The organism is Caldalkalibacillus mannanilyticus JCM 10596 (assembly GCF_000615945.1).
GTDB classification, from domain to species: domain Bacteria; phylum Bacillota; class Bacilli; order Caldalkalibacillales; family JCM-10596; genus Bacillus_AT; species Bacillus_AT mannanilyticus.
Genome location: NZ_BAMO01000004.1, coordinates 115343 through 172319 on the forward strand (window position 1 = coordinate 115343; position 56977 = coordinate 172319).

The following is a 56977-nucleotide window of genomic DNA, read 5'->3' on the forward strand; positions in this document are numbered from 1 at the left end:
CATCGGCACTTACTTTAACAGGAAAATGCGGATTTACAACGATAAGGAAATTCCAAATTAAAAAGCCCAACTTCTCTGCAAAACAAAATAGAGAAAGTGAGCTTTTCAGTTACTTCATTATTTTTATTTGAACTAATATAAAACTACTAAGTTGATTTTTTAGCTCAGCTATTTATTGAATTCATTAACTGGAAGAAGTATTCAGGTTTATGAGTCTTATTTAGGTTATACCATGAATGTAATGTATCTGGTGCAAATACATCTAATTTTTTCAGTACTTCCATCGCAAATTCCAGAGGTGCTATTCCTGATGCAGTAACTAAATTCGCATCAGATACCGCAGATCCCACCTCATAGAACTTTTCTCCTTTATAGTTAGGACATACCATTTTAGTGTATTCTAAATTATTACTTGTATGCTTTCTAGTATCTAAGTATCCCATATTCGCAAGGGCCTCATTTGCACCACAAATTGCAGCAACAATAGTGCCAAGCTTTAAAGCTTGTCCAATTCTTTCCAAGATAGGTTGATGAATTTCTTCATTCCAAGTAGTCCCTCCTGGTAAAATTAAAAGATCTTTACTCTCAAGAGTACATTCATCAAGGGAAATATCTGGTTTTATGCTCAGTCCTCCCATAGTAGTAATCATTTCTTTATTAGCTCCTACTGTAACTACTTTTAAAGGTACTAAATCTTTCTTGAAATATCTTCCTGAGTTTAGTTCAGCAATTAAATATCCATATTCCCAGTCCGACATTGTATTAAATACATATAGAAAAACTTTTTTTGTTTGCATCCAATAACACTCCAATCACAATTGATATAGCTATTATAATATAACTACCCTGACAGTTAACGTCAGGGTAGTTATCATACTTGATGAAATTTTATTAATTCCGAAAGAACTTCAATAAGTCTTTTCTTAAGACTTATTGGCTCAATAACTTTAATAGATTTATTGTACGGTAAAAGTAAATAAGGTACATATGTATGTATCACATCTTTTTCAAGAAGAAAAACTGCTTGATTTGAAGTCCGTTCTTGTAAATAATGTCCTAAAAACCAATGTTGCAAATATCAGCCAATACACTTTTATCCCCATTAATAACCAAAGAAATAATCCCTTCCTTATCTTCTATAGTTGGAAGAAGATTTTTTATAAAAAAGTCACGTGCTGAAAAATTTTCTGGCCGGTTAAACTTATTTTCGGTTAGCATTAGACTTTCAATTCGATCTACTCTAAAACTACGGATATCATTCCTAAGATGACAAAATCCAATCACATACCACTTATTATTCCAATAGATAATTCTGTACGGATCGACCAATCTATAATTTAATTGCTTTTCGCCACTTTTATGGTAAAGAATTTTTACTGAGTCCCCGTCAGCTAAGGCCTGCTCCAACTCCTTCAAAAAAGATTCCATAGAGAGAGAACTTAATCGACTTATTACTTCAAGACTAGTTAAATGTTGGTTTATCTTTGTTTCCTGCTCTTGATTTGAGTATTTACTTAGTTTTGAAATGGCCCTATTTAGTGCTTCACCTCCATAATATCCGGCTTCTTCTGCAAAAACAGCAGCGTGAAATAGTGAAGTTTGCTCCTCAAAATCAAAAAAAAGAGGAGCCTCAATAAAATTGTTCAATAAAGTGTATCCACCGTTATGTCCTGGTTCTGAAATTATAGGTACACCACTTGTTGAAATTGTATCAATATAACGATACACAGTCCTTATATTAATTTCTAACTTTTCTGAAATTTGTTTTGCAGTAATTTTTTCACCTGAACGAAGCATCCATAGAATTGCTAACATATTGTCAATTTTAGGCATATAATTCCACCTCTATATGAAATTTATTTTCTATTATTCAGTTCTAATTTTTAGTATAACTCATCAACTGTTCCTTTCCGATAGCTTTCTATACAATGAGGCCCTAGACACATTTGTGATTTCACAAATTTGATTTACAGTCCAATTTCAAAAAACAAAAGACGGTAGATATTATCACTCTACCGTAGTAACAAAAAAAGAAAAAGACGAACTGTACTTGACTTATCATTCTAATAATAATAAAGATAGACCACTTTCTGAGGTACCACAACATAGCTACAGAGTAATTAAATTCAACAATTAATTTTTTGAAAACAATCTACTGTTTTATAGTACACTGTTATAAAAGGTTGCAATAGGGCAAACAAGGAGGAATTTTCGCATGAAGCGGATGATAATAGCACTGTTCATAGCCTTAGGATGCTGGGTTATCTATTCGTTTTTTCAAGCTCCTATTTGGAAAGGTGAATCTAAAAATAACAAATGGGAAGCTACATATTACCAAGACCTCTCATATAAAGATACTTGGGAAGGGGTCTTATATTGGAATGGGCATGGCGAGGTTGTTTTGAAGTTTTTACAATTTATGGTTGACGATAAGGCAATTATTGAACGTAGTAATAATGACACCATTACAGATAAACTTTCATTTATCGCCCTTGGGGAAAGACTAAACGAAAAGAGCGAGGTTAAAGTCGTAATAACGTGGCTAGATAATGAGAACAAAGAGGTTGTGGATGATATAATCATCAGACCTCATAAGAGATTATTCATATTTCCAAATTTTAAAAAGTAACTTTTCTCTCAGACATCAAGAGAAAATAAACAAATAGAATTCCGAAAAACATTCTCTTTGCTGGTTATACGTCGTGCATGAAAGAAGGGTAAAAAAGACATCAATCTAAGATAATTAGATCAATGTCTTTTATTTTATTGAATAATTAAATCATTGAAGCAAATTTTGGATTCTCTGCTCTCATTGTAGCTGGCACTCAGGTGAAGAAAGAGCAATTCTAGTCTTATGAAAAGGTTGAAATACCCTACATCTGACAAAAGCAGTTGAACACCAAAAAGATTTAGGTAATTTTAATGTAGATTTGTTGCATCATATGTCTCCTTTAGGCTGGGAGCATATCAATTTACTAGGAGAGGAGGCTTTAATAATTATGAATACGTTTAACCTAAAAGAAGTAACAATGCTGTTGCACTCGAATGGTTTCAAATGTGACACAGAGATGGTAAGCCGTTGGATAAGTGAGGGGAATATTAAAGACACTGGAAACGGTGGAGCATATGAAGTTTTGGAGGAAGAAGTTTTCTTATTGCGTAACGGATGCAATTTAATTGAAGAATGAAATACGATAGAATTAGATTGAGGTGATATCAATGATATTAGTTAGCTCTTGTTTAGCAGGATTAGAGGTAAGATATAATGGTACGCATTGTTTAGATAAAAAGATACGCCAAATGATTGAAAAAAAACAAGCAATTACTGTGTGTCCAGAATTACTTGGTGGTTTTTCAACACCAAGAGAACCAGCTGAAATTGTTGGTGGTAATGGGGAAGATGTCCTTGATGGTAAGGCTAAAGTGATCGAAAAATCGGGTAGAGACGTTACAAAACTGTATATAAAAGGAGCTTATGCAACGCTAAGAAAAGCTCAAGAGGTGGGCGCCACAGTAGTTATTCTTAAGGAATTTAGCCCCTCCTGCGGAAGTTCAATGATTTACAACGGTGAATTTAAAGGTAAGAAAATTGTTGGAAATGGAGTGACGACTGCCCTACTTGAAAGGAATGGAATTCAAGTAGTCTCAGAAGAGAGAATTACTGATTTTCTTGAGGAGAAATTAAAAACCTCTTAAGCGAACATTGACATGATAAAATGATCAACTTTAAAAAAAACAAAATTTACAATGAATACATGTAAACGATGTGAGAACCATTGATATTCTAATAGTTCTCACATCGAGGTTAAGATAACCGCATTTTCCTGACGGTACCCCTTTAAGAAGAAATGGTTCGCGAAATGACGGTTCACCTGACTTAACTTAATAAAAACAAAACTAGTTTACCATAATTGTTTTAAGGTAAACTAGTTTTGTTTTTAGATCAAGACATACAAGAATACTATGTTCTATAAGTGAACCTTCGCCATAGATTCTCCATAGGTCCAAATTTATACTTACGTAACCAAAAATGACTAATTACAATTTGAAAGGAAAAAATGACGATAGCTAATCCAAATCCCCAAAAATCATTCACCTGTCCAAACAATCCGAAACCATGACTATAAAATATCGTCGTGCAAATGATAGACTGCATGAGATAATTTGTAAAAGCCATTCTTCCTACAGGCTGAAAAATGCTGAAAACATTCCTCCAGCGTTTCGTTTGCAACAATAACACAATCGCTGTGATATAAAATATAGATAACACCGGTCCACTAACGGTTTGGGCTATAAACTGGATCAAATAATGAGCCGAATCCTCTTGTGACAGATTTTGACCTCCCCATATCGTGAGCACAATGAGAGGTAAACCGATGATAAAACTAAACAGACAAATCCGCTTGAGTAAGGCAATGTGTTGATGAACGTGTTCCACTATCCCACTCTTCCAAGCGTATACTCCTAATAAAAACATACCGAAAATCATTGGCATCATAAAAATATACCCTTGAGCAATAAAACTAATATCCGTTAAACGCTGTAAAAACACCTCATAGATCGTGCCTTCAGCATAATACTTAGTGGAATCAATGATGATTTGGTTTATATGAGGAGTAAATTGTTGGTTATCCAACTGGCTGAACAAGAAAAAAAGAGTAGGGCTAAAGATCAAGACAGGGATTGTCAGAAAACCAAAGGCCCATTTCAGAACGGTTTTCGCTTCCTTATTAATAAAAAACAGGAGTCCAAAACCTAGCAAAGAATAAACAGTTAATACATCTCCATACCACACAAAGAAAAGATGCAAAAGTCCGATCAATAGCAAAAAACAGAGTCGGCGTTTAAACAATTTTTTGGCATCCACCTCTTTTTTCTGAGCTCTGGTAATAAACAGAATGAAGCCGATCCCAAATAGAAAGGAAAACATGGTAATAAACTTGAATTCAAAAAAAATCTGCACTATTAACTTAACCATGTGATTTAGACGATCATCCCACCATTTTACCCCAATCATTTCCAAGTACAAATAGGGTGTAGAAAAATACTTCATATTCACAACGAGAATTCCGAACAAAGCAATTCCTCTAAGAATATCTAACTCAATCATTCGTTCATTTTCTCTTGTTGGTTTTAGCTGTACACTCATCTTCTCAACTCCTTTGAGTAAGTCTAAGAACACACCCTCTCCTAAAGATACTGAAGATCTATAATCAGGAAAAGTGAATTTCGTCATAAAAGAATATGACTTTTGTCATGATGATTCTGATTGGGGTCAACCCAAAACACTTCCTCTTTCAAATGTGGATAGATTTCTTCCCAAGCAAATAATTGTTCAATATGGTAGATTCCTTTAGGATGTGAAAATTGATAGAGAGAGTCAGCAATATAGCTCGTCACAGCAGCTGTAACATTTGCTTCATATTCACCTTTTATCATGGTTTCTACTTGAAGCCCTTCACCCGATGCCGTTCTTCCTCTTCCTTCTACCTTAACCATGTAGAGAGGATCACCCATTTTGATGTTCCCCAACAAAGTCACTCCAAGAGATAGAGGCATGTACATAAGCCATCCTCTCCTTCTTAACCAAGCCATGCTTTCTGTAACAAGCTTTGAGTCTAAGCTCAATCGTGTTGACACTTTTGGGATATGGAGGGTTCTACTGAGAACATGCTGATCTGCAAAATTAAAACGATACGCCTTTCGCCACCCTATTTCATCTCCCCAAAATACCTTTTTGCCACTAGAAAAGCTGGCAACCTGTTCCTGCTGACCATGAATCCATTGTATAAAATCTGTTCTGGCATTATGCAACGTCCATTCAATCGCTGCCTTCCCATGGTCATCCCCCATTCCAAGCATAATATAGATATTCAGTTCTTCTATTGAATATAACTGTTCCTTGATCCAGCGACTGAGCAAATTCGTCAAACCAGGAGCTAATCCAACACTTAATACTCCCGTCGCTCCTTTTTCTATAGCGTGGCTATTTAATTGCTCGATGGAAGACAGAAAAGAATATGAAGCAGAAATATCAATATAATCAATTCCTCTTTCCAGACACCCCTGCACAAATTGAGTATCCAACTGATCTATACAGACTATAATGAGGCGAACCTGCTCAAATAAAGTCCAATCCACATCCTTCGTTACATCGATTTCGAGGGCTAAAACCCTCCCATTGGTAGAGGAGCTAAATTGCTCTGCCTTTCTCTTGTTTCGTCCGGCTGCGTATACTTTACCAGGGTACTTATTCGCTAAAGATGTACATATTTTCTGACCAACGTGTCCATATCCGCCTATAACAACAATATGATTTCTATGCATGAAGCTCACTCCTTTACAATTTGTTCTATTTTTTAAAAGCCATAAAACCATCTATTAAATATGAACCAAAATAACGACTGATATCTGTAAAGCCACATTCTTCTAGCAAGGAATAAAGCTTCTCACTGCTAATTGGCTCCGTACTCTGACCAATTGAATTCTTAAATTTAGCAAACTCTTCCTCACTCACCCCTTGTGACAGCATATGATTTTTCCATGCTGTCAATTGAACTTCAAACACAGCCTGATCTGGCTCACCATTCAGCGAGGCAAGAAAGAAGGGAGCTCCTGATTGAAGGCGTGAAGCGATCTCTCTTAATAATTGACGCTTTTCATTCATACCTTGAACAAAGTGCAGAACCAATAAACAAGTTGCTGCATCATAAATAGTTCCATCCGCACATTGGTCTAGTGTTCCTTGAAAGAAGCGAACTCGCTCCATGATATGCGACTCCTCAGCTCTTCGTTTTGCCATATCTAGCATGAGTTTCGATGAATCTACCGCAGTAAACCGCCAAAACGGATGATTTTGAGCTAATGAAACAAGTTCTTTCCCTCCACCAGCTCCAATAATTAATAACTCATTCGTGCTCCTAGAGGTATCGATGGCACTCTCCATCAAACGACCTGTTATGTCATGTAGGAGCTCATAGCCTGCAATTTTTCGTTTAATATTTTGATCGTAATCTAATACGATGGGGGCATCCCAGCTAAACTCTACGTTTTCTTCCATTCTTTGATCAGTTCTGTTTGTTTTCATGTGACTTCTCCCTTTTCTCTTTTCATTCTTCCTTTTTTCTAGTAATATAGTAATAATCATTCTCAATTATAATTTAGGGGAGAAAGAATAGATATCCCATAAACATGGGATTTCCCATAGGTGGAAAGGAGTCATCGATCATGCATATTGAGAAAATGAAAAAAAGAATCTCGAATATCCAACGCATTCAAGATTCTCGTTTATTTCGTAAAGCTGTATTAGATACTTTAAAAAGTGTTCTTTCATTTGATGCGGCTTGTCTAACTACAGTAGATCCCTATACCCTTCTTTCTACTGGGGCGTATACCGATGATTCTATTGAAAATATACATTCTCTCTTGTTTCATAGTGAGTATTTAACAAACGATTATAATCAGTATTTGGACCTGATCCATCAGAACCCGTCTGTCGCAACGCTTTTTCAGGCAACAGATGGAGAATTGAAGCGAAGTGCTCGATACAGAGATGTATTACATCCTGCTGGATATGGTGATGAATTGCGGGCTGCACTCACTCACAAAGGAAAGTGCTGGGGTTTTTTAACCCTCTTTCGGTCCATAGCATCACCTGTATTTGACAAGACAGAAATAGAATTTGTTTCTTCTCTTTCTTCTTTTTTAGCGCAAAACTTAAAAGAAGCAGTTCTACTCCAGCCCATGTCTGATCAAGCATGGCAAGAAATGAAAGTACCAGTGAAGGAAAAAGGAATGATGATGCTTACTTCCCATTTAGAGCTCTTCTCTAGCAATCCCGCTGGCGAGTATTGGTTTTCACAGTTACGTGAATGGGAGAAGATAAACCATCCTCTTATTCCTCGACCGGTAAGAGCTGTTTGTTCTTTAGCCCAAGCCAACAATCTAGGACGAATAAATGGAGCAAAATATACTACACAGGAGGCAAGAGTCTGTATACCGACTCCAGATGGTGCCTTTCTTTCCATCACAGCTAGTGAAATGTATGATCACCGTTCCTCTTCGAAACACTTGGCGGTGACCTTGGAACTAGCTCAACCATATGAAATCATGCCGTTCATCATGGATGGATATGGACTCTCAAGTCGCGAAAGACAGATCATAGAGTTTATCTTACGTGGTGACTCCACCAAGGAGCTTGCGAATACCTTATCCATTTCCACCTATACTGTCCAAGACCACCTGAAATCTATTTTTTTAAAAACAGGGGTTAATAGTAGGCGGGAGTTAATTTCGCTCTTGAATACACCCTATTCAGAAGCCGATTCTACAATTTCATTTTTTGCAATCGAAGAGCATTAAGGACAACGGAAACAGAACTACAAGCCATTGCCGCTCCTGCTATCCAAGGAGCTAAGAAGCCCAGTGCTGCAATTGGAATACTAATCGTGTTATAGGCTAGTGCCCAAAATAAGTTTTGTTTTATATTTCTCATGGTTTTTTTACTTATTGTGATTCCTTGAACTACACCCAGTAAGTCTTGACGAATGATGCTGATATCGCTGGCTTCTATAGCAACATCAGCTCCTGTACCTATAGCCATCCCGATGTCTGCCATGGCGAGAGCGGGTGCATCATTAATCCCGTCTCCAACCATGAGTACCTTCTTTCCTTTTCGTTGTAAAGCTTGAATAATATATGCTTTTTCTTGAGGTAATTTCTCGGCATATACATGTTTGATCCCTATTTTTTTCGCAATAGAATGAGCTGTTCGTTCATTATCTCCCGTAACCATCACAACACCCATACGCATTTTTCGTAGAAATGAGACCGTTTTCTTAGCGTTTTCTTTTAAGGTATCAGAAATGGCTAATAGTCCGACGAATCGGTGTTCTACAGCAACGAGAACCACTGTTTTTCCATCCTTTTCCCACTTTTTAATTTGTGATTCAGCCGCCTTATAAAAAATACCCTGCTCATCGAATAATCTCCGTGTTCCTATGACGACTTTTCTTTGTTGCACACGTGCCTCTATCCCAAAGCCTGGCAATGCCTTGAAATACGCTGGTTCCTCAAGAGGAATTTGTAAGCGTCGGATTTTCTCTACAATTGCCTGTGCCAGTGGATGTTCAGATTTCTGTTCTGCGCTTCCGACAAATCGAAGAAATTCAGATTCCTTCATACGTGGGCTATAAACATTAATAAGCTCCGGTTTACCATGTAAGTGTACCCGTTTTATCTAAAATGACAAGATTAGTTTGTGCTAAGACCTCGAGATGCTTTCCCTCTTTAAATAATATCCCCAATCTAGCCGCTCGACCTGAACCCACCATAATCGAGGTAGGAGTGGCTAATCCTAAGGCACAAGGGCAGGCAATGATCAGGACAGCTATAGTTTTTTCTAAAGCACTCCCCCATTGATTAGGCTCAAGCAAGCTATACCAAACAAGAAACGTTAAGACTGCGATCATAATAACAATAGGTACAAATACATGGATGATTTTATCTGCTAGACGTTGAATAGGAGCTTTTATTCCCTGGGCATCCTCTACAATTCGTATAATTTGACTCAGCAGAGTATCCTGACCCATTCGATCCACTTGTATTGTTATTGCTCCGTGCCGATTGATTGTGCCGCCAATCACTTTATCTCCCGAGCTTTTTTCGATTGGAATACTTTCACCTGTAATCATGGATTCATCGATTGAAGTTTCTCCTTCAAGCACATGACCATCTAGAGGAACCTTCTGTCCTGGCTTGATTAGCAGAACATCCCCTACCTGCACTTCAGCAATATCGATATACGCCTCTTCGTGACCGCGAATGACTAGAGCTTTTTTCTCCTGAAGCTGATAGAGCTCTATTAGGGCTTCCTTGGTCCGAAGCTTCGTTTTACTTTCTAAAAGCTTTCCTAATAAGACAAAAGTAATGATGAAAGCACTCGTTTCATAGTACAAATTTTCGACATAGCTTCCCTGCATAGACATCGTAATATAGTGGCTATACAAATAAGCTGATGTAGTGCTAAGAACGACAAGAACATCCATATTCGCGCTCCTATTTTTCAGTGCTTTCCACGCTCCCTCGTAAAATGGCTGAGCAATCACGAATTGAATGGGTGTAGTCAAGAACAACTGAAACCAAGGATTGATAAAGAGCTCAGGTACATAAAGGCTTGAAGTCCATGGCAGGTGAATCAGCATCCCCCACATAAAAGGAAGAGATAGAAGCGCTGAAAGGAAAAACATCTTTGTTAATCTCTTAACCTCTTGCGCCGCATCTTCTTCTCTATGATGAATTTGTGAATGAAAGCCTAGCTTTTCGATTCTTTTCTCAATTTCTGTTAACTGAACAAATTGTGCGTTATAGGAAATCGAGGCTTTTCCCAAAGCAAAATTGACCTGTACCTCCTCTAATCCTTTTAGTTTCATTAATCCTCTTTCAATTCGGTAGGCACATGCCGCACAAGTCATCCCCACAATATGAAGATTCGTTCGAGTCATTTTACTCACTTTTCTCACCTCATCGTTTGCTTGTTTTTATCAAGCAACCTATCTTTAGGACAAGTATATTTGAAAAAAAACAAAGTATTCCCTTAAGATTGAGGAAGAAGAACAAGACAAAAAGGAACCTTAGACATCCAGCTGTTCAAGATAGATGTCAATAAGATTCCTTTTCTTATAAGTGTAAGTCTGTACTTTTATTTTGTTAGGCTAGTAACAAAAAATTCGAGCTGTGCTTCTAGAGAAACAGGATCATTATAGAATGATGATTGAGGGTCTAATTTGAAGACACGATGATTCTTGACAGCAGGTAACCCTTGCCAAATCGTACTTGAATAGACCACTTCTGGGTCAGAATCATCACCAGACCATGCACTGGTAAAGATATAATCCCCTGCATATTCTGGCAATACTTCAAGAGAAAGATCTCCCCAACCTTTTCCGCTATCAATGACTTCGGTTTGAATAGCTCTGGTGCTTTCAAACCAAACTCGCCATAGATAATTTCTCCTCCTCTAGCATAGCTGTGACCAAAAGCATAAATGCCTTTTGCGTAGGGTTGAAGGATTGAAACTGTTTGATCCCCTACTGCTTCATTAACCTTCGTTTTGTGCTCAGCTATTTTTTTGTCCCATTCTGCAATCCATGCCTCAGCCTTTTCCTCACGCCCTGTTAATGTTCCGAAATCTCTCAATTGTTCCCTTAGATCTTTTTTCCCATACTCAATCGCCACTGTAGGAGCAATCTTTTCCAATTGTTCAACCGATTCTGGAACATGGAAGGAAATGATAAGATCTGGATCTAGTGCTAGAATCGTTTTAACAGAAATTTCATCCCCGACACTAGCAATTCCCTCTACTTTCCCAGCAAAATAAGGGTTGTTTAAGGCTTTTTCAGAAATACCCACAGGCGTAAGATCTAAAGCAAGGAAATAACCGACATAGCTACTTGCCACCACAACAACTCGCTCTGGGTTTGCAGGAACTTCGATCTCTCCGTTCACTGCTTGAAATATTCTAGTATCAGCTTCTGCTGTATCAGTTTTCTCCGTTTCTACTACGCCTTTTTCTGTCGGTTCAGCATCATTTGTGCCTGTCTGGGTTGGCTCACTGCAAGCAGTCAAGGCAACTACGAATAAAAAAGCGAGCATAACTAATATCAGTTTGTTTGATTGTTTCTTTAACATGCTGTCACGAATCCTCTCTTCTATATCTTCTATACTTGTTCAATAATGGTTAACTTTTCTTCTACTTTTGTTCTTGGTCGAGGCTTAGGTACCTTGTCAAAATAACCAATATGCAAGGTTCCCACAACTCTTTCTCCAGGCTGTACTCCGATTTCCTGATGAAATTTAGGTTCCCAGTTATAATAATTGGTTTTCCATACGACACCGATCCCTTTTTCCCAAGTCAAAAGTTGAAAGTTCTGGATCATCGCAGATGTCGCTGAGAAATCCTCTTCCCATTGCTTCGATCTCGGATCTTCCTTCATTACGACAACCAAATGAAGAGGAATATTGAGATAATACTTGGTAATATCCTCTGCCCGAGAGGCTTTTTCCTCTTCGGTATACGTATGTAGAACAGCCTTGGTAAATTTCTTTTTTCCTTCTCCTTGAAACAGAATGAATCTCCAAGGCTCGCGTAAGCCGTGATTAGGCGCCCATACCGCATCATTGAGTAACTCGATGACAAGCTCCTTGGAAATAGGATCAGATTTGAATTCACGAATCGTTCTTCTTTCACGAATGATATTAGCAACAGTTGATATTGGTTGTAATTCCACAGCGATTGACATTTTTCTTCCTCCTAATATGATCTATGCTAAGGCTTCTATTAATGGTTTTTCTTCTTTGATGGCATCTTTCTTCACAGTTTTTGTTTTGTTTATCAGGTCATAAGTGATACAGACTGGCTTACCTGTTCTTGGATCTTGCACAATGTCAGCGTCGATTTGAAATACCTTTTTTAAGACTTCTGAAGTCATCACTTCAGAAGGAGTTCCTTCTTTAATGATGGTTCCTCGATTCAAGGCTACCATATGGTGAGCAAATCGAGCTGCATGGTTAAGATCATGAATAACCATAACAATGGTTCTTTTCTCGTCTTTATTTAATTGTTCAAGAAGCTGAAGAACCTCTAACTGATGTGCTAAATCTAAGTAGGTAGTAGGTTCATCAAGAAGAAGTAAGTTCGTTTCCTGAGCAAGTGCCATGGCGATCCACACACGCTGACGCTGTCCTCCTGATAACGCGTCAATAGGACGGTCATAGAAATCACCTAAGCCCGTCACTTCAATAGCCCACCGGACAATTTGGCGGTCTTGATTCGTTAATGTCCCAAATCCCCTCTGATGTGGGAAGCGCCCATATGATACTAGCTCTGATACCGTAAGACCACTTGGTGCTTCTGGTGTTTGCGGGAGGATCGCCATTTTCTTAGCGATTTCTTTTGTGGATTCCTGATGAATTGACTTTCCATCTAAATACACGACTCCATTTTTTGGAGTTAAGATACGTGACATCGTTTTAAGGATGGTTGATTTCCCACATCCATTTGGACCAATTAAGGTCGTGACTTTGCCTTCAGGTATTTTTAAGTTAAGTTCCCTCACAATTTCAACATCCCCATAAGCAATCCCCAATTGCTCAGCGGAAAGCGTGACCATCTTCATCCTGTCCTATACACTCCTTTTGTTCTTATTCTTCTTATTTCTTATTGATTCTCATTCTCAATTTGGTTGTTAGTGATAATTATAATCATTATCAGTGGCATAAGTCAAATCATCTTCTAAAAGACATTCTCTCAGCTAGATAAAAATCGATTCAACAAAAAAAGACGCATAACTTACTCTGCGCCTTTTCTCAACTCTATTTTTTGTTAATCCCCACTCGTGTACGTTCATTCGGTTGAAAATATCCATTTTCAAATGAATAACTTATCGTAGAAATAGGTTCCTTATGGCTTCCTGCTAGTTGTTTGACAAGCTCCCTGCCCGCATCAGGGGTTATGCTATGATACCAGGTTCCCTGTGGGTAGACAATGACCACACAGGCATCCTCACAGCGCCCATTGCAGCGAGTACGGGTTGTATGAATCTGCTGATCCAAGCCTAGATTCTTAATTTCATCTCGAATGGCTTGAGTCACTTCTTCACCCTCTTGCCGCATACAGCTCCCTCCATTACAAATGAGGACATGATGCTTAGTTTCAGATAGATTCCATGTAGACATGAGAACTCCTTTCCTTTTCTTTCATCATATAATCTGATAAAAAAGTAATGTGTTTTCTTCCTGTAACGGGGTGGATACGAATATCTGTTTGCACTTGAAATACATCAAATAAGAGCGCTTCAGTTATGATGTTCTCGGGTTTTCCTGAGGCGACAATGCTCCCATTTTTCAATACATATAAACGGTCACAATAAGAAAGGGCTAAATTTAAATCATGGAGCGCAGTAATCACCGTTAAATCTAAAGCTTTAACAATATCTAAGATTTGTAGCTGATGATGAATATCCAGATGATTGGTAGGTTCGTCTAAAACCAAGAAATCAGGCTGTTGTGTGAGCGCTCTAGCTATCATGACTCTCTGTTTCTCTCCCCCTGAAAGATGTAAAAAGCTGCGGTTGATTTTTTCTTGCAGCCCTACTCTATTTAGCGCTTTTACAACGATTGACTCATCTTCTACGTTATCTGCTTCTAATAGCTTCTTATGCGGAGAGCGCCCCATCATGACAATTTCTTTGACCGTAAAGTCAAAAAGCATAGGGGTTTCTTGGCTAACAACAGCCATTTTTTGAGCAAGTAGCTTGGAGGGTAAACGATCGATTCTCTTCTCTTCTAACGAGATAAATCCTGAATGTGGCTTTAACACTCTATAAATGGTTTTTAATAAGGTCGATTTCCCACTTCCATTTGGTCCAATCACACCTACCCACTCATTTTTTTTAACCTGCAACGACAAATCATGGATTAGCCACTCTTCATCCAGTTGATAAGAAACTCCGTTCACCTCTAACATCACTTTCCACCTCCAAAGCTATAATTACTTCTACGCAACAACCATATGAAAAAAGGTCCTCCACAGATAGCTGTAATGATACCAATAGGGATTTCTTCCGGCGCTAGCACCAACCTAGCAATAACATCTGCCCAAATAATGAAAATAGCGCCCAATAGTGCACTTACGGGTATCACCCTGCGATGATCAGAGCCTACAATCAATCGGGCAATATGAGGGATCATCAGCCCAATGAAGCCAATGGCTCCACTTACCGAAACGATAACCCCTGTAACCAAGGCAGTAAAAACGATCAAAAACTTTCGGAAGACATCGACATTTAATCCCATCGTTGTCGCATTTTCTTCCCCCATCAACAACAGGTTAAGGTAGCGGGACTGAGTATACAGAATAAGTGCGGCTAATAGAATCACAATCGCAGGTATCGCTAAGTAACTCCATTTCGCCCCTGCCAAACTTCCCATCATCCAATACATCGCTGAACGTATGCCTTCTTCTCGAGGAGCTGAAATGACAATAAAATTGGTGATCGCTGTTAGGATCATGGAGATCGCAATGCCTGATAATAGCAATCTTACTGTAGAAATACGCCCCTGAACTTGAGAAAGTAAAAAAACCAAAATCACGGAAATCAAAGAACCTATAAAAGCAGCTAAGGATAAGGCGTATTGTCCAAAGATCTGAAACGCTCCTAAAATAATAACTAAAGTAGCTCCAACAGAAGCACCAGAAGAAACTCCTAATATATATGGATCTGCCAGGGAGTTACGTACCATCGCTTGAATCGCCACTCCAACAACAGCTAGACCAGCACCAACAAGCATACCAAGAAGAACACGCGGGAACCGTATATCCCAAATAATGTGAAACTGAGCCTTTGTCCAATCTTCTGTGATCCAATCAGAGAAAAAAGAAATCTGTGCCAAGGCAATTTTCCAAACAGTACTAGGGTGAATAGGCACTGGTCCCAGCATAATGGCGAGTGTGATCGAGATCAGAAGCCTAAAAATAGTACGAAGGTTAATACACGATACGTTAAACGGTTTCCTTCACGTTGCATAGGCTTTCTCCTTATTTTTCAAATTTCTTTGGATAAAACCCGCTAGCCAAGGTTTCTAACGCTTCTACATTTCTAACTCCCTCAAATACACTAGATAGAGAAAGAACAACAAAATGCTTATTTTTGATCGCTGTTACATTTTGCAGAGAGGGATTTTGTAACAGCTCTTCTATTTTTGCCTCGGCAGCTACATCACCATAATTGTTGATCACAATCACTTCTGGATCTCGTTCGACCAGCTCCTCCCAATTGACTCTTGCCCATGTTTTAGCTATATCATCAAAAACATTGTGTCCCCCTGCCATTTTAATCAATGTGGTTTGTAAGGACTGGCAAGCCGTAAACATTTGATCTCCACCCTGATCCATCACTGCAACACGAATAGGAGTTTCCACCTCTCCTACTTGTTTCTGAATCTCTTTGATTTGTGTTTGCATGGTTGCAACTAATTCATTCGCTCGATCCTCCACTTGGAAAATACGTCCTAAATGCAGGATATCCTCATAAACATCATCCATTGTTGCTCCCAAAGTATACGTCCCCTTAGAAACGTAAGACTTGATTCCATAGCTTTCAAGGTCTTCTACTGTTCCGATAGCATTAGCTCCATCAAAAGCTGAACTTCTACCAAAAACAAAATCAGGTTCTACGCCTAATAACACTTCTAATGAAGGATATTTTTCTGCTAGAATAGGGATCTTCTCATATGTATCCTTAAACTCTGGTAAAATATCTACGTTTTGATGCGCCGTCCCGACCATGACATCTTCCAGACCTAAGGCAAGCATGATTTCTGTTGTATGACCATTTAAACTCACTGCTCTTTTTGGTCGTTCCTCAAAGGTAACTAAACGATGAAAGTTTTGAATAGAGAAGGATTGATACTCACCAATGCCCATTTCCTCGTTATTTCCTGTATCTTCAGTTTCCGTAGAAGAGGTTGTTTGAGTCCCCTCACTATTGTCTACCTTCTGGGCACATCCACTAAGACCCCAAATAAGAATGGCAATACTTAAAACAAGAAAAAGCTTTTTCATCTGTAGATACTCTCTTAGTTCCATCAATCTCTCTCCTTTTTATAAATAGTAATCATTACGATTTACTGTAGTATATTAATGTACTTTTGCTATAATGTCAAATATAGTACTGCTTTCACATTATGAAACAATAAAAAAAGCCCCAGCACTCGGCTAAAGGCAGAAAATCGATATGACACATCAAAAATGATCGTATTCAAAAAACAATACTCTCATTGCTATACCATCCATTCTCTTATCCTCCCCTCCGAAAGATAAAGTAGACTTCCATCAGATGAAGTATTTGCTCCACTTGATGGTTAGTCACTCTTATCTGGTTCTATAAAAGCAGGTTTCCTGGCTTACGCTTCATTTTACTCTTGTCCCTTCCCGGTTATTGACCAGTGGTTTACGACAATTTCATCTGCGTTTACAGTAGCGGGGGCTGCATCGGACTCTCACCGATTTCCCTATTATCCTATTTCTAAATACTCCATTAGAAAAGGCACTCCTATAGATCTGTATTCAGTTTTTCCTCATTTAGAATATACTAAACTAGTTAAAATAACAACCTCTTTTTCAGTAGGGTTGACTCTCACGTTCTATTACTTAAAAATTACTGTTTTTAACGAGGAACTCATCATTAAGAGCTTTCGGGTACGTCCTCTTTAAAATGACTGATATCTGCATGGAGGATAATCTCTGAACCTCCTTCTGTCCATTCTATTTTACATAAACAGGTGGGATGAATATAAGGTGGGTTCCAGATCTTATCTAAGGGCCGATTCTCGAAGTATGCCATTAACAGTTTGATGACAACCGTGTGCGAAACAACACCAATGACCTGACCTTGATGTCTTGCTATAATCTCTCTCAATTTCAGAAGAGCGCGCTCCTGTACCTGCTCAAATCTCTCACTATTCTCTACTTGAAATTGACTCGGAGCCTCCCAAAAACGTCTAAATTGTTCTGGGTCCATTGCTTCTGCTGACGCTTGTGTAAGTCCTTCCCAGACGCCTAAATTCATTTCTTTAAGCTCATCGCATCTTACTATCTCTATTTTTCGCCCGTGGCAGACTAACTCTGCTGTTTGGTACGCTCGATCACTTGAACTACAATAGATGATTTCCAGAGGTTCTTCCAATAGGGCTTCTCCTAACCACATCGATTGTTTCTTTCCTAACTCTGTTAATGGAGAATCCAGATGTCCTTGTAATTTCTTTTGTGTATTCCAAACGGTTTCCCCATGTCTTATTAAATACAAGGTGGTCTTGCTCATCTTACTCCTCCTGTTCTGAAATAATGGCTTGAGCTTCTATCTCAACCAACAATTCTGGGTGAATGAGTGCCTTTACTTCAACCATGGTGGCCACAGGTCTACAATCTCTGAAAAACTCTCCGTGTGCCTTTCCAATCTCTTCCCATTGGGCAATATCTGTTACATACATACGCGTTCTCACAACATCATCTAGCGTAGCCCCTACTTGATGAAGCGCATCTTGTATGGTTAGAAAAATATGCTTTGTTTGAGCATAGGCATCCCCTTTTCCCACGACTTCTCCATCGCTCATAGCCGTCGTTCCTGCTACCTCAATCAGGTTGCCTACTTTAATAGCTCTGCAATAGCCTACGATGGGCTCCCAAGGTGAACCTGTTGACACTCGTATTCTCTCTGTCATGTCCTGCCTCCTCTCTCATATCATTAAATTATACTAGATAAATGCTTAACAAGAGCTTCTGTCTGAGAGAAGAACGGCGAATGATCTGTATCTAAGGTCAGAACCTGTTGAAATGAATTATTTTCTTGAAGCTCTCGTTGAAATTGAAGGGATATCGCTTGATCTTTCAGGGTCTCAATATATATTTTCGGAACTCTTCCGAAATTTTCTTCGGTAATCTCGATAGGTGTCAGGAGAGGAGCGACGGGTTGTGAACAGAGTAATCTTAATGAATCTGTGGCATCTTGTTGAGAACATTCACCATAAAAACGGTCTTTTGTTTTTGTCTGATCTAGTGTTAAGAAGGTTTGATCCTCACTCACCAAAATCGGTAAAGGCTGTAGATACTTATCCTGTTCAAGCGTCTGTATCAAGGATGCACCATTTTGAGGAATTGAAGCACATAAATAAACGAGGGTTCGAATCTTACTAGGGCGATACTCAGCTACTTGTGTAATCACCATTCCTCCCATACTATGTCCAACTAAGATCACAGGCTCTTGCTCCTGATCAAGTACCTTGCACACACAATCAACATAATCCTTCAGGGTAACTTGTGAAGGGGGCGTTTGATCCATACCATGGCTTGGTAGATCTAAGCTAACAGCACGATGTCCAGCTTCCTCTAACTTTTTACTCACCTTACTCCACACCCAACCTCCATGAAAAGCCCCATGAACGAAAACAAACGTACTCATCAATCACACTCTCCCTTTTTAGTTTTTATTTTTTTTACGCCCTAATTATCCATGTTGTTCAGCTTTCCCTAACGGAGTTACGATTCCGTCCAAGCTCACACTATTTTTTGATACTTGGTACTCCTTGATCTCTTCTTCTTTTTTCTTAGTAGCCCATAATCTTAAGGTCTCACGCTCTCCTTCATAAGAATAGAACGGAATGCTATAACCACATGAAGTTTGTACACCGTGAATCGTTGCACAAATAATTTGGCGAATTCCAGGTATCACATCGAATTCTTTTATCAACTCATCCCATCTTTCGGAGCCTGGTAATACGACACTTCCTTTTCCATATAACCTCATGATCATCGGAGGACCTTCGAATGCTACAAACATAAAGGTAATTCTACCATTCTCATCTATATGAGCACTTGTTTCATTTCCGCTTCCAGTTAAATCTAAATAAGCCACTTCGGTTGAAGATAAGATTCGAAATGAATCATAGCCTTTGGGAGACAAATTGACATGACCCTCTTCAGCTAAAGGGGCTGAACCAACAAAAAAGATACGCTGCCTTTTAAGAAACTCTTCATGCTCTGGGAGGATTGAATCAAACATTTTCCCCATTTTCTCACTCTCCTTCTTATTCTATCCATATTATACCACACTCTCTAGTAGCGTCGAATAGAAATGATTTTCGATCAATCTATTTAATGCGAATATTCGTTTGTAACAAAACTCACAAAACCTTCATTATTTTTATATATATTCCTCTATAAAAATATGGTAAAATTAAACTTGTTTTATTTTGAAAGGAGTTCCATACATATGAGTATTATTGAAGCATTAATACTAGGTATTGTTCAAGGCATCACCGAATTTCTGCCGATATCTAGTACAGCACACATCATCATTACTTCCATGCTCTTTGACTTAACATTTGAAGGATATGCGTTCGAAATCCTACTTCATCTCGGATCTGTATTAGCTGTTATGATCTATTTTCGAAAGGATTTAATCGAGCTGATCAAGGGTTTTTTCGGATATTTCACTAACAAATCACCAGAAAACAAAGTACATTTCAGGTTCTCCATCTACATCATCGTAGCGACGATCATTACTGGAGTATTAGGAGTTCTATTAAAAGATTACTTTACGGAATCTCTTAAAACGCCTCCTGTAATTGCCCTTTCCTTGACCATGACGGGTTTGTTTCTTATTTTTATTGAGAGATTTCATAAATATGGGAATACGAATGAAAGTACCATGGGCTTGAAAGAAACGATCCTTGTAGGTTTGGGGCAAGCTGTGGCTATTTTCCCAGGAATTTCACGTTCAGGCTCAACCCTTGTCGCTGCACTTTGGTCAGGTTTAAACAAAGAAACAGCGGTCAGATTTTCCTTTCTACTTTCAATTCCAGTTATCTTGGGATCTACGCTCTTGGAATTAAGAGGAGAATCATTAGAAGCTCTTACTACACATGGTATAGTTCCATTACTTGTTTCCTTTATTGCCTCTTTTATTTTCTCAATATTGGGGATCATATGGTTAATCGATTTTCTGAAGAAGAGTAAATTAATTTACTTTGCTATCTATTGCTTTATTCTAGCTGCTTTTGTTTATTTTTATCTAGATCCAAATACCATTATGGCTTTTGAATAATTCTTAAATAACAAGAGAAAAAGCTGGCTGGTTTAGTCACATGGTGACAAAAACCAGCCAGCTTTTTTGCTTTTAATGCTGCGTATTCTCTATAAATATGCTCTATTATTGGTTCTGATAAATGATCTCATCCTTGGTAAACGGCTTATCGATTGATACATGTCCCGCAAGAGTTTCTTGGATTTGCCCATCAATCGTTAGTTGAATTTCTTCTACTCCTTCAATCTGCGCATAGGTTTGAATCAAGGATTGCACTGCCATGCTTCCCCGGTTGATCCTAATGAGATATCGACAGGTAGTGAAAGATCAAGAGTTAATAAACGATCGTTCAATGAAGCTTTCTTCAACTCCACCCCTTGCCACAAATCAATGAGCTGTTCATCTAACGGGTTTTGAAGAGCATCCCATACTTTAGATATCAAATCTTCTGTACCCAGATACTGAATTTCCTGTTCTTCCTTCACAATATTCATGAGTTGATCATCTGAATAAAAGATTGATATGGTTAATGATGTCAGTTCAGGCTTTGCTGCTTCCGTATCCTCATTCCCAACATCCTCTTGATTCTCATTCGAGCTTTCGGAAGGGTCCACCTTCTTCTCTGTAGATAAACTTCCACATGCCGTCATCGTAATCATTAGAAGTAAAATAGCTGCAACAGTAAAGAGTATTCTAACTTTAGGTTTCATATTGATCACTTCCTATTCAAATATTCTTTCAGGGCATCGTACATCGCTTTAGCTACTCGATCCTGAAAAGCAGAATCCATCATTGCTTTTTCTTCATCAGGGTTACTAATAAATCCAATTTCGATTAAGGTAGAAACCATATTTGTTTCCCTTAAAACCTTAAAGTTGGCTTGTTTGAGTCCACGGTCATTAAACTTTGTAGCGGCAATTAGATGTTTGTGGACAATCTCACCGAATGTTTTGTCCCCGTTTAAATGAATATAGGTTTCCGTTCCTCCTACAGTCGGTCTATCCTTTATAGAATTCGCATGTACAGACATAAATATATCCGCATTAGCATCATTCGCCATTTTCACACGGTCATCTAGGGTAGGAAAAGTATCATCCCGACGAGTGGCTAACACATCAACGTCTGGATCTTCCTCTAATAGCTTAATGATTTTCAAGGATATATCAAGAACAATCTTGGCTTCTGTCGTCAGTTTACCTAAAGCTCCTGGATCTCTTCCACCATGTCCAGCATCAATAACAATTAGAGTTCTTTTTAGCTCTACTTTGGCTTGTAGCTGCTGATTCACATGATCAAATGAAACTTTAGATTTATCGCTTAAATCAAAGACAATCCTAACTGTGTGTGGCGAAACGCTGCTTTGTGCCACTCGAACTTGTCTGACTGTATCAAACTGAAGCGGTAAAATAGTTTCGGTACCCTGCGTTGGTTTTAGATTGTCTGCTAATACTGTATGTGGGAGATCAATCACCAAACGATGAGGGGATTCTAAAAAGAAGTGGTTATAACTTCCTGTTCCCAGGAAAGATAAATCAAATGTAAACTTCCCATTTTCGAAGGATACATTTCTTAGCTCGTTTAGTTCACTCACTATTTTTATTTCCTTATTTGCTTCATTATACTCGGTTGTTGTTCCAAGTAATGAATCCACCAATTCATATGAAACCATCCTAACTCCGTCAAACGTAACAATATCCCCGAGAGCTAACCTTTTTTTAGATTGATCATGGGTAGTGCCTGAAGCATGTAAGCCCATCTTAGAGGTAAAAGAAATATGATCGCCTGTGGTTGTAAATTCGATATTTAATCGCTTGGCGATTTCAAAAATGGGAACATATATTTTGTCATTCATAAGAACCGGTTGAAAAGGCTTTTGTAATGCTTGTCCATTTAAAGTTAAAGTAATAGGTTTAGAAATTGTAACTAACCTTTCATTCGCTTGCCAAGCCACACTTAAACCCAATTGTTCACTCACAAAACGAATAGGAACTAACGTTCTCCCCTGTTCTGTAAAAGGAGCTACATCCATTGTTTGATTCCTTCCATTAACTTGAAGCTGTTTACTGCCTAACTTCATCGTAATGGTGTTAGAACCTTGTTTAATTTCAATAGTAGACGTTGCTTGAAAATACTGTACATTTGCTCCCATTTTTTCTGCAATAAACCTCAACGGAACGAACGTTCTCCCATTGCTGATCTTTGCTGGGACCTCTGGTTCTTCAATTTTCCCCTCAATCATCAGCTGTACAATCTGTGATTGAGTATTCGCATTCGCCTCCATTGTCCCTACATTAAAAACACTTGCCACGATGATGAATAACATCCCAGTCAAAAACCACTTTTTCACATTATGTACCCCTCTCCAAATAACGATAAAGTAGACTTCCATCAGATAGTTTTTAATTCACTTAATGGCTACACACTTATCCACTATCAATATTTGACGATAATAACGGGAAAAAGTTTTACAAAAAACATCAAAAAATGATAAATAGGATAAAAGTCGGATACAAAGATTCAGAAAAAAGTAAAAAGAGATTGAAAATTCAATCTCTGTACGAAGAATCTAATGTTTTTTTCTGTTTTCTTTCGCATGTTTAAGCTTAATAGGTGTAACGTCTTGACCCTCTTCATCCACTATTTTAATACTTAATAAATTATTTTTTAAGGATTTGCGTACTGAAGAGATATACTCTTCTCGAAGCACTTTCTGCTCTCTCTTTTCTTCCTCAGTTAAAGTAGATACCTTCGACTTCTGAGACAGCTCATTAATCCTGTCAATCTTCTCTTTCGATAACACTGCAATCTCCTTCCGTGAACCATTATCACATATTTTTTCTCTTAATCATATTATAGCCTTTTAGAAGAAAAATAAAGCAATAATGCCTAGTTTAGAAGAAAAACAGTGTCATTTTATCAAAAAATAAGTCGTTATGTATTTTTTTACTGCTCTGCTACAAGCACAACAAGGGTTTGTCCTGGATAGATCATTACATTATCTAGATTATTCACTTTTTGTACATGATAAATATATTCTTGTATCGATACGCCTGATTCTAGATAGTATTGGCTAGCAATGGACCAAAGAGTATCTCCTTCATTCACCCTAATTTCTTGCATTTCATACGATTCTTGATTGGCATAAACTTGATCTACAGTAAAAAGTGCACCTACAATTAACAGTAAAAACAGCAAAAAATATGAATATTCTCTTGTTTTATTAAAAATAATGATCATCATTTCACTCACCTCAAACGTTTGTTCTTATATTTTGAATTATAAAGGGAACATACATTCCTGTCAATAAGATTATTCGAACTTATGTTTGTTCTTATTTTTGTTCTGTGTTATAATTCAGGTAAATTATTCTAGTAAAAATTGAGGTGAACTCATGTCTAACTTATCTAAAAGACAACATGCTATATTGGAGTTTATAAAAACAGAAGTTAGAGAAAAAGGCTATCCACCTTCTGTAAGGGAGATTGGTGAGGCAGTTGGTCTTGCTTCTAGTTCTACTGTTCATGGACATCTAGCAAGACTGGAGAAGAAAGGATATATTCGTAGAGACCCTACTAAGCCACGGGCTATTGAGATTCTTGAAGATGACCTCTATGGAATGAATCAGCCTATTTCTATGATCCAAGTTCCTGTTTTAGGAAAAGTAACAGCAGGTGAACCGATTACAGCTATCGAGAATGTAGAGGAATATTTCCCTTTACCTGAAAGATACGGATCGGCAGATGATAATATTTACATGCTAGTGGTTCAAGGTGACAGTATGATCGAGGCGGGAATCTTCGACCGAGATTATGTCATCGTAAAGCAGCAAAATGTTGCCAAAAATGGTGAGATTGTCGTAGCCATGACGGAAGAGGGCGAAGCAACGGTCAAGCGCTTTTTTAAGGAGAAAAATTATTTTAGACTGCAACCAGAAAATCCTTCTTTAGAACCGATTATTTTAAGTGAAGTAACCATTCTAGGAAAAGTTATTGGAGTCTTTCGGGATATCCACTAAAAAACCCTACTCCAAATAGACTAACCTAAAGTTATTGAAACACTATAAAACACCTTCAAAGTGGTACACTTATAAAAAGTGATAATTTGAAGGTGTTTTTGTATGGGCAAAAACGCGTATTCACGGTTTATATTTTTAGAGAAAAGCTTAAGGAGTGAATTACCATTGAAACAATATAAAGTGGTTAGCAGTCATGTATCAAATTACCCAGATCCTATAGTCTTAAAAAAAAATCAAGAAGTTTATTACGGAGAAGAAGATACACAGTTCCCTAACTGGATTTTTTGTAAATCCATTACCACAGGTAAAAAAGGCTGGGTACCAAAGCAAATTTTAACCTCTCCAAATACTTTAGGAATAGCAAAAGTAAGCAAAGATTATTCTGCTCATGAATTAACTATTGATCATGGCGAAATATTATATGGATTGGAACATTTGAATGATTGGACATACTGCAAGACTAAGAGTGGAGAATTTGGATGGATTCCAACCTTCTGTTTGTCTGCCATATAAAGTTCCAAAAAAAGATCAGGCTACCACACACCAATAAAAACTTGGTAGTATGGTAGCCATTTATTTCATGTATAAATTCTAGTACATCGCTAGATACTGATCTCTTTCCCAAGGATGAACCTGGGTTCTGAACATATCCCATTCTATTTCTTTTGCTTCTACAAAGTGAGTAATCGCATGCTCTCCAAGAGCCTCGATGATCACAGGATTACTCTTAAGCTCTTCGATCGCTTCTTTTAAAGTAGATGGCAAGCTTTCAATTCCTGCTTCTTTACGATCTTCTTCATTCATAATGTAGATGTTTCGATTCGTTGGAGGAACCAATTTCAATTTGTTTCGAATACCGTCAAGCCCAGCAGCTAACATAACCGCTAATGCTAAATATGGATTTGCAGCCGGATCTGGATTACGCACTTCAATACGTGTACTTAAGCCTCTAGATGCAGGAATACGAACAAGTGGGCTTCTGTTTTTAGCTGACCATGCTACATAGCAAGGAGCCTCATATCCAGGTACTAAACGTTTGTAAGAGTTAACCGTAGGATTTGTGATGGCAGCAAAGGATCTAGCATGTTTTAACAATCCTGCTAAGTAATGCTTTGCCGTTTCACTTAAGCCTAGCTCATCTGATTCATCATAGAACGAATTTTCTTTTCCGCTGAATAGTGATTGGTGACAGTGCATACCTGATCCATTCACACCATACAATGGCTTCGGCATAAATGTAGCATGAAGACCATGCTGTCTAGCAATACTCTTTACTACCAGTTTAAATGTCTGGATATAGTCTGCTGCTGTAACCGCATCTGTATATTTAAAATCGATTTCATGCTGACCTGGAGCCACTTCATGGTGGGAAGCCTCAATTTCAAATCCCATACTTTCAAGAGTCAAAACGATATCTCGACGGCAATTTTCACCGAGGTCTGTCGGAGCTAAGTCAAAGTAACCTCCCTTATCGTTTACATCTAAAGTAGGCTCACCGTTCTCATCTGTTTTAAATAAGAAAAACTCTGGCTCTGGACCTACATTCATAGCAGTAAAACCAAGGGCTTCAGCATCTTTTAATACTCTTTTTAATACGCCACGAGGGTCCCCTTCAAAAGGTGTTCCATCTGGATTATAAATATCACAAATAAATCTGGCTACTTTCCCCTCACCTGTAGTCCAAGGGAAAATCATCCATGTATCTAGTTCTGGATAGAGATACATATCAGATTCTTCAATACGTACAAAGCCTTCGATAGAAGAACCATCAAACATCATCTTATTATCCAATACCTTTGGTAGCTGACTAATAGGAACTTCCACGTTTTTAATAATTCCTAAAAGGTCTGTAAATTGCAAACGCAAGAAACGAACATTTTCTTCCTTCGCCATACGAATAATGTCTTCTTTAGAATAGTTTTTTCTCACTATGGTCTCCTCCTAAAATAAAAATATCTATTTTTATGAAAGCTTCATAAAAAACCAGTTAGTTGAAAAATCTAGATAGCTGACCTTGAATAAGCGAAACCTTCTCTCCAGCTCGAGCAGCAAAAAGCTCCTTCTTCAGCATTTGTCTTACTTCTTGATCTGACAAGTCCTGATTCTGTTTGTCTTTCTTAGATGGAATGATATTCTCCTCTTGTTTCTTTAACTGATAGACTTCCTTAATCCCTGCAATATTAACCCCTTTATCTATGAGGTCCTTAATTTCAAGCAGGCGATCAATATCATTTAAAGAAAAAATACGTTGTTTCCCTTCATTTCTAACAGGCTTTACCAGTCCTTGTTCTTCATAGTATCGAATTTGTCTTGCCGTTAAGTCTGTAAGCTTCATCACGATACCTATAGGGAATAGGGCCATATTACGACGAATCTCATTACTCAAAAGAAACGCCTCCTTACATTCATTACTTTAATGACCATGCCTTTATTCTATCAACTGTAATGGAAGGTGTCAATCTATGTCAGAATATTTAACATGGGTCATTCAAGAGTTAGTAGTTTCTTCTCAATCATTTGGTTTAAAGCGGTTAAGATCCCGATTTTAACATGTTCATACGTTAACCCACCTTGGACAAATCCTAAATAAGGAGGACGTATAGGACCATCGGCAGAAAATTCAATACTAGCTCCTTGAATAAAGGTTCCTGCTGCCATGATCACTTGATCCTCATAGCCAGGCATTTCGCTTGGATAGGGAGTCACATGGGCATTTATTGGAGCAGCTTTTTGGATCCCTTGACAAAACGCAACTAGGTTTTCTGCCGAATCAAATTGAATAGATTGAATCAAGTCCGTTCTTTTATCATTCCATAATGGATTTGTGGTAAAACCAAGCTCTTCTAGCAGAGCGGATGAAAAAATAGCTCCTTTTAATGCCTCTCCCACCACATGTGGCGCTAAGAAAAGCCTGATACATTTCTAATAATGAGTACAGGCTGGCTCCCCCTTCTAAGCCAATCCCTGGGGCTGCCAGACGAGTTCCTGCTAGCTCAATCCAATCTCTTTTCCCTACAATGTATCCGCCTGTTTTCACAAGCCCTCCACCTGGGTTTTTAATCAGGGAGCCCGCCATGATGTCTGCTCCCACTTGTGTAGGTTCTTCTTGTTCTACAAATTCACCATAGCAATTATCTACAAACACAATTAAATCTTCTCTGATCTCTTTGATTTTTTGTATCATTTCTTTTATTTCTTCTAGTGTGAAAGACGGTCGGTTGGCATATCCTCTAGAACGCTGAATCCCAATTACTTTTGTCCTTTGGCTTATTTTGTTCTGGACTTGCTGAATATCTACGGAGCCATCCGCCATTAAATCGATATATTGATAACCAATCTGAAAATCAGCAAGTGAGCCGGGAACTCGACCTGGGTTTTGAGGATCACCAACAATTTTGTCCAACGTATCGTATGGCTTCCCAGTAATATAAATCAATTCATCACCTGGTCGTAACAAGCCAAACAAGCAAGTGGCTATTGCATGAGTCCCTGATATTAATTGCGGACGTACAATAGCGGCTTCAGCTCCGAATACATCGGCATAGACTCTTTCTAAAGTATCTCTTCCTAGATCATCATAACCATAGCCAGTACTTGGGGTGAAATGATGATCCCCAATCTCATGAGATCGAAAGGAGTTTAACACCTTCCACTGATTGAATTCTACGACCTGCTTCACTTCTTTAACTCGTTGCGCTATTTTGTTTTCTATTTTCTCTACATATGGTTCTAATAATTTTCCATGACGTAAAAATTGGTACATTGACATTGATTATGTATTCTCCTCTTTGACCGGTGTCTGTATGTAATAGCCTGCCATCGTTTCATGCAACGCATGAGTCTTTGGCAGATGTAGTTCAATTCGATACCCTTGCTTCTCCTCGTCCCATTTTTCACTTGCCACAAATCCATACTGACGGCATTTTGCAATAAGATCCCCTTTATCACTTGGGATCAGCAGATGATAAGGAAGCATCAGTTCTCGTAACTCCTGCTCTATTCTTTGTTTGAGATGTTTCATATCGCCTGACTTAAATGAGGATACATACTCGTCCTTTTGCCCTCTGAGCAGGGAAGATGCTGGTGGTAAATCAGATTTATTAAATACTTTGACCACAGGAATATGTCCCGCTCCTAATTGAGTGATCAAACCTTCCACAACCTGAATATGCTCTTCATATTCTTCATCCTGACTATCAATAATATGTAAAATTAAATCAGCTTCTTTTACTTCTTCTAAGGTGGAACGAAATGCAGCAATTAAGGTGGTTGGCAAGTCTTGAATAAAGCTACTGTATCTGTAATTAATACATCAATGCCCGATGGGAGCCGCAGTTGTTTCGTTGTCGTATCAAGAGTAGCAAATAGCTGGTTCTCCACATAGGTTTCGGCTTCGGTTAGATGGTTCAAGAGAGTGGATTTACCCGCATTTGTATAACCCACAAGAGCGATCTGCCATACATTATTTTTCTTCCGACGTTCACGAAACCTTTCACGATGGGAAACAATTTTGTTCAGGGCGGTTTCTAGCTCTGTCATCCTACGACGAATATGCCTTCTTTCTACCTCCAGCTTGGTTTCCCCAGGACCCCTTGTTCCGATCCCACCACCTAGACGAGATAAATCCTTTCCTCGTCCCACAATTCGCGGAAGCAGGTACTTGAGTTGAGCCAGCTCCACTTGAAGCTGTCCTTCTCGGGAACGTGCTCGCAAAGCAAAAATGTCCAGAATGAGCTGTGTCCGATCAACGACTTTACAAGGAATGGTGCGCTCTAAATTACGTAGCTGGCTAGGTGTTAATTCATCATTGAAAATAACCACATCAATCTCAAGCTCTTCTACTACATTTTTTATTTCATTCACTTTTCCTTTCCCAATGTAGGAGGAGGAATCAATTCGATCTCTTTTTTGGGTCAAGGTTAAGATTGGATTTGCCTGAGCTGTTTCCGTTAATAAAGAGAGCTCTCTCAAAGAGCTCTCCACTTTTTCCTCAGATTGATGAGGGAGTATACACCCAACTAATATCGCCTTTTCTTTTTCGACCATGAAGATCATCCTATCTTTTGTACATTTCTCTTTTGTATCGTACCAAATTCTAGTACAAGAAGCTAGTGGGCTATTGATTTTGTTCAAATGCGACAATATCTTGTGCAGAGAGAATCATCAGATCGTCCTTGGTATTATACGAATGGTGAAGGAGACGAACCGCATGTTCTCGAATCGCTTTCTCGATTAAGTTACGAACAAATCTAGCATTACTGAAGTTATTATTCTTCTCCCTCATTTGATCATACAATAATTGCTTGATCTTCTGCTTGGCTTGAGGAGAAAGCTGGTATTCTCGATCCTCCACCATGATTTCAGCGATAGATAGAAGTTCATGAACCGTATAATTCTTAAATTCGAGTTGAATGGGGAAGCGTGAAGGAAGTCCTGGATTCGATCGTAAGAAATAATCCATTTCACTTGGGTATCCTGCTAAAATTAAGACAAATTCATCTTTATGATCCTCCATGGCTTTGACTAAACAATCCACCGCTTCCTTACCAAAATCCTTCGATCCCCCTCGTGCCAATGAATACGCCTCGTCAATAAAAAGAATCCCACCCAAGGCTTTTCGTACAAGGTCACGCGTTTTCTGAGCAGTATGACCAATATATTCACCCACCAAGTCAGCTCGTTCTACTTCTACTAAATGCCCCTTGCTTAGCACTCCCATTTCTTGAAAAAGCTTACCTAAGATTCGTGCCACCGTCGTTTTTCCTGTTCCTGGATGCCCCTTGAAGACCATATGAAGGGTTTGATGCGAGGCTTTTAACCCTAACTCTCTTCGACATTGTGTAATGTATAGCCAAGCATAAATCTCATAAACAAAGTCCTTTACATTTTGCAGCCCCACAAGGCGATCAAGTTGCCTCATCACTCGATCTAAGGCTAAATGTTTTCTATGATCAAATGAATGGTGTCTCCCATTGACGATCGTTGTTGTCGCTGCATAACTTGTCTCCAAAGGAAAGGTTACGTTAATCTGACCTGAAGATTGACGAAAAACAGGTCTACTCAATGTCTGTCACCTCTCTTATTACGATGTATAGCATTATACGCAGGAGCCTAGAGAATGGTGAACAGACTTTTCATCACGTTTATTTTCGTTTGCGCATCATATCATACGCAGAAACTGGATGCTTCACTTGGACATAAATATTCATTTGAGCATGAGGAGCGCGTTCAATAGGCTCGAAGTTTTCATCCCACATCTGGGTAATTTCTTGTTCAAATCTCGCCATACGAGGACCAAAGAATTCTACTTGATCTCCTATAGAAATTAAATTACGTTGCTGAATTTTAGCGATGCCAGTTTTTGCATCATAATCTAAAATCAAGCCCACAAATTGATATTGCTGCATTTTTTCAGGTAAACCATACAACTGATCATTCACAGTGGGCTGTCCGAAATAAAACCCGGTTGTCATGGAGCGTTGCGCGGCTTTCAGCATTTCTTCCTTCCACTCTTGTTTAAACGTAAATCCTTGTGGATCTTGACAATAACGATCAATGATTTCTCGGTAGGTACTTACTACCGTGGCGATATAATGGATACTTTTCATTCGACCTTCAATTTTCAGACTGTCCACACCTGAGTCGATTAACTGAGGTAAATGTTCTACCATGCTTAAGTCTTTGGAACTCATCGTGTATGAAGTGTCCGCATATGCTTCATTCCCTGCTTCACTTAGCAAATCATAGTTCCAACGGCAGGATTGAGCACAGCCACCACGATTGGCATCTCTCGCTGTCATATGATTGGACAGTACACATCGACCAGAATAGGAAATACACATAGCGCCATGAATAAATGCTTCAATTTCAATATTTACTCGTTCTTTCATCAGCTTGATCTCTTCAATCGAAACCTCTCGAGCAAGAACAACACGAGGAATCCCTTCCTCTGCCCAAAACTTAACGGTTTTCCAATTCGTTATGGAGGCTTGCGTACTAATATGAATCTCCAAGTCAGGAGCTGCATCTCTACAAGCCATCACAAGAGCTGGATCAGCTACAATCACCGCATCCACACCCACAGCATGAAGTTTTTGAAAATAGTCTTTAGCACCTTTTAGATCTTCATTATGGGCAATAATATTTGTGGCTACAAACACCTTAGCTTGATGCTGTTTCGCAAAATCCACCCCATTTTCCATATCCTCAAAAGTAAAATTCCCCGCTTTGGCACGTAAACCAAATTGTTTTCCGCCAATATATACTGCATCTGCTCCATAGCGTATGGCAAATTTTAATTTTTCCAAGTCTCCCGCAGGCGCTAATAGTTCAGGTCTTTTTATTATAAAAGAAGAATCTACTTTCCCTTCGTTCTCCTGTATTATTCCTCTATTCTTATCTTCATCTATCGAATACATTGCTGATGATCCCTTCATCATAACCCCTCCGTTCTACGTTAGTAGACCTGTTCTTTGAAATAAAAGCCAGTACTTAGCTTACGATTATTAGGTTGTATTGTTTTTATCTGTTCCAGCCAAATAGATACTTTCTCTTTGTATTTCTGCGGATCGACACAGTAAGTATCCATCGCTTCACGGTAAATACGCACTATTTCTGTATTGTAAGCTGTTGGTTTTAACAACCCTTCGATTTTTACGCTTTTTACGTTAGATTCAATGAATGCTGGAAGGTGTTCAATCATACAAATATCTTCGTTGCTCATGATATGTGTACCACCCCCATCTTCATAAATCGGGTAGTGTGTAGGAGCCTCCTTCTGTTCACGAAGAAATAATGGTTCAGTAGGCTGGCATTGGTTAATATGATCAAAATAATGACTCACCAATTGTCGTTTAGAATGAAAAATACAGGTCATTCCATGGATTTGCACTTCTATTTCCACATCCGTTTGAAGACTGATGTTTTGTACTTCTGTTAACGTCAATTCCCTAGCAACTACAGCACGCTTAATCCCTTTGTTTTTCCAAAATTCAATCGTTTCGTAGTTCGTAGAGGTCGTTTCTGCATTCCAATGCAATTTGAAAGGAAGCTTCAACTCTTGGACTGTCATCCAAACAGCAGGGTCTCCAAACACAAGGGTATCTACCCCTATTTCGTGCAATTGCCTCAAATAATCCTCTAACTGTTCTACCGTATCGTTGTGCAATAAGCTATTCATCATCACATAAACCTTAACGTTTTTTTGTTGAGCATATTGAACAGCAGATTCTATATCTGAGAGCTGAAAATCACCAGGAACACGAAGCCCAAATTGTTGATGACCAACACAGACGGCATCTGCACCAGCCTCAATCACAGCGGTTAGTTCATGCATATCTTTTACCGAAACCAAAAGTTCAATTTTTTTCATCTCTTTCACCTCACATAAGTTACAGTATATAAGAGATGACACTTCACACACTGTGACAAATGTCACATTAAAAAAAGTACCATCAAGGTACTTTTTTCCGAAGATTATTTATGATTCTCAAATACACGAACTATTTCATCAATTGCATAACTATTAGCTACAGGAGAGAAGCCAAAGTTAAACCATTCCTTATCTCCGACTAGGTAAATCTTGTTCTTCTGCACTGCGTTCAAATTCTTCCAAATGTTGCTTTGGATCATATCCTCATACATTTTTCTAGCTTGTGTACCATTCTCCCCGTCATCCACTTGGATAATAATATGATCAGGGTTGTATTCAGGTAACATTTCTAAAGAAATGGATACACTACCTTCATCTGCTGGATAAGCACTCACTGGCTTTAGTCCAAGCTCTCTATGAATAATGCTTCCCCTACTTGACTGCTCCCCTAATACATAAACAGCTTTGGACATAACTCTCATATAGAGGACCGTTTCATCTCCGACAATAGCATGGAGCTTTTGCTTTGCTTCATCTGTTTTTCGTTCGTACTCTTGGATCACTTGTTCCGCCTTTTCGAATTTACCAAGAGCCTGTCCCATTTCCCTAAGTTCATCACGCCAATCATCATGGTCTGGTAACAAAACCGTAGGGGCTATTTTTGACAATTGATCATAGCTTTTCTCATCTCGCCAAGTGGGGGCAAGAATGAGATCAGGTTCAGCCTCTAGCATCGCTTCAAAGCTAGCACCATCAACACTCCCCAATTTCATCACATCTTGAAATGCTGGGTGAAGATAGGCAGGAAATTCTTCATGATAGTTTTCTGCAGCTACAGGAATGACACCAAGCGCATATAGAAATTCAGGATACGTAACAGACGTGCCAATGATTCTCTTCTCTGGATTCTGTTGCTTTTCTACCTCATTACTCTCATTCTTCACTTCTTGGTTATGGTCCATTGTCCCTGTAGATTCATTGCTAGTGGCTCCACAAGCTGACATCACCAATAATATAAACATGATAATCCCTGTTTGTAACATTTTTGTATGTTTCATTTGTTTTTTGTGCCTCCATGTTTTGATTAATAATAATTCTCATTCTCATTATAAAGGGAGAATGTTGTTTACTGTATAGAGGATTGGGAATAATACATTGGATTTTGGGGAATTATTGCGATCTTAAATGTTGTAATTGATCACTGCTTATGAGCAGTAAAAGCATAATCTTTCTTGTAAAACTTCTAAGACTTCTTCTGGCACTTCCCTGACCTTGATATCATCACCTAGGAAAAGTAGCCAATTTGTTATTTCCTTTACTTCTTCTGAATTATTAACATCAATAAAAGTCTTTAGAATGGCTGTGGTTTGGTAAGGATTCGTATAGGAAATAGAAACTTTTAAAGGATGGTATTTTTTGAACTGGGCAATCGCCTTTGGACCAAGTTCAAAGACTAGGTTCATTCCTTCTTCCTGCTTACTTAGTTTTTCTAAAATCTTTTTCTTACTTATTCTTTTTTCCCCAGGGAAGGGTTTTACATTGGTAAGATTGTCGACAGGAAAAAATTTCCTCTTTTCTTCCTTTAAGTAAAATCCTTCAATTATCCATTGGCTTTTTTCACGATAAAGGTGCAAGAGATAAATTGGATAAGACTTTATTACCTTCTCTTCTTTGATGGTAATCAATAAATAACGATTCAAAAGAAGGATTTGGATAAGTTTTTCTAACATCGAATGGGGAAGGTCTGATAGATCAAGTAGGTCGGGATTATTTGGGTTGGTTCCTTCAAAAAGCAAGATTTGATTTAAAAGAACAAGATCATCTTGCTGATTTTCTGAAATGAGGCCTAGTAATTTTTCAGTTAAAGACTGACGACTCTTTAGATACGGGAGCTGTTGATTTTTTGTGGCCATAAAGGCAATAAAAAGAGCTTTGATCTCATTATCGGTAAAGCGAACCGTAGGCAGAACGGAGTTGTTCATGACAAAATAGCCTCCATCCCTTCCAACTTCAGCGACAAGAGGCATCCCCATGGCTTCAATTTCTCTGATATCTCTTATAGCTGTCGAACGAGAGATATTAAACTCTCGCATGATTTCAGAGATTGTAAAGTTGGCGCGGTTGTTAATATACCGCATGATGATATTAATCCGTTCAACTTTTTTCATCGGACCTCCTAAACAGTATCATTTTTTGACATGATTTAAGATTATTATAAACCTATCAAGTGAAAAGACAAATCATTTGATAAATTTATAAAAAAGGATGGTTTTGAATATGGTTGATTATACCCTAGAAGAAAAAAACAGCTTTACCGTTTTAGGTTTGGGAACTGAGCTTAAGAGCGATTACACAGACTATGCTGGCATAAACAAGGAAAAGGAAGACTTTTGGCAGGCTGTTAAACAAGATGGAAAGCTTGACACTTTAAAAGCCATAGCCACAAATGACTATATTTTTGCCGTGAATGAAGCGGTGAATAACAAGATGATGCATTATGCTGGTGTCATGACAGAAGCATCGGTATCAGAAGAATCCAGAGTCATCCAATTTCCTAAAGGGGAATACCTAGTTGTTAAGGGGGAAGGAAAAACGTTTAATGAATTGAGTAATAAGCTTACTGTCATTGCCTTTGGTCAAGTCTTACCAGAAGCAAAGGATTTTGCCTATGTTGGCGGTCCAAATGCATCGGTTGAGATGGGGCAGCGAAACGGCTTAGTATTTGGTGAAATGTGGATTCCTGTTGTTAGGAAATAAACAGATAAAACGAGGAAGAAAATATGACCAATAACGTAAGACCAAGAAGAATAATTTTAGATTTAGCTGTAACTTTAGATGGTTTTATCGAAGGGAAAAATGGGGAAGTTGATTGGTGTATCATGGATCTGAGATGAGCTTTATTGATTTTTTAAATCAAGTTGATACTATTTTATATGGAAGAAAAAGCTACGATTTATGGGGACAATTTACTCCAGAAATTAAAGTAGCTGATACTGAAAAAGAAATTTGGGAATTGGTTCATAGTAAAGAAAAATATGTGTTTTCCAGAACGCAAAGGACGGATAATAAAGCAATATTCATAAATGATAATATTCTTGAAGAAGTAAATAAATTAAAGAATAAGCCTGGTAAAGACATCTGGTTATATGGTGGAGCAAGTCTAATAACAACTTTTATCAATTTAGGGCTTGTTGATGAATTTAGATTATCTGTTCATCCTGTTATTTTGGGAGAAGGAAAACCGTTGTTTATTGGTATAAAACAGAGGTTGAATTTAAAAATGGTTAATACAAGAACGTTCTCCTCTGGCGTTGTGCAACTAATATACCATTTGAATGAGAATTAAAATATTGCACATTCATAAATAAAATACAATAAATATCAATATCAGATACTCTATTCTTCACTGGTTTTCCTTCGATCTTTTATGTTGTTTTCTTTTCAAATACATTGACTAAATGGTCGATCGCATAGCAGGTCGCAAGTGGTGAAAAGGAAAAATTATACCATTCCTTTCCATTTAACACATGCACCTGTTTATTCTTTACAGCTCGCAATTCATTCCATTGTCTACTCTTCACCAGTTGCTGTAAACGTGCTGGAGGATCTTTTTCTCTTTGATCAATGTGCAAAAAAATATGGTCTGCATTACACAGGAACAATTCACTCAAAGAAAGAGAACTCCCTGACAATTCTTGAGGAAAGGTAGCTAGCGGAGTAAGCGCTAACTGTTCGTATATCATTTGCCCACGGGATGAGCCTGGTCCATAAGCAACCAATTCTTTGCCTGTCAGCCTCAAATACATAACGGTTTGATCTCCAAGAACCTGACGAAGTCTTGCCCTTGCTTTCGCTACCTTTTCTTCATAGTGTTGGATCACTCTCTCGGCTGTTTGGTGCTTTCCTACTATTTCTCCAATATCACGTAATTCCTCACGCCAATGACCATGATTAGCAATGAGAACAGTAGATGCAATCTGGGAAAGTTGTTCGTAATTCCCTTCATCTCTCCATAAAGGGGCTAGAATGAGATCTGGATTCATAGATTGGAGTTGACCTTCAGTAAATAATGAGGAATCACCAAGAATTCGAACGTCTTGAAAAGAATTCTGGAGATAAGCTGGATATTGGCTGTAAAAGCATTGTGCAGCAATTGGAGTAACACCCAAAGAATATAACAATTCAGGATAAGTAACAGAGGTAGCGAAGTAACGTCGGTTGCGAATAAAAGCCCTGGGGGCAACTCCTACAATCTTTTTAAATCGGCGGTTAAAATAATGTTCATCCTGAAAACCAACCTGACGAGCAATTTCATAGAGAGTGACTCCTTCACAAGGTAACAGCTCTTTTGCTCGTCGGATTCTTAATTCCGTTATGTAATCGCTTGGACTTTTTCCAGTTAATTCTTTGAACAAGGCGGAATACCAGCGACGACTCAAATTCGCCATTTGTGCCAACTTTTCAATCGTTACTTGTTCCTGAAAGTGCTGATTCAAATATTGAATCGTATGTTCTACCGCTCTTTTTGGATCCTCTTTTTGCTCTGTCCACTTTTGATTTACTAGATCATACATCATTTTTTGAAAGCGAAAATGATTGAAGAATTGCTCTCGATCTTCTTCCTTTTTTGAATAGACAAATAGTTGTTCCATCACACTCTCTAGTTGTTGAAAGGGCTTAACCTGCCACTCTTCATTCCTATTAAAAAACGAGTCGAAATTGGGTTCCTGTTTATCTAGCCATTCCTGTTGATTTACTTCCTCTTGATTTACTTTATGTAGGGTGAAGGAAAGAAGGTACATATGAAGCGGAGTTGTCCCTTCTGCCTTAAGCGAAATGCTTGTACCTGGGATAATGCACCATAATTTTCCACGCATCAATTTATACTGGGATTTGTTTACTTCTATTGTGCCTCGTCCTGCTGTGACTAATAATAGGGTATGTGCTGCACATATCTCGTTAATAGAATGAGCCTGTTGCTGAATACAACTTTCCCGTATGCTGTTCATTGTATAGTGTGTGTCTCTAAAGGGAATGAGTGTATTCTTTTGCCCACTATCAACATGATTTTCAGTACCCTGTATCCATGTACTAAGTCTATTCATTTGGTTATTCATGACTTGTATGAGAATACTCTTGGTGGATCGTCAATAGGTCTTCAACTGGAGTCCGACGTTTAGGTCGTGGTACTTTGCTTTCATCAAAATAACCTAAATGAAGAGTCCCGACAACTCTTTCACCTGCTTTTACACCTACTGATTCCAGAAATTTAGGGTCCCAGTTGTAGTCATTTGTTTTCCAAACAACACCAATTCCCCTGTCCCATGCAAGCAGTTGTAGATTTTGAATTAATGCAGCTGATGCAGAAAAAGCATCCTCAAATTGCTTTTGACGCGGATCAGCCTCAATCACGACCAACAAATGTGCCTGCATCAATTCACAATACTGCTTCATCCCCCATTCTCCATACTTTTCAATCATTTCCTTGGATAAGGTTCGCGCGACCGCTTCAGCGAACGTTCTTCGACCTTCCCCCATAAACAAGATAAAACGCCATGGTTCTCTAGCAGAATGAAAATGTGCCCATACGGCATCCTCTAATAGTTTAATAACCTCTTCTTGATTCATCGGTTCTCCATTAAAGTCACGGATTGTTCTTCTTGTACGAATGGTTTCCTCAATCCCTACCTTCGCTGCATCCATAGATAAACACCCCTTTAATTGATAATGATTATTATTGTCGATTATATGGGTTGGAGCGATAGTTGTCAACACTAGGAGGGGTTAGAGTATCCTTCTCAATCTAATAGATAGAGAATCAATAAATGGCGTTCTCTTTTATATTTCTAGCATTTGTTCAATTAATTGCTCTGTGGTTAGTATCGTCGCAAATTCATCATGCAATGTCGCCAAGGTGATATTGTGTATGATATTTGCACTGTAGAACTGACCATGATGATCCATCATACCAAAAGCCGCCGTTGCATCTGATATAAGATAGGTACTGAATCCTAAATTTCCACTCATTCTTGTCGTAGTAGATACACAATGAGGAGTAGTCAAACCAGTGATAACAACAGTTGTGATCTCTTTCGATCTTAAAAACTCTTCTAAAGAAGTACCAATAAAACTACTGTTTACCTTTTTCGATATGACAATCTCATCTTCCAAAGGCTTCACGATTTCTTTTATAGCAAACCCTGCATTGCGGGGATAAAATAGAGAACTAGGATTATCAGACATATGTTGAATGTAGATAACCTGCCACCCTTTTTCTCTCCAATGTTTTAAGATTTTACTTATATTTTCTTCCGCATCTAAATTATTTCGTTCTCCCCATTTTTTATCTTCAAAGGCTTCCTGTACATCTACAATAAGCAAAGCTTTATTCATTTTATTCAACATAAGTTCCCCTCCTAAGCAGGCGTTTCATAGTAGCTTTAATCTTGTCCTACTTTATCACTTCTTCTTTCGAATAATAATACATCTCGCCAAACATGATTCAGCTTACCCATTTTTTCTCTTTTGCCCACTTCTCGAAAACCGTTTTTCTGATGTAGCCTAATACTTCCCATATTCTCTGGAAAGATCCCAGATTGTAGCATCCAATAGCCCTCTTCTTCTGACACTTCAATTAGTTTTTTGAATAAAGCTGTACCAATACCTCTTCCTCTTGCATTGTCTTTGATGTAGATACTTACCTCTGCTACTCCAACATAGACACACCTTGATGATACGCTGCTAAGAGCTGCCCATGCTAACAATTCAGCGTTTTCAAAATATCCCAAGCTACATGCAGATATATGGTCTTCAAACCACGCTTCTTTCGGTGGCGCCTCTGTTTGAAATGTAGCATGTCCCGTTTGGATGCCTTGTAGATAGATTTCTTTTATCTCTGCCCAATCTTCAAATGTGAGTTGGCGGATTTCATATGACATATTATCATCTCCAAGTATGTGTATCATTTAAATTGAAAGAACAGTAAATAGTGTTACATGAAGTAACATGAGCCCTAGGATATGAACCCCTTTTCGTGAAAGTTTTCTTAAAATAATACTATTAAAAAGAATCACACCAAAAATAAACAAAATACTAACAACAAAATAAGTAGTATTGGGTAATTCAAGTGTTAGAGTATGGAAAGGGGCGGATGGAACTATGCTCACTGTGTTTTGTAAATAGTGAATATTCTCTGAGATATTGATTGTTTCTATCATTAAACCAATCTCAGCGGTCAAGATGATGACACTTAGCATTACTGGGAAGAATAGTAGAAAATTGCTTAGGTATAGAAGAAAGATATTCATTCTATTTTTGTACTCCACTCCATACTCACCTGTTTCTTTAAGTTACAAGAGCCATCATCTGATTCCTGCTGACTAACCCTATATCCATGTCTTCTCCAATTTATCAGAATAGAATAAGATGGCTTTCTTATAGCTTTGTATATTTTTATCTGAGCTTGTTTCAACAAGGCTCTTTAATAGTAGTTCCATTGCTTTATCATGTTGACCGGTATTAAACAAGGTCATAGAATAAAATGCTTGGATCGCTTTATTTGCTGGAAATAAACGTATCCCTCGTTCCAATACCTCTCTCGATTTCTCATACTGTCCTATCACTCGATATGTACTACCTAAACCAATACATGCACCTTCTAAATCTTCACCAGCTAGCCCTTGTGATATAGCTTTCTCATAGTAAGGAACTGCTTCAAGCTCTTTCCCTAATACATCAAAGCTCCATGCACAATGATAATTTATTTCGGGGTCATCTGGGTACTTGAGAGCTAACTCTGTAAGAATTTCATTAGATTCCTGAAACTTACGTTCATTCCTTAGAGCAATAGCTTTAGTTAATTCTGATCTCATCACTAGTTCCTTTCTGACCTAATTTGTTTATGTATTTCTATAATCCTGATTTTCTTTTCCTCTCCTTTTAAAAGATCTCCAATAACTGTTCAAATCGATCAATCGAATAGTCAGACCTCTCTACCTTACCAAATCCATATTCAGCGAAGACAAAAGGAACCCCTGCAAATTCAGCTGCACGTTGATCGCCTAATGTATCTCCAACATAGATAGGGCTATCTAGCTTATTTCTTTTCATAACTAACTGAATGTTTTCCCCTTTGGAGAGTCCCGTTCTGCCTGGATTCTCAAAGTCAATAAAGTATTTTTCCAGCTTATGATATTTATAAAAAGCCTCGATATACCCTTCTTGGCAATTGCTAACGATACATAATTTATATTTCGTGGATAAAACCTTCAGTACTTCTTCCACTTTATCAAACAATATTCCGCCATTTTTGGCTAAATACTCACCTTCCGCTTCGGCAAATTCATCAAAAAGCTGTTTGAGCTTATGTTCATCAAGAGTCGGAAATAATTTCTCTCCGATTTCATGACTCTGTAATCCCATTATTCCTCTTATATCGTCCTTCGTTATCTTCACATCTACTTTCATATTTTGAAACACTTTATTCCAAATAATAACGATGGCTTCTGATGAGTCCCACAATGTACCATCCAAATCAAAGATCATGCTGTCCATAGCTCGTTTTTCCTCCTGTCATTTTGTCCTTCAGATTATCTGTATCTTCTTATTTATCATCCTACCAAAATAAACCATGATTGTTCAAGAAAAAGCCATAAAATACAAAATTACTTGTAATGTATGGCTTTAAAAGCACTTTTACGAAGAGCATCAAATGGAAGAAAGGCATGAACTCCTTTTGCATTATTCACAATTTGCGTAATACGTAAGTCTACTACGAGTGATGCATACGCATAGGCTTCTGTACGAGAAATTGGATAAAGCGTTGTCATCCAATCAAGCATCTCGTTCAATGCCATCCACATTGCTTCATCAAGATCTTCATGAAATCCCATCGTAATCCAACCATTTTTTGTTTTTGCTCTAGGTAAATTCACGGGCATAGAATCGATTACATTAAATGTTAAACTGACTCTTTCCATAGGACACTCTAAGGCTGGACCACTTACTTCCCCATCTCCTTGGGCAGCATGACCATCTCCAGTAGAAAACAATCCGCCCTCAACAGGGATAGGCAAGTAAAGCGTACTACCTGCTTGTAGTTCTTTACAATCTATATTTCCACCCCACGGACGAGGCTCAATAGTAGAATGTTCTCCATGCTCAGCAGGAGGCATTCCCATAATACCCATAAACGGATTTAATTTAATATTGAAATCGAAGTTACCAAACTGACTAGTTCCAATCATTTTTTCAGGATCAAGTTCAAAATCAAGTAATACCTCTTCTACATCTATCATATTCATTTTTTCATTCCAGTAGCTTCTAAACCCTCCGGCTGAAGCCCATCCCCAATGACCTGGAACAATTTCATTTACTTTTATTTCTAAGGTTTGGTGTGGTTTTGCTTCTTCGATATAGATCGGACCCACTAACGCATGCCCAAATCTCTTGCCTTGTCGATGTGGTTTTGTTTCTAGAAATTTCTTTCTAGGAGCCCCTATTGCCGATCTTTTTTCTATGCCCCAACCACTATCTAGTGTTTGAAAAATAACAGTATCTCCTGAATTTATTTTTAAAGCAGGTTCTAAATCTCTGCTAAAAAAAGCATGTAAAGTGTCTGACGTTGGATGTAGATAGTGAATCTTACTCATTCAAAGCACCTCCAATATACATTAATAGATCTGGATCGGTTTCATCAGCAACACCATCCAACAAGCGCCGAACTTGCTCAATTGTATCAGGTGCACTTACCCATTCTCCTTTTTTATTGGTAAATGGTTCAGCAATATAAAAGGGTTGTGTGAGAAATGCTTCAAGCCTGATTCCTCTACGATAGATCAATTCATCCGCCTCTGTTAATCTGTCTGTTCCCCAAGTGTTGACTATAAATCTTAATTCTCTATAACGTCTTAATAGTTTTTTCGCTCTTTGTTGGATGATTAAATGTGTGGATTCTAAGTGAGCCCCTTCGAGCACTGTGGAGGTAGAAAGCACGGGATCAATAGCGGGATACATTTTTCTAGTGACTAAATCCATATCAAATTGCCAAAGTGTTTCAAGAGGACCATATGGAGAGTCTTCATCTACAGCTTCACCAAGGGTATCTACTAAAATGAAGGTTATTGGACCTGAGGTAGCCTTTTGCAACTGTTCACGCAAATCAAACAAATCTCCTGAAACCACCATCGTTCTGTCCAACCCCAATACAATCTCTTTATCGTTTCCTACTTCTTTTACCTTATTGTATATCTCTTTTAGATTAGAGCTACTGAAATCAGAATGTTTCTTGACATCTTCAACTCCTAAGATATCTTCACTTGGCATAAGAAAAAACGTGGTGAAATCAAGACTTTTCATGCGATAAAAAAGCTCTGCCATCAGCACCAGTTGACCCATGCTAGGTCGTGCAACCAATCCAATGGTTCCCCCCCGAACTAAAGGAGCAAATAAATCAATTACCTTAATTCCGGTTTCAATCATCTCTGTACCACTTCCATGAATAATAAGCTCGTCAAGGGTACATCCTGCAATCGTAGCTAAGGCGACAAGAGTCCTAACCTCTGCTCGACCTACTGGGATTTTCCCAGTACATAAATTAGACACCGTAGCAGGACGCAAACCAACAGACTTTGCAGCAACAGTTAGATTAGGTACACGCCTTTTTAGTAAAGAAACATTTAGTTGAAGATCATTATCCACAGAAAAAACCTCCTTTTTCTTTATATAGTAAAATAAATTACCCCATAAAGCAATAATAATTATTTTGTAGCGTAATTAAAATTTCTTTATAATAGAAAAAGACGATGTAAAATAAGATACATCATCTCTTCATTCACTCTATAGTTCAGTTGAATTGAAATATCAAGACTGATACGGCGGGAGCTCCATCACTTTAAACTCTCCACCCATTTTTTTCACCGTATAGCGAAATTCTGTTTGACTGCTTTCTCCTGTATTCACACTAAATAATGGACCCTCTTCATATCGAAATGTAATCACATACACATATTCATCTTCAGCTATTTTTTCACTGCTGACAAACGTATTGAAAAGAAGTTTTTCTTCTCCTAATACCTTCAAATAATTCTCAAACACCTTTTCCTTATTCTGACGATCTGACTCAGGTGAAAACATGACTACCCATTCATATTCACCACCATAGATTTCAACTAAGCGCTCGGCATCTCTATCCTCGATTGCCTGCGCAAACTGACGTATGACCTCATCTGGTGCTCCCATCTCAAATTCAGGAACAAACGGATCTTCCATGCAAAGCAAACCGTCAGCAAAATAGATCTTAACCTGATGCTTCTTGAGCTTTTGCTGGTCATAGATTACATAATGGAATTGATCTCCCTCATCAGTAGAAAAGCCGTTATACTCATAGTTCAAATGAGATATATCCAACCAAACCTCGTATTCTTTTATTGCATTTGTCGCTAAATAGATAGGATAAGAAACATCATCCGGAGTTAATAACATCGCTAAATACCCTGGATCTTTCTCCTGTATGCTCTGGACATAGCTTTTCATAAAAGGCTTTGTTTGAGTAAAGTAAGTGATCATATGACTTTGGATTTTAAATCCTTCATAGCCGGAAGAGCCATCGCCATACCCTACCATAAAATCTTGTTCAACAGGCTTCGCCCCCTGTTTTGAACCCACTACTACGACGTGAAATTGATGATTCTCTGGATAATGGTCTCTTCCGAAATGACTAATTTGCATGGTTTCAATATCGTATATGCTTTCAAAACCTTCGATGGTATCTTTCGCCATTTGTTCTAGAGATAAGAAGCTTGCGTAATAATCATAGAAATTGCGTTCTTGGTAATACTTCAGAAGTCCAGCTTCATCTCTGTTCTTCACTAAATCTAGAAAAAAATCTACCTCCTGTAAAGCCTGCTCCTCTGTAATCACAACTTTCGGTATTTCTGCTCTCTCTTCATGCGGCAAAGTATCTACCTCAGAATTCTCTGAACTTTTTACATACTCTAGAAAAGTACTAGCTATCTGTCTTCCTGGATCGGTTACTAATGTGAAGGTTATTAACAAAACCAGAATCATAATTCCTACTGCCCATTTTAAAGTAATGTTAAGGTGTTGCAAGCGGGGCATCTGTTACCACTCCCAGAACGAATCCATCATATCCTTTTATTCCCACCGTTTGAATAGCCGTTGAGTCGATTCGTTCCTCTTGAGCTAACAAATCAATAAATTGTCTTATTCCTTGCACACTCGAAACCTCACTATTTTCATCGAGTACTTGCCCATCGCGCACTACATTATCTGCAATAATCACAGTACCGGGTTTAGATAGTTTCAATGCCCAATTTAAGTAATGAGGGTTATTTGGTTTGTCTGCATCAATAAAAATTAAGTCAAAGTGAGGATACCCTTTCTCTTCTAATGTTGGCAAGAGATCAAGCGCAGCTCCTACCATCACTTCAATTTTTTGTTCCAAACCAGCCTTTTTAATGTTTTCCTCAGCTACTTTGGCGTGCTTTGCCTCATATTCAAGGGTAATCAAATGCCCATCGTCTGGTAAAGCACGAGCGAGCCAGATACTACTATAACCTCCTAAAGTTCCAATCTCTAGTATGTTTTTTGCTCCTTTCATTTTTGCAAGGAGGTATAGAAATTTCCCTTGATTTGGCGAAACATCTATGGCAGGTAAACCCGCCTCCGTATTTGCTTTGAGTATGGAATCCATAATCGTTTCTGAGGATTGCAACTTTGATTCAAAATAGACATCTACATCCTTCCATTTATCTACACTTGCCATCATTCATCGCTCCTTTTTTCTGTAATCAGCGTAATTTCTTGCCTGATCAGCTTAGGTATTTCGATATTTCTATTAGATTTTCATCGGGATCACGAATATAAAGTGATAGGATCTCTCCTGTTGCTCCAGTTCTTTTTACAGGGCCTTCTTCAATTATGATCCCTTTTGCTTTGAATCGTTTTTGAACTTCATCAATAGGTGTTTCCGTAATAAGGCACAAATCAACAGAACCTGGACTTGGACATTTCGCTTTTGGTTCAAACTCTTTTCCGTACTCATGAAGATTGATTTTCTGGTTCCCAAACGCTAGTGCTTTTCTATTACCACCGAATTCTACAACCTCCATTCCCAGTACATCCTGATAGAAATGAATGGTTTCTTGGATGTCTTTAACCGTCATCACCAAATGATCTAGTCTTTCGATCTTCATCTAACCACCTCAACTACATGTTTGGATTCAACTACTCTTTTAATGCTTGTCAATTACATCTTGTGTATTTGATCTAACTACAAGATTAGAAGCGCCAATTTTCATCTATTCTTATGAGCTTGCTTTGTACGTCCTTTATCCCTTTTTCTGTTTTTAATCGTTGTACCCTTTTTTCAACTTCTATTTCATCCCTATGCTTATCATCCCATATTGTCATCAATAGAAATCGATTAGAACTTATAAAATCTTGAGCAATAACGCCTGAATGTATTCCACTCTGATTATTATTCTCTTGATTCCATTTTTCTTTTTGAACCTCATTACACTGTATGGCTTGCATATCCCAATAAATAATCTCTTCTACTAGTAGTAGTCTTTCCTTCAAGCATGCTTCACGAAATCGTTGATCATCCCCTTGAATATAACCTAAGGGTTGAAACAAAGATACTGAAATGGATTCAAACAAGTCTGTTTGGTTATTCCTATGTATAATTTGATCATGCTCATGATCCATAAAATGTTTGTATGCTTCCTGGTCTTTCCATATCCCTAAGATACAAGCAAGCGAGTTTTGTTCTATACTCCACCCTCCTACTTGACCTAGACAGCCTTTGACCTCTTTTAATACCTTCCATTGTTCTTGCGAACGAGAAAAACCTTCCCTCTTATCTGCTGGGACAACGCATTCAATCCATTTAATCAGCACCTTGCTCCACCATTCTGGACTAAAGTCTTATAAATAGGTTCCGGTACATAAGTGCTAACATCCTTCCCATATCTCCAGAGCTCCATAACCATCGAAGAACTGACATGACTTAGATTCCCTGCCCTTAGATAGATTGTTTTCAGTCCCAAGGATTCGTTAATTTTAGCCAAATTTTCTTCGTACTCATAATCTATTCCATTACGTATTCCTCTGACGAGATAATCTGCGCCTAATTCATTGGCAATATCCACAATAAGACCTTGGAAGCTTACTACTTCTATTTTCTTTGTTTTACCCAATTTAGTAATAACTTCTTTAATGTCCTCAGCCATGCTGCTACTATTTATACGACGATTCTTTTCTGGATTGTCTGCTAAAACAATAAATAGTTTTTCAAAAATATTGGAGGCTTCTTCTACAACATGCAGATGACCATTGGTAAAAGGATCAAATGATCCAGCATATACAGCAATAGACATTCATAACATCCTTCCACTTACTTGATATCATTCAATCATGCTTTGCTCTGCCATTGTTATGGATTTATTCAGGTCATTACAGCTAGAGCTCTATGTTGATATAATGCTCAACTACGGGAAAAGGTTCATAAAAATGATGTAATAATCCTTTCCACTCTTTATACTCTTCTGAATCTCTAAAACCCTTGACGTGGTCCTCAAGGGTTTCCCATCTCACTAATAAGATATATTTGTACTCATCCTCTAGGCACTTCTGTAATTCGAGATTGATATACCCTTTCATTTTTGAAATAATCTTTGAGGCTTCCCGAAATGCCGGTTCAAACTGTTCAATTAACTCCGGTTTTATTTGTAAAATTGCGACTTCAAGAACCATATTTTTATCCTCTCTATTATCCTTTATTTTTTACCAATAGGAACTTGTTTCCATCGTACCAAGAAGCTTTATATATTACAAGAAAATGAGCCGTTGCATCCAAGATGATCGCGTTCCTTTTTTTTTTGCTCTTTCGAAAAATCACTTCAATATTTAGACACAATTTTAGCTCTTTCGAGTGATGAATTTCATTGTCTTTGAACCTACGCTTTATGAAGTGAGCAATCCTATTCCTTTCTAAAACTTATTGTCGAAACAGGAGTGATACTACGTGCATTCAAACCAACAACTAGAAGTTAAAGAAACTAAGAAACAACCTCAGGTGGCAGCCACCCCTTCTTGGTATGCCACCATCTGGAGATGGCATTTTTATGCTGGGTTCATTTTTGCCCCATTTTTGATCATCCTTGCGATCACTGGTGGAATCTATTTGTTCAAGCCTCAAATCGAAGAATGGTTATATCGTGACGCTATAACCATTCAAGCTCAGTCTGAAAAATGGACAGCAACACAGCAGATTGAAGCAGTGAAAAATGCTTATCCTACTGCAAACATCACGAGTTACTCACCTAGCACTATGCAAGATCGAGCAACTGAAATCAAAGTAATAGAAAATGGAGAGTCAAAATCGATTTATGTTAATCCCTATAATGGTCAAGTTACAGGAGAGGTCAATAATGATCAGCGTTTCATGGTTATCATTAAAGAATTACACGGGGAATTGATGATCGGAAAAACTGGAGATCGACTGGTTGAACTTGCATCCTGCTGGGCTGTGATTCTAATTGTAACAGGGATCTACTTATGGTGGCCTCGGGGGAACAGATCGTTATTCGGAACTTTGATTCCTCGTTTTTCGAATGGAAAACGTATTTTTTGGCGAGATATTCATGTCGTTACAGGTATTTGGCTGTCAGGACTGATTTTGATCTTAATTTTCACTGGACTACCTTGGTCAGGTGTATGGGGAGAAGCCATTCAAAAAATATCTACGGCAACTAATACGGGTCGTCCTGCCGCCTTATCTGCCCCTCCGCAATCAACTATACCAACAAAAGACATAGCTGAGGTGTCGTGGGCCACCGAGCAAGTACCAGTACCGAATTCTCTCCAGGAAGGGACGGTAACCATCCCCATTGAAAACGCAATCAAAATACTGGAAGAGAAATCATTAGACAATGATTACACCATTTCACTTCCGCGAGGAGATACAGGCGTTTACACTGTATCCATTCGCCCTAAGAAGCCTGAAGGACAAGCTACCCTACATATTGATCAATACAGCAGTGAAGTTTTAACAGATATTCGGTTTTCAGATTATGGTCCATTAGCTAAAGCCATTTCTATTGGGATTGCTCTACATGAAGGTCGGTATTTCGGATTAGCTAATCAACTATTATGTTTATTCGTATGTATCGGAATCGTTTTTATCGCAGTAAGTGGACTGATCATGTGGTGGAAGAGAAAACCGAAAGGAAAGCTAGGGGCTCCAGCAGCACCAAACAGCACCACTGTTTCCAAAACGCTTGTTCTTATTATTATCGCTTTCAGTTTATTCTTCCCCTTGGTAGGGATATCCTTGATTGTAGTTTTGTTATTCGATTGGCTACTTCTTAATCGACTACCTAAATTAAAACAATGGATAGGGTAATCGTTCAATAAGCCACTTATCTACTCTCAATTTGCTGGGAACTCGATGTATTCAGAAACACTAGATTGCAATAAACCAACTAGTTCCTCATCCATATATTCATATTCGTCTGGAATATGAAGACAAATGAGTTGTTTATTCAGAAGACTACTTTTGAACTTATCTTGTAGTCTTCTCTGGTGCTTCTTTTCCATTACAAAGATAACATCAGCCCAACCAATATGCCCTTCGGTAACCTTAATCCTTGCTCTATCCTCTGTCCCTGCGGATCTTACATCATAGCCACTTACCCCTTGAAAAATCTTCTCTGCTGTTAAACTTCTCCATTTATTTTGACTACAAACAAATAATATCTTTATTTCTTTCACCTTCCCAACGTGCTACATCTTTTACCCTTTTTTCTCTTACCATTCTTACTATCCCTTGTCTAATATCTAGCTTACGAATGATAACTTGCAGCAAATTCAATGATATTTTGATCTCTATCTGTGATGTACACTTGCGAAAATCCTGCCACACTATCTGATTCTACCTCGAATTTTATTCCCGCCTCTTTTAAAAACTGCAATGTTTGACTGAAGCTTTTTACCCAAATTGAAAAATGTCCTTCCAACGAATTAATCCCCATTAATCGAAGGGTTTCACTATCTGGGTTCTCGACTACATGTAATTGTTGTTCCCCTATTGCATACCAAGCACCATTAGATTGAAACTGGGGACGTTCGATTTCTTTAAATCCAAGAATCTCAGAATAAAATTCTTTCGCTTTTTCTAAGTTTTTCGTTGCTATTGTGATGTGATGTATTTTTTGCACTTCAATCATTGAGTTCAATCCTTCCTGTCCGTAATGTTTACTGTATTTTCCTTACATTCAGCATCTATGTATGCTTTAACAATTCCCTTTTTCATAATGTCATCCTTAAATACTTCTTTATATAGGATTCTAATGTCAAAATGATGCCTAAATGGAAAAGGAGTTAGTGAAACATGGTTGGTATTCATCCAGTTTGCTATGATCCTCTTTCCATTTGTTATACGAAATAATTCGGAGTCTTTAAAGCCATTTTTATATAGTTCATATTCATCTTCTTTACTAATTCCTGGTTCATTGACACACAAATAGATCGACATGCGATCACAAAATTTCAGTAATTGATACCCATACTCCATTTTCCTTATTTTATGATGTGAATCTATCTTAAGGCTAGCTTTTAATTTCTGTTGTCTGTTATTTTCATGTTGTAAAAACCAGCTACCCTCTTCAGGATTAAAACTTACAATAGAATGATAATGAAGACTGCAAATTAATGCTGCGTAAGGGCTTTCCGCTTCAATCTGGTCAATTCCATGCTTATAATGTACTACTTTTGTAGTAAAGGGGAAATCTAAAAAAGAATAAGGACTCTTATTTTGATCATTCCAAAAAGGGGTATCATCTAAATCTATCCACCCTCTGTCGTGTTGATATATGGCAAATAGAAGATCTTTCTTTGTATCTGAAAGATCTTCGTTCCAGTTTTCTGCTAGCTGTCCCGATATCTGGGCATGGTCATGTTGTTTTATTAAGATGAAGCTATCTTTTGTTTCGCGTACTATCAAATTTCTCCCCACCCAATCCTATAAAGTAGACTTCCGTCAGATGTTTTTTTACTGCACCTTATAGTTAGAACCTGATTAAAATTTTTTTGATCTCCTTACCCCAGCATTTTGGTAGTATTTCTAGTATACCATTTCTAATAACATCAGTATATTTTTACCATTCTATTTGTGCAGTGTAAATTTTCTGGACACTAAAAAGCCCTTGCCCTCTGATTAGAAAAATTCCTCCCAGTTGAACAAGGACTTTGAGATTACTTTATGGCTTCTTAAGGTTAGACATCTGTTGAGTCGTCATAGTCATAGCGAAACCCGTCGATTGCTTGGACTTGTTCAGCACCTTTTTTCATTGAGAGTGCTGATTCTACTCCTTCTTCTTTTAGCTTATTCAGTACATCCTGATAAGCACTTATCACCTGATAATCTGAGGTGTTGTTCATTGCCTCCATCAAAGCTTGCTCTATCACCGTTATATCTTGTTGATCTAATTGATTCATCTTTTCTACCTCCAGTATATTTGATGCTTTTATTCTGAGGCAAAAAAGACTCTTCTATTCTCGGTATGCCTTTTTTTCAAGCTTTCTAGGTTCCGACTTCTTCTGATCAATCTAACTTGTTTAAACGATCCAGTATAACTAGCACCCGGTAAAAGCTCTCATCTCCTTCTGGCTGATGAAGAACTCCTTTGTCCATTAGCTTTTGAATAGTGGGTCTAGCCCAGACAGGTACCCTAGCTGTTATCGAAGGAGGAATGGTGGTTTCTGGTTCACTTGGAGTAGGTTGTGGCTCAACAACAGCTGTTCTAATCATTCTCCTATAGATGTCTACAATCTCCTGACCATAATTCACCCCCGGAACAGCCCATCTGCCATTCAGATCCTCCCAATGAGGGGCAATTCCTCTCGTGACAAGGTAAAATCTTGGGTTTACTAACACTTCTCCTTCGGGTAGAGGTGCTTTGCTGGCATAGGCGTAGAGATGTTGAATATGAGCGGTTACTCCCTCTCTTGGATTTTGAAAAAAAGCTCCTCTTGCCCCTCCGCCAACAGCTCCGATGCCAGCATAATTATATTGACTGGGAAGGACATCTCCACCAAACCGATGATACCCTGTTTCCTTTATCATTTGAGCAAAGGCAATATCTCCTCTAACAGAATACCTAGCGCCGATTTCAAGATATAGCTGAGCTAGATCTCTAGGAAATGCCGGATTGACTGATCGAGCAAATTGGTACATTTGTTCACTCGTAGCGATAGAAGCTCCCATAATTGGAGTTTTCGTATGTGTACTCACATGCATTTCTCCTTTTATTTGAAGTCATCACTATAGTTTATGTGTGTTTGTCTTTAGACGTTCTTCCTTCCAAATATTTGTTTTAGCTGAGCCATCACGATTCGTTCTATTACACTCCATGGCAGGATCTTTTTTAGTAAGCTAAAGCTTTTAACCCCTTTCCCCACAGGATAGCGGAGAGCTGGTTTCTTTTTTTTCGTAATCTTGATAATCAGTTCTATTACTTCATGAGGTGGAGGCGCTTGACGAGCAATTTCACTGACATGTCCAACCATTCGTTCCATTTCATTAGCGTAGGCAGATGACTTTCCTTCAGAAGAAAGCGTGTTGAGCGCTTTCGACCAGATCTCCGTTTGATACGAGCCCGGTTCAACTAAAACCGTATAAATGCCATAAGGAAGCAATTCAAAGCGCAGTGATTCACTAAAGCCTTCAACAGCAAATTTTGAAGAAACGTAAGGGCTTAATACTGGAGAACCAAAAAGACCACTGATACTGCTCATATTGATAATAAGTCCTTTTTTCTGTTCTCTCATGTAAGGAATCACGGCTTTGGTCACAGCCACAAGACCTAACACATTCGTATCCATAATTTGTTGCCAATCAGAAAGGGGGACATCCTCAACAAATCCACCTGAGCCATATCCCGCATTATTTAACAGTAAATCAATTCTTCCCAGTTTCTCCCCAATGGCATGGACAACGGCTTCTGCTTGATCAAAGCAGGTAACATCCAATTGTACCACCTCAATCGAATGATTAACTCCCGCTTCTTTTGCCCTTGCCATCAGCTCCCCCTTCTTTTCCACATTCCTCATTGTGGCTACTACATAATACCCATTTTGGGCCAAGGCTACGCTGGATAATAATCCGAATCCGCTTGAAGTCCCTGTGACAAAAGCAATGGGTTGTTTGATCTGTCCTTTCTCATCCTCAGATGAGCTGATGCTTTTATTCCTCATTTTCCAACTTCCTTCCTACAAAGAGGATACTCTACTGCCTTATCCCAACGATACTCAATGGAATTGACACAGAGCGTTAATTCATGGTGCAGAGTGTTTCCAAAGAGATGGTCTAAATAGTCAAACTTCGCTTGTTTTTGAACGACTGGTGTTTCGACCCATTTTGTCTCATCCCTTGTTACTTTGACGACATTGATCACCCTTCTAGATTCATCTACTGCAAAAGCATAGGGCTCATAATGCAACACTCTCTTCGCTTCATCTAATGTAGGAAAAATGGAATCCGATGCTAGTTTATCTAATTCAGCCAATTCAAGGACGGCTTCAGCATTCCCCAGACCATCATCTGAATGGTTAACTCGCACCGTAAACTGATCTGATGTCCTATGAATGTAAATATTTGCTCTGTGAAACTGGTAATTGGTTAAGAGATTTCCCGACCATTTCATGAACGCACTGTTCGCATCACTCCTTACAAAATAAAGACCCTGTAAAGTAGGCTTACCAGGTGGAGTGTAACGCACATATACCCGATAAGCAATGTGAGAATAGCTTACTCCCGTCCACTTAGGAAAATAATAAGGACGCATCTGCTTTAAGTCTGAAACAACCACTCCAATAATCGCCTGACCTCTATAGGTGACGATTTCAAATATGGGGGGAATATAGTTTCGAACCATTTCAACGGGACACCTATACATAAATAGAAAGCATTGATCTAGTTTTCCGGCGACAGTGATCGGATTCTTTTTCATGGTAAAACCCTCCAAAAAATAGTAAATAGAACAGCACCCGCACCATTCAAGAAGACCATCCATAATAAAAGAGATTGCTTTACTGTTAATGATTGTTCTTTCAGCTTTTGGACGAACACATAGCCCATGATGATATTTGAGATCACGACCATGAGGATATTAAGGATGATAAGGGTCAGACCTGACTCTAGCCCCCATGAATAAAAAAACAGATTCACAAGTGAAGCAAATAATAAGACCACGATCCCATACCGCATGACAGCGAGTGAAACAGCAATAAATGAAATCATATTAACCTTTTTACCATGGAGAAGGAAGGTCCCTCCCCATAAAACAAACCAGCCAATACCTGCCGATAAAATAATCCACAGTGAACCGCTGCTTACACTCCACCTCGGGAATAGAAGACTCAGGCTCGTTCCATAAATAGCTGAACCAGCAAAGGCAAGGATACCCAAAAAGAGCAGACTCAAGGGCTTAGTGAGAATGTTGGCTGACTTTGAGACATGAGGAGCAAGTAATATCACAACGAAGGAACACGAAAGTAAGCCAAGGTTCTTTGTAATAGCACCATAGGGATGATACAATAACGAAGGTTCATAAAAAGGAAGAACCAATGTAAAGAAGAGCAGGAGCCCTAACGACAGACTTGCCATGATTCTCGGTCTAATCCCCATAAGTAGAAGTAATCCTAAGGCAACCTCCCATACTCCCAGAAAAGGGATAAACGAAGCAGGGTCCCACCAAGCTAGACGGGTTCTTGCAACCATCTCTATTTCTTCAACTGATGGAAAAAGAATCTTAGGAACAAGCCCTTCCCATATCCAGACGATTCCAAGGGCTGTTTTACACACCATGTAGATGATCCAAAGTAACAAGACTAGATCAGGTGCACGACCTTCATCTGCCAGACTTTTCTTCAATATGTTGCTATCTACTATCTTCATATCTCTTCTCCTCAAGATGTATTATAATAAACCCAAGAATTAATAAGGGAGTCAAATTACCATGAAGCTTATTGTTGATGCTGATGCTTGTCCAGTAAAAGATATTATTATTGAGGTGGGACATTCCTATCAGTTGCCCATTCTCATGGTATGCAGCTATTCACATTATAGTCGCCCCATAGCAGGAGTAGAAAATATCATGGTCGATAATATAGCCCAAGCTGCTGACATGGTTATTATGAATCGAGTTAAAGCCGGAGATATTGTGGTTACACAAGATTATGGCTTAGCATCTATTGTCTTAGCTAAAGGAGCCATGGCCCTTCACCACACGGGAAAACGCTATACTACCGATAATATAGACTCGCTCTTATTCCAACGTCATGTTTCAGCAAAAGTGCGCCGAGCGGGCGGAAAGACAAAAGGACCGAAACCTTTTACCTCTGAAGATAAAGAGAAATTTAGGAAAGTATTAATAGAGTGTTGTTCTCAAGGTAGACTATAGAATCTTTTTATCGATAACATAACCCATCTACGAATCACTTTTATCTAAGCAAATCCCCTCGTAACGTTGTGACTGCTTGCCCAGATAAGAGAATTCTCTCCGTTCCAACACTTAACTTGAGTAATCCTTCTCTCTTAGATAATTGGATAGCAATAAGATCATTCTTATTGAGCTTCCTTTGCCAATAGGGACCTAAACAGCAATGGGCAGACCCTGTGACAGGATCTTCATCTACCCCTAGTGCTGGATAGAAACAACGGGAAACAAAATCAGCTTGGGAACGGGTAGCTTTACTTGTCACAATAATTCCTCTAGATTTCAACGTTTTTAATAGGTGGAAGTTGGGTTGTAAATTTCTCAATGTTTCCTCATCTTCTACTTCTACTAAATAATCCAGCCTGTTCTTCCCAACGTAGATGAAATCGGTTCCTAACCCTTTAACTAGTTCAATTGGTGCTTCACTTTCTTGTTCTCTTTCTAATGGGAAATTCAATTGAATCCATTGCCCGATCTTTTTGGCGGATAACCAACCGCTTTTGGTTATAAAACGCACCTCTTCTCCGCAAAAAATGGACTCTTCCCATAAAATATGGGCACTTGCTAATGTTGCATGACCACATAAATCAACTTCTGCCTCTGGTGTAAACCACCTTAAGGAATAACCTTCGTTCTCCTCTATCAAGAACGCCGTTTCAGATAAATTCATCTCACTCGCCACATTCTGCATCCACTGATCCGATTTTTCAGAATCTAAGATACAGACTGCGGCAGGATTGCCCTTATAAGGGTGTTCCGTAAAAGCATCTACTATGTATATCTTCATTTCCTCTCTCCTTTCCATTCAAACCATCGTGCATGACCATCTATTTCAGCCATGATTTCATTGTAGAATAACAATACTGATCCCAAAGAAGCTGTAAGCCTGAACTGGTTCCAATCTCAATGAAGGACAGGGGTTTATTTACTTTACTATAAATATAGCAAAAACTTGGATATAAGTATGTACATCTCCGCACTTCATTGGTTTGAACAAGCTTATTCTTCAGGATAGAAATGATCTCTTCTCGATATCTGTGACAAAAATCTCGAAATGGTAGGAACACCCCTTCAGCTTTTTGCGGATTTTCTACTATACTATGGTAATAATTGCTTAAAACTAAGCTTTCCATTCCTCTTTTAACATCCCGTAGACAATGTGATCTACATAATGATCATACAGCCATTCAGCTTGCCTAATGCATCCTTCATTTACAAAATGTAATCTTTCTGGAATCGCTCTAGATTTTTTGTTTTCCACTGCACATCTAATTTCAACTCTATTTAGATTTAATTCATTGAAAGCATAATCTACCATGGCTCTACAAGCCTGTGTCATAATTCCCTTGCCATGAAACTCTGTTCCTAGCCAATACCCAATAGTAACTTTCTTTGAATTCCAATCTATAGCGTGGTATCCGATGACTCCAAC

General features: G+C 38.4%; 64 protein-coding genes, 9 pseudogenes and 1 riboswitch (1 of these 74 only partly in view). Of the genes and pseudogenes, 13 read left to right on the forward strand and 60 right to left on the reverse strand.

The features are described 5' to 3' along the window. Nucleotides 1–164 precede the first annotated feature (164 nt). The 3 genes and pseudogenes from JCM10596_RS03575 to JCM10596_RS28565 all read right to left on the reverse strand — a co-directional run. Nucleotides 165–797, reverse strand: coding sequence for a type 1 glutamine amidotransferase family protein (locus tag JCM10596_RS03575; RefSeq protein WP_025025960.1), 633 nt, complete (start codon nt 795–797; stop codon nt 165–167). Between the two features lie 74 nt (nt 798–871). Next, nucleotides 872–1833 (reverse strand): annotated as a pseudogene (locus tag JCM10596_RS23635) (helix-turn-helix transcriptional regulator). Between the two features lie 63 nt (nt 1834–1896). Beyond that, nucleotides 1897–1980: pseudogene (locus JCM10596_RS28565) on the reverse strand (helix-turn-helix domain-containing protein); the annotation flags it as partial. Nucleotides 1981–2032: 52 nt separating this feature from the next. Between JCM10596_RS28565 and JCM10596_RS31140 the strand changes: the two are divergent. From JCM10596_RS31140 to JCM10596_RS03595, 5 genes and pseudogenes are all read left to right on the forward strand, one after another. Continuing rightward, a pseudogene (locus JCM10596_RS31140) lies at nt 2033–2137 on the forward strand (hypothetical protein); the annotation flags it as partial. Nucleotides 2138–2215: 78 nt separating this feature from the next. Continuing rightward, nucleotides 2216–2629 (forward strand): hypothetical protein, encoded by a 414-nt coding sequence (locus JCM10596_RS03585; protein ID WP_025025961.1) that lies wholly within the window; start codon nt 2216–2218, stop codon nt 2627–2629. Nucleotides 2630–2867: 238 nt separating this feature from the next. Then, nucleotides 2868–2984, forward strand: a pseudogene (locus JCM10596_RS31145) (Tn3 family transposase); the annotation flags it as partial. Nucleotides 2985–2999: 15 nt separating this feature from the next. Next, the gene (locus JCM10596_RS29990) at nt 3000–3188 is read left to right on the forward strand and encodes a hypothetical protein (RefSeq protein WP_025025962.1); all 189 of its coding nucleotides are present in this window, start codon (nt 3000–3002) and stop codon (nt 3186–3188) included. Nucleotides 3189–3219: 31 nt separating this feature from the next. Continuing rightward, the gene (locus tag JCM10596_RS03595) at nt 3220–3696 is read left to right on the forward strand and encodes a 2-thiouracil desulfurase family protein (protein WP_025025963.1); all 477 of its coding nucleotides are present in this window, start codon (nt 3220–3222) and stop codon (nt 3694–3696) included. A gap of 265 nt (nt 3697–3961) precedes the next feature. On the opposite strand, the gene JCM10596_RS03600 is transcribed toward JCM10596_RS03595, so the two are convergent. The 3 genes from JCM10596_RS03600 to JCM10596_RS03610 form a co-directional block, all read right to left on the reverse strand. Then, nucleotides 3962–5149, reverse strand: a complete 1188-nt coding sequence (locus JCM10596_RS03600; protein ID WP_159102304.1) for a DUF418 domain-containing protein — start codon at nt 5147–5149, stop codon at nt 3962–3964. An 83-nt stretch (nt 5150–5232) separates the two neighbouring features. Next, the gene (locus JCM10596_RS03605) at nt 5233–6327 is read right to left on the reverse strand and encodes a saccharopine dehydrogenase family protein (RefSeq protein ID WP_025025965.1); all 1095 of its coding nucleotides are present in this window, start codon (nt 6325–6327) and stop codon (nt 5233–5235) included. Between the two features lie 25 nt (nt 6328–6352). Continuing rightward, nucleotides 6353–7087: a class I SAM-dependent methyltransferase gene (locus JCM10596_RS03610; RefSeq protein WP_025025966.1), complete on the reverse strand. Its 735-nt coding sequence runs from the start codon at nt 7085–7087 to the stop codon at nt 6353–6355. 140 nt (nt 7088–7227) lie between these two features. Here JCM10596_RS03610 and JCM10596_RS03615 point away from each other — a divergent pair, with 140 nt between their 5' ends. After that, entirely contained in the window at nt 7228–8361 is a 1134-nt protein-coding gene (locus JCM10596_RS03615; protein ID WP_025025967.1) for a LuxR C-terminal-related transcriptional regulator, read from the forward strand. Here JCM10596_RS03615 and JCM10596_RS30730 read toward each other — a convergent pair. From JCM10596_RS30730 to JCM10596_RS03675, 14 genes and pseudogenes are all read right to left on the reverse strand, one after another. After that, nucleotides 8327–9181, reverse strand: coding sequence for an HAD-IC family P-type ATPase (locus JCM10596_RS30730; protein ID WP_267879667.1), 855 nt, complete (start codon nt 9179–9181; stop codon nt 8327–8329). The genes JCM10596_RS03615 and JCM10596_RS30730 overlap by 35 nt on opposite strands. Before the next feature lie 31 nt (nt 9182–9212). Beyond that, nucleotides 9213–10502 carry a heavy metal translocating P-type ATPase gene (locus JCM10596_RS30735; protein ID WP_267879670.1) on the reverse strand — a complete coding sequence of 430 codons (1290 nt, stop codon included), beginning with the start codon at nt 10500–10502 and terminating at the stop codon, nt 9213–9215. Nucleotides 10503–10699: 197 nt separating this feature from the next. Next, nucleotides 10700–10912, reverse strand: a complete 213-nt coding sequence (locus JCM10596_RS30740) for an ABC transporter substrate-binding protein (RefSeq protein WP_267879668.1) — start codon at nt 10910–10912, stop codon at nt 10700–10702. 149 nt (nt 10913–11061) lie between these two features. Next, a pseudogene (locus JCM10596_RS30745) lies at nt 11062–11688 on the reverse strand (ABC transporter substrate-binding protein); the annotation flags it as partial. A 29-nt stretch (nt 11689–11717) separates the two neighbouring features. Further along, entirely contained in the window at nt 11718–12299 is a 582-nt protein-coding gene (locus JCM10596_RS03630) for a nitroreductase family protein (RefSeq protein WP_034680401.1), read from the reverse strand. Between the two features lie 21 nt (nt 12300–12320). Then, a complete protein-coding gene (locus JCM10596_RS03635) occupies nt 12321–13169 on the reverse strand; it encodes an ABC transporter ATP-binding protein (protein ID WP_025025969.1) in 849 nt (282 codons plus the stop codon). A gap of 202 nt (nt 13170–13371) precedes the next feature. Continuing rightward, complete coding sequence (locus tag JCM10596_RS03640) at nt 13372–13734, reverse strand: (2Fe-2S) ferredoxin domain-containing protein (RefSeq protein ID WP_025025970.1); 363 nt, start codon at nt 13732–13734, stop codon at nt 13372–13374. Next, nucleotides 13712–14527 (reverse strand): ABC transporter ATP-binding protein, encoded by an 816-nt coding sequence (locus JCM10596_RS03645; protein ID WP_025025971.1) that lies wholly within the window; start codon nt 14525–14527, stop codon nt 13712–13714. The genes JCM10596_RS03640 and JCM10596_RS03645 overlap by 23 nt, the downstream gene beginning before the upstream one ends. Continuing rightward, on the reverse strand, nt 14524–15498 hold the full coding sequence (locus tag JCM10596_RS03650; RefSeq protein WP_025025972.1) for a FecCD family ABC transporter permease: 975 nt from the start codon (nt 15496–15498) through the stop codon (nt 14524–14526). Before JCM10596_RS03650 ends, JCM10596_RS03645 begins: the two co-directional genes overlap by 4 nt. Nucleotides 15499–15595: 97 nt before the next feature. After that, complete coding sequence (locus JCM10596_RS03655; protein ID WP_025025973.1) at nt 15596–16645, reverse strand: ABC transporter substrate-binding protein; 1050 nt, start codon at nt 16643–16645, stop codon at nt 15596–15598. A 285-nt stretch (nt 16646–16930) separates the two neighbouring features. Beyond that, nucleotides 16931–17128: riboswitch (cobalamin riboswitch) on the reverse strand. 115 nt (nt 17129–17243) lie between these two features. Continuing rightward, nucleotides 17244–17879 (reverse strand): histidine phosphatase family protein, encoded by a 636-nt coding sequence (locus JCM10596_RS03660; RefSeq protein WP_025025974.1) that lies wholly within the window; start codon nt 17877–17879, stop codon nt 17244–17246. Nucleotide 17880: 1 nt separating this feature from the next. Then, on the reverse strand, nt 17881–18279 hold the full coding sequence (locus JCM10596_RS03665; RefSeq protein WP_025025975.1) for a RidA family protein: 399 nt from the start codon (nt 18277–18279) through the stop codon (nt 17881–17883). A gap of 23 nt (nt 18280–18302) precedes the next feature. After that, nucleotides 18303–19016, reverse strand: a complete 714-nt coding sequence (locus tag JCM10596_RS03670; RefSeq protein ID WP_025025976.1) for an alpha/beta fold hydrolase — start codon at nt 19014–19016, stop codon at nt 18303–18305. A gap of 45 nt (nt 19017–19061) precedes the next feature. Continuing rightward, a complete protein-coding gene (locus JCM10596_RS03675) occupies nt 19062–19625 on the reverse strand; it encodes a pyridoxamine 5'-phosphate oxidase family protein (RefSeq protein ID WP_025025977.1) in 564 nt (187 codons plus the stop codon). Between the two features lie 201 nt (nt 19626–19826). On the opposite strand from JCM10596_RS03675, the gene uppP reads away from it, so the two are divergent. Then, the gene (uppP, locus tag JCM10596_RS03680; protein WP_025025978.1) at nt 19827–20660 is read left to right on the forward strand and encodes an undecaprenyl-diphosphatase UppP; all 834 of its coding nucleotides are present in this window, start codon (nt 19827–19829) and stop codon (nt 20658–20660) included. Between the two features lie 105 nt (nt 20661–20765). Here uppP and JCM10596_RS29410 read toward each other — a convergent pair whose 3' ends face one another. The 5 genes from JCM10596_RS29410 to yneA all read right to left on the reverse strand — a co-directional run bounded on the left by JCM10596_RS29410 (nt 20766) and on the right by yneA (nt 23879). Next, entirely contained in the window at nt 20766–20915 is a 150-nt protein-coding gene (locus JCM10596_RS29410) for a hypothetical protein (RefSeq protein ID WP_159102305.1), read from the reverse strand. Continuing rightward, nucleotides 20903–21349, reverse strand: coding sequence for a hypothetical protein (locus tag JCM10596_RS03690; protein WP_025025979.1), 447 nt, complete (start codon nt 21347–21349; stop codon nt 20903–20905). Before JCM10596_RS03690 ends, JCM10596_RS29410 begins: the two co-directional genes overlap by 13 nt. A 5-nt stretch (nt 21350–21354) precedes the next feature. Then, complete coding sequence (locus tag JCM10596_RS03695) at nt 21355–22986, reverse strand: N-acetylmuramoyl-L-alanine amidase family protein (protein WP_025025980.1); 1632 nt, start codon at nt 22984–22986, stop codon at nt 21355–21357. A gap of 219 nt (nt 22987–23205) precedes the next feature. After that, nucleotides 23206–23439 (reverse strand): DUF896 domain-containing protein, encoded by a 234-nt coding sequence (locus JCM10596_RS03700; protein ID WP_025025981.1) that lies wholly within the window; start codon nt 23437–23439, stop codon nt 23206–23208. Nucleotides 23440–23582: 143 nt separating this feature from the next. After that, nucleotides 23583–23879, reverse strand: coding sequence for a cell division suppressor protein YneA (yneA, locus tag JCM10596_RS03705; protein WP_034680406.1), 297 nt, complete (start codon nt 23877–23879; stop codon nt 23583–23585). A gap of 151 nt (nt 23880–24030) precedes the next feature. On the opposite strand from yneA, the gene lexA reads away from it, so the two are divergent. Together lexA and JCM10596_RS03715 are read left to right on the forward strand one after the other, a co-directional pair. Beyond that, nucleotides 24031–24654, forward strand: coding sequence for a transcriptional repressor LexA (gene lexA, locus JCM10596_RS03710; protein WP_025025983.1), 624 nt, complete (start codon nt 24031–24033; stop codon nt 24652–24654). 165 nt (nt 24655–24819) lie between these two features. Then, a complete protein-coding gene (locus JCM10596_RS03715; RefSeq protein WP_025025984.1) occupies nt 24820–25167 on the forward strand; it encodes an SH3 domain-containing protein in 348 nt (115 codons plus the stop codon). Nucleotides 25168–25245: 78 nt separating this feature from the next. Here the strand turns inward: JCM10596_RS03715 and glnA are convergent, their stop codons facing one another. From glnA to JCM10596_RS03760, 9 genes and pseudogenes are all read right to left on the reverse strand, one after another. After that, nucleotides 25246–26583 carry a type I glutamate--ammonia ligase gene (gene glnA / locus JCM10596_RS03720; protein WP_025025985.1) on the reverse strand — a complete coding sequence of 446 codons (1338 nt, stop codon included), beginning with the start codon at nt 26581–26583 and terminating at the stop codon, nt 25246–25248. Nucleotides 26584–26641: 58 nt separating this feature from the next. Next, nucleotides 26642–27040, reverse strand: a complete 399-nt coding sequence (locus JCM10596_RS03725; RefSeq protein ID WP_025025986.1) for a MerR family transcriptional regulator — start codon at nt 27038–27040, stop codon at nt 26642–26644. Nucleotides 27041–27138: 98 nt separating this feature from the next. Beyond that, nucleotides 27139–28417: pseudogene (locus JCM10596_RS23650) on the reverse strand (methionine gamma-lyase family protein). Nucleotides 28418–28426: 9 nt separating this feature from the next. After that, nucleotides 28427–29700 (reverse strand): annotated as a pseudogene (gene hflX / locus JCM10596_RS31630) (GTPase HflX). Between the two features lie 70 nt (nt 29701–29770). Continuing rightward, nucleotides 29771–30718: a stage V sporulation protein K gene (spoVK, locus tag JCM10596_RS03740; RefSeq protein ID WP_025025987.1), complete on the reverse strand. Its 948-nt coding sequence runs from the start codon at nt 30716–30718 to the stop codon at nt 29771–29773. Between the two features lie 79 nt (nt 30719–30797). Next, nucleotides 30798–32090 carry a peptidase U32 family protein gene (locus tag JCM10596_RS03745; protein WP_234410391.1) on the reverse strand — a complete coding sequence of 431 codons (1293 nt, stop codon included), beginning with the start codon at nt 32088–32090 and terminating at the stop codon, nt 30798–30800. Nucleotides 32091–32110: 20 nt separating this feature from the next. Next, nucleotides 32111–33025 carry a peptidase U32 family protein gene (locus tag JCM10596_RS03750; RefSeq protein WP_025025989.1) on the reverse strand — a complete coding sequence of 305 codons (915 nt, stop codon included), beginning with the start codon at nt 33023–33025 and terminating at the stop codon, nt 32111–32113. Nucleotides 33026–33129: 104 nt separating this feature from the next. Next, nucleotides 33130–34083: an ABC transporter substrate-binding protein gene (locus JCM10596_RS03755; RefSeq protein WP_025025990.1), complete on the reverse strand. Its 954-nt coding sequence runs from the start codon at nt 34081–34083 to the stop codon at nt 33130–33132. Nucleotides 34084–34230: 147 nt separating this feature from the next. Continuing rightward, the gene (locus JCM10596_RS03760) at nt 34231–35193 is read right to left on the reverse strand and encodes a helix-turn-helix transcriptional regulator (RefSeq protein ID WP_025025991.1); all 963 of its coding nucleotides are present in this window, start codon (nt 35191–35193) and stop codon (nt 34231–34233) included. A 109-nt stretch (nt 35194–35302) separates the two neighbouring features. Between JCM10596_RS03760 and JCM10596_RS03765 the strand changes: the two genes are divergently transcribed. Then, nucleotides 35303–35782, forward strand: a complete 480-nt coding sequence (locus JCM10596_RS03765) for a GyrI-like domain-containing protein (protein ID WP_025025992.1) — start codon at nt 35303–35305, stop codon at nt 35780–35782. 23 nt (nt 35783–35805) lie between these two features. After that, nucleotides 35806–36371 (forward strand): annotated as a pseudogene (locus JCM10596_RS23660) (dihydrofolate reductase family protein). A gap of 79 nt (nt 36372–36450) precedes the next feature. Here the strand turns inward: JCM10596_RS23660 and JCM10596_RS27455 are convergent. The 15 genes from JCM10596_RS27455 to JCM10596_RS03845 form a co-directional block, all read right to left on the reverse strand. Then, nucleotides 36451–38034, reverse strand: a complete 1584-nt coding sequence (locus JCM10596_RS27455) for an ABC transporter substrate-binding protein (RefSeq protein ID WP_159102306.1) — start codon at nt 38032–38034, stop codon at nt 36451–36453. A 100-nt stretch (nt 38035–38134) separates the two neighbouring features. Next, nucleotides 38135–38728, reverse strand: a complete 594-nt coding sequence (locus JCM10596_RS03780) for a nitroreductase family protein (protein ID WP_025025994.1) — start codon at nt 38726–38728, stop codon at nt 38135–38137. A 135-nt stretch (nt 38729–38863) separates the two neighbouring features. Further along, on the reverse strand, nt 38864–39418 hold the full coding sequence (locus tag JCM10596_RS03785) for a cysteine hydrolase family protein (protein WP_148302502.1): 555 nt from the start codon (nt 39416–39418) through the stop codon (nt 38864–38866). A gap of 47 nt (nt 39419–39465) precedes the next feature. After that, nucleotides 39466–39963, reverse strand: coding sequence for a GNAT family N-acetyltransferase (locus JCM10596_RS03790; RefSeq protein WP_025025996.1), 498 nt, complete (start codon nt 39961–39963; stop codon nt 39466–39468). A gap of 27 nt (nt 39964–39990) precedes the next feature. Next, nucleotides 39991–40350 (reverse strand): hypothetical protein, encoded by a 360-nt coding sequence (locus JCM10596_RS03795; RefSeq protein ID WP_025025997.1) that lies wholly within the window; start codon nt 40348–40350, stop codon nt 39991–39993. Between the two features lie 60 nt (nt 40351–40410). Further along, nucleotides 40411–40896, reverse strand: coding sequence for a tetratricopeptide repeat protein (locus JCM10596_RS03800; protein ID WP_025025998.1), 486 nt, complete (start codon nt 40894–40896; stop codon nt 40411–40413). A gap of 67 nt (nt 40897–40963) precedes the next feature. Further along, complete coding sequence (locus JCM10596_RS03805) at nt 40964–41578, reverse strand: HAD family hydrolase (RefSeq protein WP_025025999.1); 615 nt, start codon at nt 41576–41578, stop codon at nt 40964–40966. 110 nt (nt 41579–41688) lie between these two features. Beyond that, nucleotides 41689–42675 (reverse strand): acetamidase/formamidase family protein, encoded by a 987-nt coding sequence (locus JCM10596_RS03810; RefSeq protein ID WP_025026000.1) that lies wholly within the window; start codon nt 42673–42675, stop codon nt 41689–41691. Further along, a complete protein-coding gene (locus JCM10596_RS03815; protein ID WP_025026001.1) occupies nt 42668–43723 on the reverse strand; it encodes a P-loop NTPase family protein in 1056 nt (351 codons plus the stop codon). The genes JCM10596_RS03810 and JCM10596_RS03815 overlap by 8 nt, the downstream gene beginning before the upstream one ends. Before the next feature lie 162 nt (nt 43724–43885). Next, a complete protein-coding gene (locus JCM10596_RS03820) occupies nt 43886–45142 on the reverse strand; it encodes a hypothetical protein (protein WP_025026002.1) in 1257 nt (418 codons plus the stop codon). Further along, complete coding sequence (locus JCM10596_RS03825; RefSeq protein ID WP_025026003.1) at nt 45120–45809, reverse strand: O-methyltransferase; 690 nt, start codon at nt 45807–45809, stop codon at nt 45120–45122. The genes JCM10596_RS03820 and JCM10596_RS03825 overlap by 23 nt, the downstream gene beginning before the upstream one ends. Before the next feature lie 46 nt (nt 45810–45855). Beyond that, nucleotides 45856–46239, reverse strand: coding sequence for a VOC family protein (locus tag JCM10596_RS03830; protein ID WP_025026004.1), 384 nt, complete (start codon nt 46237–46239; stop codon nt 45856–45858). Between the two features lie 85 nt (nt 46240–46324). Then, the gene (locus JCM10596_RS27460) at nt 46325–46945 is read right to left on the reverse strand and encodes a YdbC family protein (protein WP_025026005.1); all 621 of its coding nucleotides are present in this window, start codon (nt 46943–46945) and stop codon (nt 46325–46327) included. Next, nucleotides 46939–47424, reverse strand: a complete 486-nt coding sequence (gene coaD, locus JCM10596_RS03840) for a pantetheine-phosphate adenylyltransferase (RefSeq protein WP_025026006.1) — start codon at nt 47422–47424, stop codon at nt 46939–46941. Before coaD ends, JCM10596_RS27460 begins: the two co-directional genes overlap by 7 nt. Nucleotides 47425–47506: 82 nt before the next feature. Then, nucleotides 47507–47800, reverse strand: coding sequence for an antibiotic biosynthesis monooxygenase family protein (locus tag JCM10596_RS03845; protein WP_025026007.1), 294 nt, complete (start codon nt 47798–47800; stop codon nt 47507–47509). A 271-nt stretch (nt 47801–48071) separates the two neighbouring features. Here JCM10596_RS03845 and JCM10596_RS03850 point away from each other — a divergent pair, with 271 nt between their 5' ends. Further along, nucleotides 48072–49451, forward strand: a complete 1380-nt coding sequence (locus JCM10596_RS03850) for a PepSY-associated TM helix domain-containing protein (protein ID WP_025026008.1) — start codon at nt 48072–48074, stop codon at nt 49449–49451. A gap of 26 nt (nt 49452–49477) precedes the next feature. Here JCM10596_RS03850 and JCM10596_RS03855 read toward each other — a convergent pair whose 3' ends face one another. From JCM10596_RS03855 to JCM10596_RS27465, 8 genes are all read right to left on the reverse strand, one after another. Further along, nucleotides 49478–49810, reverse strand: coding sequence for a low molecular weight protein tyrosine phosphatase family protein (locus tag JCM10596_RS03855; protein WP_025026009.1), 333 nt, complete (start codon nt 49808–49810; stop codon nt 49478–49480). Between the two features lie 80 nt (nt 49811–49890). After that, complete coding sequence (locus tag JCM10596_RS03860; protein ID WP_025026010.1) at nt 49891–50274, reverse strand: VOC family protein; 384 nt, start codon at nt 50272–50274, stop codon at nt 49891–49893. A gap of 5 nt (nt 50275–50279) precedes the next feature. After that, nucleotides 50280–51050, reverse strand: a complete 771-nt coding sequence (locus JCM10596_RS03865; RefSeq protein ID WP_025026011.1) for a DUF3891 family protein — start codon at nt 51048–51050, stop codon at nt 50280–50282. Nucleotides 51051–51322: 272 nt separating this feature from the next. Next, nucleotides 51323–51544, reverse strand: a complete 222-nt coding sequence (locus tag JCM10596_RS03870; protein ID WP_025026012.1) for a hypothetical protein — start codon at nt 51542–51544, stop codon at nt 51323–51325. A gap of 106 nt (nt 51545–51650) precedes the next feature. After that, nucleotides 51651–52340 (reverse strand): glucosaminidase domain-containing protein, encoded by a 690-nt coding sequence (locus JCM10596_RS23675; RefSeq protein WP_025026013.1) that lies wholly within the window; start codon nt 52338–52340, stop codon nt 51651–51653. A gap of 53 nt (nt 52341–52393) precedes the next feature. Beyond that, nucleotides 52394–53302 (reverse strand): SDR family oxidoreductase, encoded by a 909-nt coding sequence (locus tag JCM10596_RS03880; RefSeq protein ID WP_025026014.1) that lies wholly within the window; start codon nt 53300–53302, stop codon nt 52394–52396. Continuing rightward, nucleotides 53299–54057 (reverse strand): DUF2071 domain-containing protein, encoded by a 759-nt coding sequence (locus JCM10596_RS03885; RefSeq protein ID WP_025026015.1) that lies wholly within the window; start codon nt 54055–54057, stop codon nt 53299–53301. Before JCM10596_RS03885 ends, JCM10596_RS03880 begins: the two co-directional genes overlap by 4 nt. Further along, complete coding sequence (locus JCM10596_RS27465; RefSeq protein WP_051541157.1) at nt 54054–55004, reverse strand: DoxX-like family protein; 951 nt, start codon at nt 55002–55004, stop codon at nt 54054–54056. Before JCM10596_RS27465 ends, JCM10596_RS03885 begins: the two co-directional genes overlap by 4 nt. Before the next feature lie 61 nt (nt 55005–55065). On the opposite strand from JCM10596_RS27465, the gene JCM10596_RS03900 reads away from it, so the two are divergent. After that, complete coding sequence (locus JCM10596_RS03900) at nt 55066–55509, forward strand: YaiI/YqxD family protein (RefSeq protein ID WP_025026016.1); 444 nt, start codon at nt 55066–55068, stop codon at nt 55507–55509. A gap of 40 nt (nt 55510–55549) precedes the next feature. Here the strand turns inward: JCM10596_RS03900 and JCM10596_RS03905 are convergent, their stop codons facing one another. The 3 genes and pseudogenes from JCM10596_RS03905 to JCM10596_RS03915 all read right to left on the reverse strand — a co-directional run. Next, nucleotides 55550–56332 (reverse strand): PhzF family phenazine biosynthesis protein, encoded by a 783-nt coding sequence (locus tag JCM10596_RS03905; RefSeq protein WP_025026017.1) that lies wholly within the window; start codon nt 56330–56332, stop codon nt 55550–55552. 64 nt (nt 56333–56396) lie between these two features. Continuing rightward, nucleotides 56397–56663 (reverse strand): annotated as a pseudogene (locus tag JCM10596_RS03910) (DUF2332 family protein); the annotation flags it as partial. Between the two features lie 2 nt (nt 56664–56665). Further along, on the reverse strand, nt 56666–56977 hold the 3' portion of the coding sequence (locus JCM10596_RS03915; RefSeq protein ID WP_025026019.1) for a GNAT family N-acetyltransferase. The gene runs 231 nt beyond the window's last position; only the last 312 of its 543 coding nucleotides appear in the window; the start codon falls outside the window, past its right edge — the gene reads right to left on this strand; the stop codon is at nt 56666–56668.

Bases quoted from the DNA above. Each gene is read 5' to 3' on its own strand.
- JCM10596_RS03575 (WP_025025960.1), bottom strand. From the start codon at position 797: ATGCAAACAAAAAAAGTTTTTCTATATGTATTTAATACAATGTCGGAC.
- JCM10596_RS03585 (WP_025025961.1), top strand. From the start codon at position 2,216: ATGAAGCGGATGATAATAGCACTGTTCATAGCCTTAGGATGCTGGGTT.
- JCM10596_RS29990 (WP_025025962.1), top strand. From the start codon at position 3,000: ATGAATACGTTTAACCTAAAAGAAGTAACAATGCTGTTGCACTCGAAT.
- JCM10596_RS03595 (WP_025025963.1), top strand. From the start codon at position 3,220: ATGATATTAGTTAGCTCTTGTTTAGCAGGATTAGAGGTAAGATATAAT.
- JCM10596_RS03600 (WP_159102304.1), bottom strand. From the start codon at position 5,149: ATGAGTGTACAGCTAAAACCAACAAGAGAAAATGAACGAATGATTGAG.
- JCM10596_RS03605 (WP_025025965.1), bottom strand. From the start codon at position 6,327: ATGCATAGAAATCATATTGTTGTTATAGGCGGATATGGACACGTTGGT.
- JCM10596_RS03610 (WP_025025966.1), bottom strand. From the start codon at position 7,087: ATGAAAACAAACAGAACTGATCAAAGAATGGAAGAAAACGTAGAGTTT.
- JCM10596_RS03615 (WP_025025967.1), top strand. From the start codon at position 7,228: ATGCATATTGAGAAAATGAAAAAAAGAATCTCGAATATCCAACGCATT.
- JCM10596_RS30730 (WP_267879667.1), bottom strand. From the start codon at position 9,181: ATGAAGGAATCTGAATTTCTTCGATTTGTCGGAAGCGCAGAACAGAAA.
- JCM10596_RS30735 (WP_267879670.1), bottom strand. From the start codon at position 10,502: ATGACTCGAACGAATCTTCATATTGTGGGGATGACTTGTGCGGCATGT.
- JCM10596_RS03630 (WP_034680401.1), bottom strand. From the start codon at position 12,299: ATGTCAATCGCTGTGGAATTACAACCAATATCAACTGTTGCTAATATC.
- JCM10596_RS03635 (WP_025025969.1), bottom strand. From the start codon at position 13,169: ATGGTCACGCTTTCCGCTGAGCAATTGGGGATTGCTTATGGGGATGTT.
- JCM10596_RS03640 (WP_025025970.1), bottom strand. From the start codon at position 13,734: ATGTCTACATGGAATCTATCTGAAACTAAGCATCATGTCCTCATTTGT.
- JCM10596_RS03650 (WP_025025972.1), bottom strand. From the start codon at position 15,498: ATGCTGGGACCAGTGCCTATTCACCCTAGTACTGTTTGGAAAATTGCC.
- JCM10596_RS03655 (WP_025025973.1), bottom strand. From the start codon at position 16,645: ATGGAACTAAGAGAGTATCTACAGATGAAAAAGCTTTTTCTTGTTTTA.
- JCM10596_RS03660 (WP_025025974.1), bottom strand. From the start codon at position 17,879: ATGAGCAAGACCACCTTGTATTTAATAAGACATGGGGAAACCGTTTGG.
- JCM10596_RS03665 (WP_025025975.1), bottom strand. From the start codon at position 18,279: ATGACAGAGAGAATACGAGTGTCAACAGGTTCACCTTGGGAGCCCATC.
- JCM10596_RS03670 (WP_025025976.1), bottom strand. From the start codon at position 19,016: ATGAGTACGTTTGTTTTCGTTCATGGGGCTTTTCATGGAGGTTGGGTG.
- JCM10596_RS03675 (WP_025025977.1), bottom strand. From the start codon at position 19,625: ATGGGGAAAATGTTTGATTCAATCCTCCCAGAGCATGAAGAGTTTCTT.
- uppP (WP_025025978.1), top strand. From the start codon at position 19,827: ATGAGTATTATTGAAGCATTAATACTAGGTATTGTTCAAGGCATCACC.
- JCM10596_RS03690 (WP_025025979.1), bottom strand. From the start codon at position 21,349: ATGAAACCTAAAGTTAGAATACTCTTTACTGTTGCAGCTATTTTACTT.
- yneA (WP_034680406.1), bottom strand. From the start codon at position 23,879: ATGATGATCATTATTTTTAATAAAACAAGAGAATATTCATATTTTTTG.
- lexA (WP_025025983.1), top strand. From the start codon at position 24,031: ATGTCTAACTTATCTAAAAGACAACATGCTATATTGGAGTTTATAAAA.
- JCM10596_RS03745 (WP_234410391.1), bottom strand. From the start codon at position 32,090: ATGAAGGGATCATCAGCAATGTATTCGATAGATGAAGATAAGAATAGA.
- JCM10596_RS03750 (WP_025025989.1), bottom strand. From the start codon at position 33,025: ATGAAAAAAATTGAACTTTTGGTTTCGGTAAAAGATATGCATGAACTA.
- JCM10596_RS03755 (WP_025025990.1), bottom strand. From the start codon at position 34,083: ATGAAACATACAAAAATGTTACAAACAGGGATTATCATGTTTATATTA.
- JCM10596_RS03760 (WP_025025991.1), bottom strand. From the start codon at position 35,193: ATGAAAAAAGTTGAACGGATTAATATCATCATGCGGTATATTAACAAC.
- JCM10596_RS03765 (WP_025025992.1), top strand. From the start codon at position 35,303: ATGGTTGATTATACCCTAGAAGAAAAAAACAGCTTTACCGTTTTAGGT.
- JCM10596_RS27455 (WP_159102306.1), bottom strand. From the start codon at position 38,034: ATGAACAGCATACGGGAAAGTTGTATTCAGCAACAGGCTCATTCTATT.
- JCM10596_RS03780 (WP_025025994.1), bottom strand. From the start codon at position 38,728: ATGGATGCAGCGAAGGTAGGGATTGAGGAAACCATTCGTACAAGAAGA.
- JCM10596_RS03785 (WP_148302502.1), bottom strand. From the start codon at position 39,418: ATGAATAAAGCTTTGCTTATTGTAGATGTACAGGAAGCCTTTGAAGAT.
- JCM10596_RS03790 (WP_025025996.1), bottom strand. From the start codon at position 39,963: ATGTCATATGAAATCCGCCAACTCACATTTGAAGATTGGGCAGAGATA.
- JCM10596_RS03800 (WP_025025998.1), bottom strand. From the start codon at position 40,896: ATGAGATCAGAATTAACTAAAGCTATTGCTCTAAGGAATGAACGTAAG.
- JCM10596_RS03805 (WP_025025999.1), bottom strand. From the start codon at position 41,578: ATGGACAGCATGATCTTTGATTTGGATGGTACATTGTGGGACTCATCA.
- JCM10596_RS03810 (WP_025026000.1), bottom strand. From the start codon at position 42,675: ATGAGTAAGATTCACTATCTACATCCAACGTCAGACACTTTACATGCT.
- JCM10596_RS03820 (WP_025026002.1), bottom strand. From the start codon at position 45,142: ATGCCCCGCTTGCAACACCTTAACATTACTTTAAAATGGGCAGTAGGA.
- JCM10596_RS03825 (WP_025026003.1), bottom strand. From the start codon at position 45,809: ATGGCAAGTGTAGATAAATGGAAGGATGTAGATGTCTATTTTGAATCA.
- JCM10596_RS03830 (WP_025026004.1), bottom strand. From the start codon at position 46,239: ATGAAGATCGAAAGACTAGATCATTTGGTGATGACGGTTAAAGACATC.
- coaD (WP_025026006.1), bottom strand. From the start codon at position 47,424: ATGTCTATTGCTGTATATGCTGGATCATTTGATCCTTTTACCAATGGT.
- JCM10596_RS03845 (WP_025026007.1), bottom strand. From the start codon at position 47,800: ATGGTTCTTGAAGTCGCAATTTTACAAATAAAACCGGAGTTAATTGAA.
- JCM10596_RS03860 (WP_025026010.1), bottom strand. From the start codon at position 50,274: ATGATTGAAGTGCAAAAAATACATCACATCACAATAGCAACGAAAAAC.
- JCM10596_RS03870 (WP_025026012.1), bottom strand. From the start codon at position 51,544: ATGAATCAATTAGATCAACAAGATATAACGGTGATAGAGCAAGCTTTG.
- JCM10596_RS03880 (WP_025026014.1), bottom strand. From the start codon at position 53,302: ATGAGGAATAAAAGCATCAGCTCATCTGAGGATGAGAAAGGACAGATC.
- JCM10596_RS03885 (WP_025026015.1), bottom strand. From the start codon at position 54,057: ATGAAAAAGAATCCGATCACTGTCGCCGGAAAACTAGATCAATGCTTT.
- JCM10596_RS27465 (WP_051541157.1), bottom strand. From the start codon at position 55,004: ATGAAGATAGTAGATAGCAACATATTGAAGAAAAGTCTGGCAGATGAA.
- JCM10596_RS03900 (WP_025026016.1), top strand. From the start codon at position 55,066: ATGAAGCTTATTGTTGATGCTGATGCTTGTCCAGTAAAAGATATTATT.
- JCM10596_RS03905 (WP_025026017.1), bottom strand. From the start codon at position 56,332: ATGAAGATATACATAGTAGATGCTTTTACGGAACACCCTTATAAGGGC.